The sequence below is a fragment of the Bradyrhizobium sp. CSA112 genome (assembly GCF_029051645.1).
Classification (GTDB): domain Bacteria; phylum Pseudomonadota; class Alphaproteobacteria; order Rhizobiales; family Xanthobacteraceae; genus Bradyrhizobium.
Window position 1 is genome coordinate 56478 of sequence record NZ_JAACFS010000023.1, and the last position, 56215, is coordinate 112692.

At 59.6% G+C, this 56215-nt stretch carries 56 protein-coding genes and 1 tRNA gene (2 of these 57 only partly in view); 28 read left to right on the forward strand and 29 right to left on the reverse strand.

The window, feature by feature from the left end:
• From GWE18_RS28610 to GWE18_RS28650, 9 genes are all read right to left on the reverse strand, one after another.
• Positions 1-191 carry the 5' portion of a nucleotidyltransferase domain-containing protein gene (locus GWE18_RS28610; protein ID WP_275189053.1) on the reverse strand. Its footprint begins 655 nt before the window's first position, so the window shows 191 of its 846 coding nt (coding positions 1-191); it begins with the start codon at positions 189-191; the stop codon falls past the left edge of the window.
• A gap of 70 nt (positions 192-261) precedes the next feature.
• Positions 262-1509, reverse strand: coding sequence for a methyltransferase (locus GWE18_RS28615; RefSeq protein ID WP_275189054.1), 1248 nt, complete (start codon positions 1507-1509; stop codon positions 262-264).
• Positions 1502-2257 (reverse strand): TlyA family RNA methyltransferase, encoded by a 756-nt coding sequence (locus GWE18_RS28620; RefSeq protein ID WP_275189055.1) that lies wholly within the window; start codon positions 2255-2257, stop codon positions 1502-1504. Before GWE18_RS28620 ends, GWE18_RS28615 begins: the two co-directional genes overlap by 8 nt.
• Positions 2258-2259: 2 nt before the next feature.
• Positions 2260-2823 (reverse strand): nucleoside 2-deoxyribosyltransferase, encoded by a 564-nt coding sequence (locus tag GWE18_RS28625; protein ID WP_275189057.1) that lies wholly within the window; start codon positions 2821-2823, stop codon positions 2260-2262.
• A gap of 265 nt (positions 2824-3088) precedes the next feature.
• The gene (dxs, locus tag GWE18_RS28630) at positions 3089-5035 is read right to left on the reverse strand and encodes a 1-deoxy-D-xylulose-5-phosphate synthase (protein WP_275189058.1); all 1947 of its coding nucleotides are present in this window, start codon (positions 5033-5035) and stop codon (positions 3089-3091) included.
• Positions 5036-5364: 329 nt separating this feature from the next.
• Positions 5365-6663, reverse strand: a complete 1299-nt coding sequence (locus GWE18_RS28635; RefSeq protein WP_275189059.1) for a hypothetical protein — start codon at positions 6661-6663, stop codon at positions 5365-5367.
• Between the two features lie 203 nt (positions 6664-6866).
• A complete protein-coding gene (locus GWE18_RS28640) occupies positions 6867-7118 on the reverse strand; it encodes an exodeoxyribonuclease VII small subunit (protein WP_275189060.1) in 252 nt (83 codons plus the stop codon).
• 90 nt (positions 7119-7208) lie between these two features.
• A complete protein-coding gene (locus GWE18_RS28645) occupies positions 7209-8135 on the reverse strand; it encodes a histone deacetylase family protein (RefSeq protein WP_057855135.1) in 927 nt (308 codons plus the stop codon).
• 315 nt (positions 8136-8450) lie between these two features.
• Positions 8451-10112, reverse strand: a complete 1662-nt coding sequence (locus tag GWE18_RS28650; RefSeq protein ID WP_275189061.1) for a bifunctional metallophosphatase/5'-nucleotidase — start codon at positions 10110-10112, stop codon at positions 8451-8453.
• A gap of 250 nt (positions 10113-10362) precedes the next feature.
• Here GWE18_RS28650 and GWE18_RS28655 point away from each other — a divergent pair, with 250 nt between their 5' ends.
• Entirely contained in the window at positions 10363-11316 is a 954-nt protein-coding gene (locus GWE18_RS28655; protein WP_275189062.1) for a ring-cleaving dioxygenase, read from the forward strand.
• Between the two features lie 181 nt (positions 11317-11497).
• Positions 11498-11701, forward strand: a complete 204-nt coding sequence (locus GWE18_RS28660) for a type II toxin-antitoxin system VapB family antitoxin (protein ID WP_275189063.1) — start codon at positions 11498-11500, stop codon at positions 11699-11701.
• A gap of 818 nt (positions 11702-12519) precedes the next feature.
• Here the strand turns inward: GWE18_RS28660 and GWE18_RS28665 are convergent.
• The gene (locus GWE18_RS28665; protein ID WP_057855142.1) at positions 12520-12735 is read right to left on the reverse strand and encodes a hypothetical protein; all 216 of its coding nucleotides are present in this window, start codon (positions 12733-12735) and stop codon (positions 12520-12522) included.
• A gap of 650 nt (positions 12736-13385) precedes the next feature.
• Between GWE18_RS28665 and GWE18_RS28670 the strand changes: the two genes are divergently transcribed.
• The 3 genes from GWE18_RS28670 to GWE18_RS28680 all read left to right on the forward strand — a co-directional run bounded on the left by GWE18_RS28670 (position 13386) and on the right by GWE18_RS28680 (position 15202).
• Positions 13386-13577, forward strand: coding sequence for a hypothetical protein (locus tag GWE18_RS28670; protein WP_275189064.1), 192 nt, complete (start codon positions 13386-13388; stop codon positions 13575-13577).
• Positions 13574-14755 carry a hypothetical protein gene (locus tag GWE18_RS28675; RefSeq protein ID WP_275189065.1) on the forward strand — a complete coding sequence of 394 codons (1182 nt, stop codon included), beginning with the start codon at positions 13574-13576 and terminating at the stop codon, positions 14753-14755. Before GWE18_RS28670 ends, GWE18_RS28675 begins: the two co-directional genes overlap by 4 nt.
• Before the next feature lie 117 nt (positions 14756-14872).
• The gene (locus tag GWE18_RS28680; protein WP_057851826.1) at positions 14873-15202 is read left to right on the forward strand and encodes a GcrA family cell cycle regulator; all 330 of its coding nucleotides are present in this window, start codon (positions 14873-14875) and stop codon (positions 15200-15202) included.
• A 107-nt stretch (positions 15203-15309) separates the two neighbouring features.
• Here GWE18_RS28680 and GWE18_RS28685 read toward each other — a convergent pair whose 3' ends face one another.
• The gene (locus tag GWE18_RS28685) at positions 15310-16704 is read right to left on the reverse strand and encodes a hypothetical protein (protein ID WP_342804303.1); all 1395 of its coding nucleotides are present in this window, start codon (positions 16702-16704) and stop codon (positions 15310-15312) included.
• A gap of 602 nt (positions 16705-17306) precedes the next feature.
• Between GWE18_RS28685 and GWE18_RS28690 the strand changes: the two genes are divergently transcribed.
• A complete protein-coding gene (locus GWE18_RS28690) occupies positions 17307-17516 on the forward strand; it encodes a hypothetical protein (protein WP_275189066.1) in 210 nt (69 codons plus the stop codon).
• Between the two features lie 115 nt (positions 17517-17631).
• Here GWE18_RS28690 and GWE18_RS28695 read toward each other — a convergent pair whose 3' ends face one another.
• Complete coding sequence (locus GWE18_RS28695) at positions 17632-19416, reverse strand: acyl-CoA dehydrogenase (protein WP_275189067.1); 1785 nt, start codon at positions 19414-19416, stop codon at positions 17632-17634.
• 285 nt (positions 19417-19701) lie between these two features.
• Here GWE18_RS28695 and GWE18_RS28700 point away from each other — a divergent pair.
• A tRNA-Gln gene (locus GWE18_RS28700) sits at positions 19702-19776 on the forward strand.
• Between the two features lie 283 nt (positions 19777-20059).
• Here GWE18_RS28700 and GWE18_RS28705 read toward each other — a convergent pair.
• Positions 20060-21379 (reverse strand): hypothetical protein, encoded by a 1320-nt coding sequence (locus GWE18_RS28705; RefSeq protein WP_275189069.1) that lies wholly within the window; start codon positions 21377-21379, stop codon positions 20060-20062.
• 2778 nt (positions 21380-24157) lie between these two features.
• On the opposite strand from GWE18_RS28705, the gene GWE18_RS28710 reads away from it, so the two are divergent.
• Positions 24158-24400, forward strand: a complete 243-nt coding sequence (locus tag GWE18_RS28710) for a hypothetical protein (RefSeq protein ID WP_275189070.1) — start codon at positions 24158-24160, stop codon at positions 24398-24400.
• A gap of 744 nt (positions 24401-25144) precedes the next feature.
• Here GWE18_RS28710 and GWE18_RS28715 read toward each other — a convergent pair.
• Positions 25145-25378: a hypothetical protein gene (locus tag GWE18_RS28715; RefSeq protein ID WP_275189072.1), complete on the reverse strand. Its 234-nt coding sequence runs from the start codon at positions 25376-25378 to the stop codon at positions 25145-25147.
• Between the two features lie 184 nt (positions 25379-25562).
• On the reverse strand, positions 25563-26444 hold the full coding sequence (locus GWE18_RS28720; RefSeq protein ID WP_275189073.1) for a hypothetical protein: 882 nt from the start codon (positions 26442-26444) through the stop codon (positions 25563-25565).
• 47 nt (positions 26445-26491) lie between these two features.
• Here GWE18_RS28720 and GWE18_RS28725 point away from each other — a divergent pair, with 47 nt between their 5' ends.
• The 4 genes from GWE18_RS28725 to GWE18_RS28740 all read left to right on the forward strand — a co-directional run bounded on the left by GWE18_RS28725 (position 26492) and on the right by GWE18_RS28740 (position 28127).
• Positions 26492-26665, forward strand: a complete 174-nt coding sequence (locus tag GWE18_RS28725) for a hypothetical protein (protein ID WP_275189074.1) — start codon at positions 26492-26494, stop codon at positions 26663-26665.
• 690 nt (positions 26666-27355) lie between these two features.
• Entirely contained in the window at positions 27356-27550 is a 195-nt protein-coding gene (locus GWE18_RS28730; RefSeq protein ID WP_057852314.1) for a hypothetical protein, read from the forward strand.
• Positions 27547-27777 carry a hypothetical protein gene (locus GWE18_RS28735; RefSeq protein WP_275189075.1) on the forward strand — a complete coding sequence of 77 codons (231 nt, stop codon included), beginning with the start codon at positions 27547-27549 and terminating at the stop codon, positions 27775-27777. The genes GWE18_RS28730 and GWE18_RS28735 overlap by 4 nt, the downstream gene beginning before the upstream one ends.
• A complete protein-coding gene (locus tag GWE18_RS28740; RefSeq protein WP_275189077.1) occupies positions 27774-28127 on the forward strand; it encodes a hypothetical protein in 354 nt (117 codons plus the stop codon). Before GWE18_RS28735 ends, GWE18_RS28740 begins: the two co-directional genes overlap by 4 nt.
• Here the strand turns inward: GWE18_RS28740 and GWE18_RS28745 are convergent.
• From GWE18_RS28745 to GWE18_RS28755, 3 genes are all read right to left on the reverse strand, one after another.
• The gene (locus tag GWE18_RS28745) at positions 28086-28262 is read right to left on the reverse strand and encodes a hypothetical protein (protein WP_275189078.1); all 177 of its coding nucleotides are present in this window, start codon (positions 28260-28262) and stop codon (positions 28086-28088) included. The two genes, GWE18_RS28740 and GWE18_RS28745, sit on opposite strands and share 42 nt — an antisense overlap.
• Positions 28259-28573 (reverse strand): hypothetical protein, encoded by a 315-nt coding sequence (locus GWE18_RS28750; protein ID WP_275189079.1) that lies wholly within the window; start codon positions 28571-28573, stop codon positions 28259-28261. Before GWE18_RS28750 ends, GWE18_RS28745 begins: the two co-directional genes overlap by 4 nt.
• Before the next feature lie 670 nt (positions 28574-29243).
• Positions 29244-30878 carry a winged helix-turn-helix domain-containing protein gene (locus GWE18_RS28755; RefSeq protein ID WP_275189081.1) on the reverse strand — a complete coding sequence of 545 codons (1635 nt, stop codon included), beginning with the start codon at positions 30876-30878 and terminating at the stop codon, positions 29244-29246.
• A 316-nt stretch (positions 30879-31194) separates the two neighbouring features.
• On the opposite strand from GWE18_RS28755, the gene GWE18_RS28760 reads away from it, so the two are divergent.
• The 6 genes from GWE18_RS28760 (at position 31195) to GWE18_RS28785 (ending at position 36162) form a co-directional block, all read left to right on the forward strand.
• Entirely contained in the window at positions 31195-31422 is a 228-nt protein-coding gene (locus GWE18_RS28760) for a hypothetical protein (protein WP_275189082.1), read from the forward strand.
• Positions 31423-31632: 210 nt separating this feature from the next.
• Positions 31633-32208, forward strand: coding sequence for an OsmC family protein (locus tag GWE18_RS28765; protein WP_275189083.1), 576 nt, complete (start codon positions 31633-31635; stop codon positions 32206-32208).
• 39 nt (positions 32209-32247) lie between these two features.
• Positions 32248-33480: an NAD(P)-binding domain-containing protein gene (locus GWE18_RS28770; RefSeq protein WP_275189114.1), complete on the forward strand. Its 1233-nt coding sequence runs from the start codon at positions 32248-32250 to the stop codon at positions 33478-33480.
• 10 nt (positions 33481-33490) lie between these two features.
• Entirely contained in the window at positions 33491-34660 is a 1170-nt protein-coding gene (locus GWE18_RS28775) for an NAD(P)/FAD-dependent oxidoreductase (protein ID WP_275189084.1), read from the forward strand.
• 55 nt (positions 34661-34715) lie between these two features.
• Positions 34716-35123, forward strand: coding sequence for a MaoC family dehydratase (locus GWE18_RS28780; RefSeq protein WP_275189085.1), 408 nt, complete (start codon positions 34716-34718; stop codon positions 35121-35123).
• Between the two features lie 262 nt (positions 35124-35385).
• A complete protein-coding gene (locus tag GWE18_RS28785; protein WP_275189086.1) occupies positions 35386-36162 on the forward strand; it encodes a DMT family transporter in 777 nt (258 codons plus the stop codon).
• A 1281-nt stretch (positions 36163-37443) separates the two neighbouring features.
• Here the strand turns inward: GWE18_RS28785 and GWE18_RS28790 are convergent.
• Complete coding sequence (locus GWE18_RS28790) at positions 37444-38757, reverse strand: recombinase family protein (RefSeq protein WP_275189087.1); 1314 nt, start codon at positions 38755-38757, stop codon at positions 37444-37446.
• A gap of 15 nt (positions 38758-38772) precedes the next feature.
• The gene (locus GWE18_RS28795; RefSeq protein WP_275189088.1) at positions 38773-39069 is read right to left on the reverse strand and encodes a recombinase family protein; all 297 of its coding nucleotides are present in this window, start codon (positions 39067-39069) and stop codon (positions 38773-38775) included.
• 443 nt (positions 39070-39512) lie between these two features.
• On the opposite strand from GWE18_RS28795, the gene GWE18_RS28800 reads away from it, so the two are divergent.
• The 3 genes from GWE18_RS28800 (at position 39513) to GWE18_RS28810 (ending at position 42589) form a co-directional block, all read left to right on the forward strand.
• Entirely contained in the window at positions 39513-40217 is a 705-nt protein-coding gene (locus GWE18_RS28800; protein WP_275189090.1) for an MFS transporter, read from the forward strand.
• Positions 40196-40831, forward strand: a complete 636-nt coding sequence (locus tag GWE18_RS28805) for a hypothetical protein (RefSeq protein ID WP_275189091.1) — start codon at positions 40196-40198, stop codon at positions 40829-40831. The genes GWE18_RS28800 and GWE18_RS28805 overlap by 22 nt, the downstream gene beginning before the upstream one ends.
• A 318-nt stretch (positions 40832-41149) precedes the next feature.
• Positions 41150-42589, forward strand: a complete 1440-nt coding sequence (locus tag GWE18_RS28810; RefSeq protein WP_275189092.1) for an IS1182 family transposase — start codon at positions 41150-41152, stop codon at positions 42587-42589.
• Between the two features lie 250 nt (positions 42590-42839).
• Here GWE18_RS28810 and GWE18_RS28815 read toward each other — a convergent pair whose 3' ends face one another.
• The 3 genes from GWE18_RS28815 to GWE18_RS28825 form a co-directional block, all read right to left on the reverse strand.
• Positions 42840-43115 carry a hypothetical protein gene (locus GWE18_RS28815; RefSeq protein WP_275189093.1) on the reverse strand — a complete coding sequence of 92 codons (276 nt, stop codon included), beginning with the start codon at positions 43113-43115 and terminating at the stop codon, positions 42840-42842.
• A gap of 311 nt (positions 43116-43426) precedes the next feature.
• Positions 43427-44032 carry an NYN domain-containing protein gene (locus GWE18_RS28820; protein ID WP_275189094.1) on the reverse strand — a complete coding sequence of 202 codons (606 nt, stop codon included), beginning with the start codon at positions 44030-44032 and terminating at the stop codon, positions 43427-43429.
• 86 nt (positions 44033-44118) lie between these two features.
• Positions 44119-44388 carry a hypothetical protein gene (locus tag GWE18_RS28825; RefSeq protein ID WP_275189095.1) on the reverse strand — a complete coding sequence of 90 codons (270 nt, stop codon included), beginning with the start codon at positions 44386-44388 and terminating at the stop codon, positions 44119-44121.
• 698 nt (positions 44389-45086) lie between these two features.
• Between GWE18_RS28825 and GWE18_RS28830 the strand changes: the two genes are divergently transcribed.
• The 5 genes from GWE18_RS28830 to GWE18_RS28855 all read left to right on the forward strand — a co-directional run bounded on the left by GWE18_RS28830 (position 45087) and on the right by GWE18_RS28855 (position 49925).
• Positions 45087-45737, forward strand: coding sequence for a Crp/Fnr family transcriptional regulator (locus GWE18_RS28830; RefSeq protein WP_342804305.1), 651 nt, complete (start codon positions 45087-45089; stop codon positions 45735-45737).
• A 445-nt stretch (positions 45738-46182) separates the two neighbouring features.
• Positions 46183-46362 (forward strand): hypothetical protein, encoded by a 180-nt coding sequence (locus tag GWE18_RS28835; protein WP_275189097.1) that lies wholly within the window; start codon positions 46183-46185, stop codon positions 46360-46362.
• A gap of 668 nt (positions 46363-47030) precedes the next feature.
• Positions 47031-47198: a hypothetical protein gene (locus GWE18_RS28845; RefSeq protein ID WP_275189100.1), complete on the forward strand. Its 168-nt coding sequence runs from the start codon at positions 47031-47033 to the stop codon at positions 47196-47198.
• Positions 47199-48888: 1690 nt separating this feature from the next.
• Positions 48889-49299, forward strand: coding sequence for a hypothetical protein (locus tag GWE18_RS28850; protein WP_275189101.1), 411 nt, complete (start codon positions 48889-48891; stop codon positions 49297-49299).
• A gap of 248 nt (positions 49300-49547) precedes the next feature.
• On the forward strand, positions 49548-49925 hold the full coding sequence (locus tag GWE18_RS28855; protein ID WP_275189102.1) for a PRC-barrel domain-containing protein: 378 nt from the start codon (positions 49548-49550) through the stop codon (positions 49923-49925).
• A gap of 195 nt (positions 49926-50120) precedes the next feature.
• Here the strand turns inward: GWE18_RS28855 and GWE18_RS28860 are convergent, their stop codons facing one another.
• From GWE18_RS28860 to GWE18_RS28870, 4 genes are all read right to left on the reverse strand, one after another.
• Positions 50121-50630 (reverse strand): MFS transporter, encoded by a 510-nt coding sequence (locus GWE18_RS28860; protein WP_275189103.1) that lies wholly within the window; start codon positions 50628-50630, stop codon positions 50121-50123.
• A gap of 84 nt (positions 50631-50714) precedes the next feature.
• Positions 50715-51128 carry an MFS transporter gene (locus GWE18_RS42355; protein WP_342804304.1) on the reverse strand — a complete coding sequence of 138 codons (414 nt, stop codon included), beginning with the start codon at positions 51126-51128 and terminating at the stop codon, positions 50715-50717.
• Positions 51011-51307 (reverse strand): MFS transporter, encoded by a 297-nt coding sequence (locus tag GWE18_RS28865; protein WP_275189104.1) that lies wholly within the window; start codon positions 51305-51307, stop codon positions 51011-51013. The genes GWE18_RS42355 and GWE18_RS28865 overlap by 118 nt, the downstream gene beginning before the upstream one ends.
• A gap of 158 nt (positions 51308-51465) precedes the next feature.
• Positions 51466-51807: a DUF1236 domain-containing protein gene (locus GWE18_RS28870; protein WP_275189105.1), complete on the reverse strand. Its 342-nt coding sequence runs from the start codon at positions 51805-51807 to the stop codon at positions 51466-51468.
• Positions 51808-51964: 157 nt separating this feature from the next.
• Between GWE18_RS28870 and GWE18_RS28875 the strand changes: the two genes are divergently transcribed.
• Positions 51965-53053, forward strand: coding sequence for a glycosyltransferase family 4 protein (locus GWE18_RS28875; protein ID WP_275189106.1), 1089 nt, complete (start codon positions 51965-51967; stop codon positions 53051-53053).
• A 1167-nt stretch (positions 53054-54220) separates the two neighbouring features.
• On the forward strand, positions 54221-54541 hold the full coding sequence (locus tag GWE18_RS28880; RefSeq protein ID WP_275189116.1) for a helix-turn-helix transcriptional regulator: 321 nt from the start codon (positions 54221-54223) through the stop codon (positions 54539-54541).
• A 633-nt stretch (positions 54542-55174) separates the two neighbouring features.
• Here GWE18_RS28880 and GWE18_RS28885 read toward each other — a convergent pair.
• Positions 55175-55807 (reverse strand): hypothetical protein, encoded by a 633-nt coding sequence (locus tag GWE18_RS28885; RefSeq protein WP_275189107.1) that lies wholly within the window; start codon positions 55805-55807, stop codon positions 55175-55177.
• Positions 55808-56189: 382 nt separating this feature from the next.
• Positions 56190-56215, reverse strand: partial view of a putative addiction module antidote protein gene (locus GWE18_RS28890; protein WP_275189108.1) — the end only. The gene runs 319 nt beyond the window's last position; the window shows 26 of its 345 coding nt (coding positions 320-345); its start codon lies beyond the right edge, outside the window — the gene reads right to left on this strand; the stop codon is at positions 56190-56192.

Below are 56215 nucleotides of genomic sequence, written 5' to 3' on the forward strand. Positions count from 1 at the left end.
ATGGCTTTCACCACCTCGCGGAGTTGATCGGTATCCAAACCGGCGCCGTCAGCATAGTAGAGGCCGATATCATGGTCGGATGCGGCGTGCGCTGTTCCGCGCGCCCGCGATCCGCCGAGCACAATGGCGGCAATGCCGGAGACAGCGGCGAGGAGGGGAGTGATGCGCGTGAGGAGCGGATCGTGTGACATGGACGAACTGCGAGGGACCGGCGTGCAGTATATCGAACGGCGCTGCGCCTCGCGATAGCCGTATCTGGCGTTATCGCCTGAACCGCGCCACCAGCTCGACATGCGGCGTGTGGCGAAACTGGTCGACCGGCGTGACGCCGTCGATTTTGTAGCCGCCGTCGATCAGGATCTTGGCGTCGCGCGCGAATGTCGTGACATCGCACGATACCGCAACCACCGTCGGAATCCTGCTGGCTGCGAGTTGGGTCACTTGCGCTCGCGCGCCCTGCCGCGGCGGATCGAACACGACCGTGTCGTAGTCGCGCAATTCCTGCGGCATCAACGGACGGCGAAACAGGTCGCGCGCCTCCGCCTTGACCGGCTTCAGTCCCGGCGTCGAAGTCGCAGCCTTCTGCAATGCCGCGACCGCGCCGGCGTCGCTGTCGAAAGCGGCAAGGCGCGACTTCGCCGCAAGCCGCAGCGCAAAGGGACCCACGCCGCAGAACAGGTCAGCGATATATTTGGCGCGCTTGCAATGGTCGGAGACGAGCGCGGCCAGCGTTTCCTCGCCAGCGACGGTAGCCTGCAGGAACGAACCGGGCGGCAGCGCCACCTGTGCGGCGCCGATCGAAATCAAGGGCGGCGCACGCATCAGCACCAGCTCACCGTGGCGCGTCAGCCGCGCCAGCCGATGCTGTTCCGCAATGCGCGACAGCCGCGCGACCATGGCTGATGATACCGGGCCGGAGCCGCGCACATCGACATCGAGTCCGCTATTGGTCGCGGTGATCTGGATGTCGAGCGGCTTGCCCATCGTGATCAGCGGCTCGGCGATGGCCCAGGCGGCCTCGATCGCGCCGCCCAGATTTGGATCGAGAATCGGGCAGCGGTCGATCGGAATGATGTCGTGTGAACCTGCCGCCGCATAGCCGACCTTGAGCACGTCGTGCGTTCCCATCCGTGCGTGCAGGGTGATGCGCCTGCGGCCCGCGCCATGGGCGTCGACCAGGGGCGCCACGTCGCAATCGATTCCCGCCTGCGCCAGCGTGGTCACCACGAGGTGGCGCTTCCAGGCGCGATAGGGCTCGGCGTCCCAGTGCTGGATCGCGCAGCCGCCGCAAACGCCGAAATGCGGACAGAACGGCGCGATCCTCGCCGGGCTTGGGGTCTCGACCTTGAGCAATCGCCGGCGGTCGGGATGGTGGCCGGGAACTGGACCGACCTCGATCGTTTCGCCGCCCAGCGTGTAGGGAACGTAGATGTTGCCGCCGCCGGCGATGGCGACGCCGTCGCCGTGATGGCCGACATGGTCGATGACGAGGCGCTCGCCGTCAGCCACGCCGCGCGCCCATGAAGAATTCGATATTACCGTCGCCTCCGGTGATCGAGGAAGGAAACACCTGGATATCGGTGCAGCCGAGCGAGGCGGCGAAGGCCGAGATATCGTCGCAGATTTCCTGGTGCACCATCGCGTTGCGGATGATGCCGCGCTTGGAATGCTTTCGCTCCGCCTCGAATTGCGGCTTGATCAGCGCGAGCAGATGCATCGGTGCTGCGGCGAGCGACAGCGCCACCGGCAGCACCGCCTTCAATGAAATGAAGCTGACGTCGATGACGACGACATCGGGCCGTGCGGGCAGGCGCTTGCCCTCGAATTTGCGGATGTCGGTTTCTTCCATCGACACGATCCGGGGGTGGTCGCGCAGCGAGGGATGCAACTGGCCTTGCCCGACATCGATGGCGAAGACGAGGCTTGCGCCGTTTTGCAGCAGCACCTCGGTGAAGCCGCCGGTGGAGGCGCCGACGTCGAGGCAGACATGCCCCTCGATATCGATCGGATAGTGCTCCAGGGCGCCTGCGAGCTTGACGCCGCCGCGCGAGACGTAGGGGTGCGCGGGCTGCGCGGACAATTCGGTACTGGCGGCGATCATCTCCGACGCCTTCGACACCTGCCGGCCGTCGGCCGTGACGCCGCCGGCGTCGATCGCCGCACGGGCGCGGGCGCGGCTTTCGAACAGGCCGCGCTCCACCAGGAGCACGTCCACGCGCTTGCGGGGAGAGGTCTCGCTGTCGTTCTTGTCAGCCAATGTCAGTCCGATTTGCCGGTGGCGCGACCCGCCGCGAGCGCCACGCAGGCCTCGAAGGAGGTGAGATCGCGCCAGATATCCGCGGGCCGCTGCCGCGGCGTCACCAGTCTAGCACCATGCAGGTCGAGCGTGTGGATCATCATGAGATTGTCGGGCAGGCCGAAATCCTCGACCGTCAGTCCGTCATCGTCGATCAAGTGGCCTCCGCCGGCTTTCGTGACCGCAAAGGATCGCGCAACACGTTCGGCATAGACGGCGGGATCGTTGCTGTAGGCTAAACAGAGCTTGCCGCGGCCGGCCATGTAGCCGAGTTCATAGACGGTGCCGGTGTCGGCACTGGGGCCGCGAAACGGCGTCAGATTGGCAATGATCGCGTCCGCCGCGTCCATCATCGCTTCGTTGCCTTTGAAAATGGCGAGCGAGGCGTCAGCGGCTGCAAGATCGACCGTATTGTCGAGCGGGTAGAGGCCGCTCACGCCATGGCGGTCGCAGATCGCGACCTTGCGGCGCCCGATCTCGATCGCGTCCGGCAGGAACACATCGGGACCTGCCAGATAGATCTTCATGGGGCTACCGGTGCTGTTAAGCAATGAGATCGGTCGAATAGCTGACCACGGTAAGACTGCGCTCCCTCTCCCGCTTGCGGGGGAGGGCTGGGTTGGGGGTGCCGCCGCGAGTCACACTGTTCGTGTGGATAGAGCTTCCCCCACCCGGATCGCATCTTTCGATGCGATCCGACCTCAGAGCGAGCTACGCTCGTCTCGACCCCCGCAAGCGGGAGAGGTGGAGCGAGGCCGCGGATAAACCGATTCAACCAAATAGAGCCTGCCCTCAGGCGAGCTTGACCGTCTCGGTCTTGTAGTCCTTGCCGAGCGCGTCGAACACCTTGGCGACGATGCCCTTGGCGTCGAGGCCGGCATGGGCATACATCGCGCTCGGCGAATCGTGGTCGATGAACTCGTCGGGCAGGATCATGGCGCGCATCCTTAAACCCCCGTCGAGCATGCCATGTTCGGCCAGCGTCTGCATGACGTGCGAGCCGAACCCGCCGATCGAGCCTTCCTCGATCGTGAGCAGGACTTCGTGGTCGCGCGCCAGCTTCAGCACCAGATCGACGTCCAGCGGCTTCATGAAGCGCGCGTCTGCGATCGTGGTGGAGAGGCCGTGGGCGGCGAGTTCGTCGGCGGCCTTTTCGCATTCGGCCAGACGCGTGCCGAAGGACAGCAGGGCGATCTTGTTGCCCTGGCGGACAACGCGGCCCTTGCCGATCTCGAGCGGCGTGCCGACCTCGGGCATATCGACACCGCGGCCTTCGCCGCGCGGATAGCGCACTGCGCTCGGGCGATCGTTGATCGCGACCTGCGTGGCGACCATGTTGACCAGTTCCGCCTCGTCGGACGCGGCCATGATCACGAAGTTCGGCAGGCAGCCGAGATAGGCGTTGTCGAAGGAGCCGGCATGGGTCGCGCCGTCGGCACCGACCAGGCCGGCGCGGTCGATCGCGAAGCGTACCGGCAGGCTCTGGATCGCGACGTCATGGACTACCTGGTCATAGCCGCGCTGCAGGAAGGTCGAGTAGATCGCGCAGAACGGCTTGTAGCCTTCGGTGGCGAGGCCGGCGGCAAACGTCACTGCATGCTGCTCGGCAATGCCGACGTCGAAGGTGCGGTCGGGGAAAGCCTTGTTGAAGATGTCGACGCCGGTGCCCGACGGCATCGCGGCGGTGATGGCGACGATCTTTTCGTCCTTCTCGGCTTCCTTGACCAGGCTCTGGCCGAACACGTTCTGGTAGGCCGGCGCGTTCGGTTTTGCCTTGGCCTGGGCGCCGGTGGCGACGTCGAACTTGACCACCGCGTGATACTTGTCGGCGGAAGCTTCCGCCGGGCCGTAGCCCTTGCCCTTCTGGGTAACGACGTGGACCAGGATCGGGCCGGTTTCCATGTCGCGGACGTTCTTCAGGACCGGCAGCAAATGGTCGAGGTTATGGCCGTCGATCGGGCCGACGTAATAGAAGCCGAGTTCCTCGAACAGCGTGCCGCCGTCCATCATGAAGCCGCGGGAATATTCCTCGACGCGGTTGGCGCGGTTGGCGAGGATCTTGGGCAGACGCTTGTTGATCTGCTTGGCCGCCTCGCGCAGCGAGCGGTAGGTCTTGCCGGAATAGAGCCGCGACAGGTACGCGCTCATCGCGCCGACCGGCGGCGCAATCGACATGTCGTTGTCGTTGAGAATGACGATCAGGCGCGAATTCATGGCGCCCGCATTGTTCATGGCCTCATAGGCCATGCCCGCCGACATCGCGCCGTCGCCGATCACGGCAATGACGTTGTTCTTGCCACCGGCGAGGTCGCGCGCCACGGCCATGCCGAGGCCGGCCGAGATCGAGGTGGAGGAATGCGCCGCGCCGAACGGGTCGTAGTCGCTCTCGCTGCGCTTGGTGAAGCCGGAGAGGCCGCCGCCGGTGCGCAGCGTGCGGATGCGGTCGCGGCGGCCGGTCAGGATCTTGTGCGGGTAGGCCTGGTGGCCGACGTCCCAGATCAGCCGGTCGCGCGGCGTATCGAAGATGTAATGGATCGCGGTGGTCAGTTCCACGACGCCGAGGCCGGCGCCGAAGTGGCCGCCGGTTACCGAAACGGCGTCGATGGTTTCCTGGCGGAGTTCGTCGGCGACCTGGCGCACCTGCTCGATCTTGAGCTTGCGAAGATCGTCGGGTGTGCGGATGGTATCGAGAAGCGGCGTTTTACTAAATGTGGTCACTGCGATATTCCAATTTTGCATGTCAGGGCGAGCGGCCTGACGCGACACGGGAAGCGCGTTAACCGCGCCGTGAAAATCCTGCCCCGCCTGCCAACCCGGCAGGCCGGTACCTGATTTGAAAGCCTAGATGCACTCCGGTTTAAACCATGTGATATGCATCACGTTAGTCGCTTCTAACCCTTCCCGGTTCAGTTTCTTTAGTTATTTGAGGTGCTTGCTGCCGTGGAAAGTTGCCCGGCAGGCTTCTTTCCCCAGCGCACAGAACGGCAAGCTTTACACCAAAGCTGCTGCCAAAGCCAACCCGGAGAGCTGATTCGGTTCCGGGGCGCAGGGCCGAAAAATCTCGATTTTCAACCACTGCGGCGGGCGGATTGTTCCAAATTGCTCAAATCGGTGGCACTTGCGGCCGCCGTGCTGGTGGCTTCGATCCTTTTCCAGGCCCGATCGCGCACTCCGGAATCGCCGGTCGCGACATCAAGCGCGGCGTCGGGGACGGCCATGCGCGCGCTAAGCGGGACCGGTCCGCAGACGATCATGAAGAAGTCGTAGGCGTTGGGCCGCTCATTGGCCATCACGAACTGGAAATGCACGCGGAAGAACTGCCAGCGAAATTTTTCGTAGTGTTCGGGATGGATGATATCGCGGAAGCGAACCGGCACGATCTTCGGGTTGCGCCTTAAGGCGCCAACGTCGATGCCGTGGCTCGTGATCGGATCGAACTGGTAGAAGTTCATCACGTCCTTGCGGGCCTGGCAGTCGATCCAGTCGATCGACGGCTCGATGGCGAGCTGCCGCAGATGGTCGCGGAACTGTTTCGACACGGCGTGATAGCCGACGATCGGGAAATTGCCGCCGATGGTCAAAAGCACGATCCGCGGGCCGTGACGGCCGAGCGCGGGGTCGAGCTTCAGCGCGCGCGCCAGCACCTCCGTGCTCAGGAACGACCCGGAGCTATGGCCGACGATGACGATTTCGTCGGCGTCGGTGCTTTTCGCGACATTGACGAGATGCTGCGCGAAACGGTCGATGCGCTGGTCCCATTCCGGGCGCTCGCGGTGCGAGAATTCCCAGGTCCAGATCGTGTCGCACAACAGATAGAGCACGTAAGTGGCGTTTTCCGTGTATTTCAGCACGGCCCCGAGCAGCCCCACGAAGATCGCGATCGCGGCCGCGATGCTGAAAGGATCGGGAATGCCGACCGCGTTGAGGCCCTTCTCGAACACGAAAGCGATGGCTGCGGCACCGGCGGCTTCGAGCAGCAGCACAAGATGCGGATAGGTGATGAACGTGGCAAAGCGCCAGTTCGCCTTGCCGAAGCGGGCGATGGTGCCGGCGAAGATAAGGCGCCAGTAGATCCACACCGCGCTGAACACCGTGCGCCAGATCGGCGAGGCCAGGTCCTGCTGGATGAAATCCTCGAACCGGAGGAAATCGTAGGACGTGCGGGTCTGCCAGTCCTCCGCCTTGGTATCGATGGTCCAGGACGCGATCTCGTCGTCGGAAGCGACCTTGGGCCGGCTGATGGTGGCCTGGAGCTGATAAAGCCGGCCGAACTTGCGCAGTTCGGTCCGGAACATGCGGTAATATTGCGCCAGCCCGCGCGGATCGTAGCCCTGAATGTAGATGATATGGCGGTGCTCGACGCGCACGTACTGTCCCCGGGGTGGTGGCCGACTATAACAGGCTGGGCAGGGCGCCAGGAACTAAATCGGCTCCCAGATTGACCAGCGAGTTAGCCTTTCGGTGGGAAGGCGAGCACCGAATTCGCCCCGGATTCTCTCGATTTTTGCTCGATTATCTCGCGATCATGCCAGGCGAGCCCGGCCGGCTTCGATAGTCCGGCCGTTCGGGATCACTGCACGTCGAGCGGCTCGGTCCCGGTGACCTGGCCGTTGGCGTCGGTGGTAATCTTGTCGACGCGCGCCTCGGCCTGCCGCAGCAGTTCTTCGCAGCGGCGCTTGAGGGCTTCGCCGCGCTCATAGATCGCGACTGATTCCTCGAGCGGCACCTTGCCGTCCTCGAGCCGCTTCACGATCGATTCAAGCTCCTCGATCGCGCGCTCGAAAGAGAGCTTCTTGACGTCGTTTTGCGTATTTTCGACCATTATTTGTTCCCGGATGCGCTGGGTTCCCTTGAACAAGCCCCCTTTGCGCAGAATCAAAGCTTATTCTTGCGGGGCTATTGTGGCGGGGATTTACGCGCCCATCAATGCGGTGACATGCGCCGCAACCGACTCCTTAAGCCCCTGCAGGTCGTAGCCGCCCTCCAGCACCGAGACAACCCGGCCCTCCGCGCTTGTCTCCGCCACATCCATCAGCTTGCGCGTGACCCAGCCGAAATCGTCCGCCTTGAGGTTGATCGAGGCGAGGGGATCGCGATAGTGCGCGTCGAAGCCGGCGGAGATGATGACCAGCTCAGGCGAGAACTTCTGCAACTGCGGCAGGATCAAATTCTCGAACGCGGCGCGAAACTTGGCGCTGCCATCCTCGGAAGCCAGCGGCGCGTTGACGATGGTGTCGTGCTCGCCGCGCTCGCCGCTGGCGCCGGTGCCCGGAAACAGCGGCATCTGGTGCGTCGAGCAGTACATCACGGTCGGATCGTGCCAGAAGATGTCCTGCGTGCCGTTGCCGTGATGGACGTCGAAATCGACGATCGCCGCGCGGCCGATGCCGTATTTGCGCTGGGCGTGACGGGCGGCAATGGCGACATTGTCGAAGAAGCAGAAGCCCATCGGCTTGGAGACCTCGGCATGATGGCCGGGCGGGCGCACCGCGACGAAAGCATTCTGCTGCGCGCCGGACATCACCGCATCCGTTGCCGCGACCGCGCCGCCGACGCCGCGCATCACGGCTTCCCATGTGCCCGGCGACATCGAGGTGTCGCCGTCGATGTAGATCATCCCGCTCTGCGGGGCGATGTGCCGGAGTTCGCCGATATAATGCTCGCCATGACACAGCGTGACGGAATCGAGATCGCCTTCCGGCGCCTCGCTGCGCGTAAGCGGCTTGAAACGATCGTCCGCCAGCACCTCAGCTACCGCGCGCAGCCGGTCGGGACGCTCCGGATGGCCCGGGGGCGTGACATGGTCGAGACAGGCGGAATGCGTCAGAAGCAGTGTCATGCAAAATCCTGGCGTTATGGCGCGCGCCGGCAAGGGATCGGCTAATCTAGGTGGTTAGAGGCCGCTCGGAAAGGCCTGGAGCCTTCCTCAAAACGAAGACGGCTTTTCTTCGAGATTTCGTGTCCCGGACGCGGTGCAGCGTCTCCCCGGCGATGCGAAGCATCGTCCGGTGACGGTGCACCGCAGAGCCGGGATCCACTGCAGCGTGTGGACCCCGGATCAGCAGCGCACTACCATAGCGCGTCGAAGACGCGCGTGAACGCGCTTTCGGTACTGCGCAGCATCCGGGGAACGCAGTCCGGTGCGCGCCATTGCTCAGTTGATCCTGATAATGCGATCCACTGCGGTCGGGCCGACCGGGCTGTTGGCCTGAAAATAGGCATGCAGTGCGTCGGAATCATAGACGCCGGTCAGCGGCGCGGTTCCCTGGGTGAGCACGGTGAAGCCATCGCCGCCGACGAACATGAAATTGTTCACGGTGACGCGATAGCTCGCGGCGGGATCGACCGGTTGCCCGTTCAGCGACATCCGTTCAGGCAATACACGTTCGCCGTCAGGCTTCGTGCTATCCCACGCATAGGAAAATCCTTTCGATACCTGCAGTATCCTCGGCCGCTTCGGATCGAGCCATTGCTGTTCCAGCATGTCCTTGATCTGCTTTCCGGTCAGTGTGATCGTCACCAGTTGATTGCGGAAAGGCTGGCTGGCGAACACGTCGCCATAGGTCACCGCGCCGTCCTCCTTGCGCGCAATGTCGGCGCGCACGCCGCCGGGATTGGTGAAGGCGATGACCGCGCCGCCTTTCGCTTCAGTGCTGGTCGCGGCAAGTTGCGCGTCGGCGATGATGTCGCCGAGCGGACTTTCGCCGGCAGCGTTGGGCACGCGCGACAGCGTTGCCGTCACCGAACCCGCCGGACGGTTGGCGATCGGCGCGGCCAGCCTGTCGTAGGATTCGATCAGCGCGGTTTGCTGAGCGTCTTTCGCGAGCGTGGCGATGCGGACGATGGTGTTGTCGGCTTTGGCGCTGACGATGTCGCGCGTGACGGAATCGAGCTTCAGGTCGATTGCGGTAACAAGCGTGCCGTATTTGTCGCCTGACGTGACGAGCCGCCCGTCGATCTCGCAGACATAGGCCCGGTGGGTGTGGCCGGAGACCACGACATCCACCGCGTGATCGAACTTCTTGACGATGTCGACGATCGGCCCGGAAACGCCGGGGCACTCATTGTAATCGCCGGTCGGCAATCCGCCTTCGTGGATCAGGACGACGATGGCCTCGACGCCGCGCGCCTTCAATTCCGGGATCAGTGCGTTCACCGTACTGGCTTCGTCGCGAAATTCGAGATCGGCAACGCCTGTCGGCGAGACGAGCCCCGGCGTGCCCTTCAAGGTCAGGCCGATGAAGGCGACCGGAATGCCGTCGAATGTGCGGATTTCGTAAGGAGGAAACACCGTCTTGCCGCTGCTCTTCTCGAACGTGCTGGCGGCGAGATAGCGAAATTTCGCGCCCGCAAACGGATGCGGTCCCTGGCATTGGTCGACCGGGTGGCAGCCGCCATGCTGCATGCGCAGGAGTTCGTCCTTGCCCTCGTCGAATTCGTGATTGCCGACGGAGGAAATGGCCAGCCCCATCATCGACAGCGCTTCGATTGTCGGCTCGTCGTGGAACATCGCCGACAGGAAGGGGCTGGCGCCGATCAGGTCGCCGGCCGCGACGAAGATTGTGTTCCTGTGTCCCTCGCGAAGCTGGCCCACCAGCGTCGCCATATGTTCGGCGCCGCCGGCAGGGACCGTGATCTTCTTCGTCCTGTCCTCGGGATCGGCGATCGTGATCCCGCCCGGCGGCGGGCGAAGGTAGCCGTGAAAATCGTTGATCGCGAGAATGCGCAGGTCCACCGGCGCGGCGGTTTGTGCGAGCGATGCGGCAGGCGCAAACAAGATCAACAATGCAAGGATGGGGCGGAAGAGAATTCTCATGGCACGGATATACAGGATCAAGGCTGGACTTCGTAGGGTGGGCAAAGCGTAGCGTGCCCACCACACACAATCGAACTTGCTCTAAGCGGAAAGATGGTGGGCACGGCGCTCACGCGCCTTTGCCCACCCTACACGGTAGCACGCGGCGACGGTGCCGCTGGCCAATCATCCGGTGATATCCTACATGACCCGGCAAAAGGCCCAACCATTCCCTGCGAATTTTCCGGGGATGTGACACGAGGACAACGCAATGCAGCTCGGCGGAATTCATCATCTGACCGCGATCTCGGCGAAGCCGCGGGACAATCTGGCCTTTTACACCGGCCTGCTCGGCATGCGGCTGGTCAAGAAGACCGTCAACCAGGACGACGTCAGCGCCTACCATCTGTTCTATGCGGACGGCAAAGCCAATCCCGGCACCGATCTCACCTTCTTCGATTTCCCGGCCGCACCCGAGCAGCGCGGAACCAATTCGATCTCGCGCACCGGCCTGCGCGTCGCGGGCGAGAAGACCCTCGGCTACTGGCGGGATCGCCTGAGAAAGGCCGGCGCCGCGGTCCGCGATATCGTCGAGGTCGACGGCCGGCTGACGCTGCCGTTCGAGGACGGCGAGGGCCAGCGGCTGGTGCTGATCGACGATGGCGGCAAGGGCACGGCATCGCCATGGGAGCGCAGCTCGGTGCCGGCAGAGCACCAGATCCGCGGCCTCGGTCCGATCGTGCTGACCGTACACGAACTGTCGCGCACCGCCTTCGTGCTGACCGAGGTCATGAACATGCGCCGCGTGCGCGAGTACGCCGCCCACGGCGCGCAGATACATGTATTCGAGATGGGCGAGGCAAGGGGAGAGAGCAGTCCCGCCGCCGAACTGCATGTGATCGAAGACAAGGCATCGCCGCTCGCGCGGCAAGGCGCCGGCGGCGTCCACCACGTCGCGTTCCGCACCCCCGATGAGACGCAATATCACGCCTGGACGCAGCGCCTGAACGAACTACGCGTCCCCAACAGCGGCGAGATCGACCGCTTCTATTTCCGCAGCCTCTATTTCCGCGAGCCCAACGGCATCCTGTTCGAGATCGCCACCGACGGCCCGGGCTTCGCAACCGACGAGCCGATGGAAACGCTCGGCGAGCGGTTGGCGCTGCCGCCGTTCCTGGAGCCGCGACGGGCTGCGATCGAGGCCGGGCTGAAGCCGATTACGTAGAGCGGGTAGTTTCCGTAGGATGGGTAGAGCGCAGCGAAACCCATCATTGTTCCGCGTCGCAATTGATGGGTATCGCTTCGCTCCACCCATCCTACGGGCTTTGTTACTCCTTGCTGCCCGTCGTGAAATTCGGATGTGTATGGTAGTATCATTTCATACACACCGCGGCGGGACATCGTCCATGCGCACCAATATCGAGATCGACGACGCGCTGATGGTAGAAGCGCAAAAAGCTTCCGGGCATCAAACCAAGAAGCAGACGGTAGAACAGGCGCTTCGCTTGATGATCAGGCTGCGAGGTCAGCAGGAGGTCGGTGAGGCCTTCGGCAAGCACCGCTGGCGCGGCAGCCCTGCACGGAGTCGTAAAGAACGAGGGGCCGGGTGACCGTTGTCAATATCGATGGCCGGTGACGCGATCGCCACCGCCCGCAATTTCCGTTCCTTGCGCAGGCGTGGCATCACGGTTCGCGAGACCATCGCACTCGATTAACCTCGACACTTCGATTCAACGGCTTGAACTCCCACCACGGGACGTGCGCGAAAACACTAATTTCCTCAGCCATTTCAAGCTGATTTGCCCCGTCCAGTCCCTACTGCAAAAACAAATTCCTTCTCGATCACCCCAAATCAGCACTATCAATTCCGCCGTCTCATCTCTCACGAGGGGCGGATCGCGATCGTCACGGACGCGGGGTGGGATGCGGTGGACGCAGCAGCGTCGGGCGCGTGAGGTGTGTTCGCAGGGCGGTTATCCGTGAGCGAACACGGCGCGCAAGACGTACGGCGCTGAAGCGTACGGCAAAACCGTGTGGTCCTGGCATCCGTGGCTGATGCTAAGCTGTCGGTGGCAAATTTGATCCAACCGGATCGATCAGCCATCAAGCCGGCAGCGATGGAGGCAAGACGAATTCGTCTCCAGGGAGAGCGCGGCATAAGCCGTCAAACCATTGCGCAGGGAATGCCGGAGTGCTCCGGCTGTACCTGTATGCTCGTGTGCGCCTCTATCTCTATCCTTGCACACGAGACCGCGGGTGCAGCAAGCACCCGGCATTCCCTGCTCCCTCTGCTTTGAGGGAAAAAGTTCATGCAAACCTCGGGCGCATCGCGCCGCGAGAAGGCGAGATCATGTTTACGAACGTTGACGCAAGCAAGTTCGTTATATCTGGCAAAGAACCGCGCCAGCGTGAGATAGCCTGCGGCTTCTCAGGCTTCGTTCTTCGGAACGTATTTCCCGAGCACGCATTTGTAGCGCTGCAATCGCCATTCGCGATACGGCCCCTTGGCGAGCCAGTCGGCAATCCCGATCTGCGCGTTGACCGCGCAGGCCGTCATGGTGATGCCGGACTGGTCACTGGTGGTGACGACTTTTTCGAGACAAAGCTGGCTGTTGCAGAGAACAGCGACGAGAGTAACGAGCATGGCGACCTTCGTTGATAAGGAATATCCAGTTCGTTCAGCCAATGCAGGGTTCATGCCAACATTGGTGCACGCCGTTTTTTTGGACGCCCCTTAGGCGAATTTCCCGGCAAAAACACACTCTTCCGTAGCCGTGCTCTTTTGCGCGGGACGGACACACCAGCAACGCCAGTGAATGCGAACTGCGGTGAGAGTAGGGGCGGGCGTGGACGATTCGCAAAGCGTAGAACTACGGGACCGCGCCGGAATGGCGATGACTGTCTTAACGCTGCAACAGCTCTGAGTGCTGCGCATGGGCACTCCGTAGGATCGGTAGAGCGAAAGCGAAACCCATCACTGTCGCGAGTGGCAATTGATGGGTATCGCTGCGCTCCACCCATCCTACAAATCGGGCACACTCGAAGAGCAAGGGCGGCGAAGCGCCAATTCAGATTGTCTGATTGATTTCGTCGTCGACGCCCATTTCGGACTCAATCCGGACATCGCGCCATGTCCGTTTCGCGTTCCACGCGTGCAGTTGTTCCCTTCCGCGAGCAGGATGCGGCATTAGTGCAACAACCATCGTCCTAAATTTCCGGAAGGCACATCGTTAAGAAGCTACGGCCTGCTTGTGGAGATATAATTGCATCGACGAATCCGAAAAGGAGTTTTCGATGGCGAAGTTTGCGGTTGGCGAGCAAGTCGAAAACGTCGCTAACGATCACGAGGCGGGCACGGTTGTCGCCGTGTTTCCGACGGTTGACGGGAGCTTTAGATATGCCGTCGACACGGAAGGTTACGGCACACTCCAGTTCTTCGCCGAGGAGAAGCTGGCTTTTGCCGCTACGAGGCGGGGGGCGACATGACAGGCCGCGCAACCACGCAAGCGATCTCCGCGACCGAACTGACGGAGGGCGACAGCGATGCTGCGCGCATCAGGCATCAGCTTGACGCCTGGGCCAATGCCTCAAATCGCACGCCTCGATTGGTGGCGACACCTGCCGAAGACGTAAGCGCTGAATCATCTGGCGAGGCGTCCTTGCCGGCAGCGAAGCGCGGCCGCGCCTCTCCGGCATCCAGTCGCGCCAAGCCCGCGAAGGGCGCCAAGGCCAAGGCAGCCAGGACAACCAGGGCCAAGACGGCCGAGGCCAAGACGACTGAGGCCAAGACATCCGAGGTCAAGACATCCGAGGCTGAGATCACCGAGGCCGATGGCGAGCCGGAGGCGCCCAGCGCGCCGCTTGAGCCGCTGTCGGTTTCCTCCGTCACGCCGGCCGTGCCGGAGGCCGTTCCCGCCGCCGCGAAACGCACCAGCGGCGCCGTTGCCCTGCTTGCGGCGCTCGCACTGGCGACGGTTGCAGCCTATTTTTCAGTCGCGGGCATGGCCGAAATATTTCCCGGTGATCCGATTGCGGTCATGGTGCTCGCCGCCACGATGGAAGCCGGCAAGCTCGTGATCGCCGGGTGGCTGGCCGCGCATTGGCGCCGGACCAACTGGAAAATGCGTTTCGTCATGGTCGCCCTCGTCGCCGGCCTTGCGCTCATCAATGCCGCCGGTGTGTTCGGCAAGCTGGTCGAGGCGCATGTCAGCGTGGCCGCCACGTCGCGTTCGGGCGTCACCGAGCGCATTGAAGCGCTCGATGCCCGCGTCACGGCGCAAACGGCTGTTGTTGCCGACCTGGCCGGCCGCATTGCGCAAATCGACCGGGCGGTGGACGAGTCGACACGGCGTGGCCGGGTGACCCGGGCCATCAACATCGCGGCACAAGAGCGCGCAACGCGGGATGGACTGGATACGCAGCGACAGGCGGCAACCGCAGCGCTGGTGGGTCTGCAGGCGCAACGCGCGGCGCTGGCCGGCGAGCGTTCGCGCATCGAAGCATCCGCAGGCCCGATCCAGTATCTCGCGATGATGGTCGGTGCCGCGCCCGAAGACGCGGTGCGGTGGCTGATCCTGTTGATGGTGCTGTGCTGCGATCCCGCAGCGATCGCCTTGACGGTCGCTGCGACCGCTTCGCGAGATGGCGAGCCGAGGCAAGAGTAGACAACACCAGCCAATTCCCAAGCTGGTGGCGGCTGCATTAACGACGAGATCAACCGTCGGCCGAGCACCGTCAGCAACGACTCGCCTGTGGCCGACAACAGGCGTATAGTATCTTCCATGAGTTGGGATGCGAAAGACGTAGCACTGCTCAAGCAGCTCTGGGCCGACGGCCAGAGTGCCGGTCAGATCGCAAGTCGGCTGGGCTATAGCCGCAACGCCGTCAGCGCCAAGTTGAAGCGCCTGGGCCACAAGCGGGGTCACAAGCCACCAACGACCAGCCCCAAGATCGTGGCAGTCCCGACGCGAAGGCCAGCATTGGCGGCAGCGTGTGGCCGGCCGGTGGATAAGGTGGTGTCGAAGCCCAAGCAGGTGCCGACGCCGACCAAGGAATTCACCAAGCGCGAGCTTTACGCCATGCTGGCTGATGCGGTCAGGAATACGGGCTGACGCTCGCTGCCGCCTGGTCGAGAGGATCGGTGTGATGGATGCGCTCCTGGAAGGAGCGTAAGCGGGGCGGGTTTGCAGGCCCTCCCGCATGAAGCCGGAAGTGCCGGCTACATGGTTCGTCCCTTGGACAATTTTGCGGTCTTGGCCTGTGGCAATCTTGCGGCCTTGGCCTGCTTCGCCTTGCTGCTGCTGCTGTTGTCGTTCCGCTTTGCCTTGGCCTTGCTGTGGTCGTCCCGCATAGCGACCCGGCTGGGCTTCTTGACCTTCGCTTGCGCGTCCTGCGTTTTCGTTCCGCCGCGGCGAGAGGCATATTCCTGGCCATCGATCGGCGCCACATGGGGCGGATCCCTATCGAGATACGGCCGGCCGATTCCAAATTCCTTGCCGCGCTCGTCGATCCACTTCCAGAGCTTTTCAGTGGAGACCCATCGCTGCGCGCGGGTGCTGCCCTTGACGCTCACCACATCGGCCGCAACCCCGCCGCCATAGCCGCCGCGGGAACTGCCGCCATGGTAGGATCGGCCGGTTGCGGCTTTCAAGCCGGTTGCGATCGACTGACGGTAGTCGTCGCGGAACGCGCTGGTGATGCCGGGCGACAGGCCGGCCTGTTCAGCTGCATGGAGCGTATGAAAGAGCTTCAGCTTGAACTTCCGGTCCATGCCTCCGATCACATAGTCCATCATCGCCATACCGGCTTTGTCCGCCGCCTTCGGGTCCTTCCACGTAAAATCCTCGTCGACCCGCCTGGTAAAGGTCCTGGTGACAGTCACCGTCTTGCCCTTCCTCTTGACCGTCACTTTCCTCCGCTCATGCACCTTGACGGCGTCGATCTTGGGCGCCCGCTCGTAGAGGGCCCACAGGTATCGGTCGATGCAGATCTCGACCACCAGACATTCCTCGTTGATTTCGATGATGCTCACAGCTTGCTGGGTATCGAGGGTCGTTGCGCCCTCGGCGGATAGTGCTTCGGGCGGAAACACCTGCGACGGATCGGTCAGCGTCGCCACGACCAAAGGTTTCGGCTCATCCGGGCTTGCCGTCGCGTCGGCGGCTTTCTCCGGCGCGGGATCAGCCGTGCTTGCTGTCGCGCCCCCGGCGGACGGTGCCTCGGGTGGAAGCACCTGCGACGAATCCGGCAGCGCGGCCACGACAAACGGTTTCGGCTCCGGACTTGCCGTCGTGTCGGTGGCTTTTTCCGGCGTGGCTTTGGCGGGCGTCGCCACCTCAACATCGCCGATGGTGGCGTTCGCTACTACGGTCGCCTGCGGTATGTCCGCTTGCTCGGTGCTTGCGATGGGACTTGGTTCGTGGCGCTCCACGATTGGCTTCGCGCCGGCGTTCCCGATGGAAGCTGCACCGGTGCCCTCGACGGAAGCGCTGGTGTGCTTGATGGAAGCCGAACCGAAGCCTGCGAGCCCTGTCAGAATACAGCTCGCGAGAGCCAGGCCCGCGAGCGCGTTGATTCGGCGCTGCGCCCTCGTCGCCAATCGCCATGGGTCCATGATCCGGCCTCCCCAAGGCTCCGCATGAGCCCAATTGCAAAGCCAAGCACGCGACAGCGCTCATTCTTTGCACTGCGAAATAAATGCGCAACGGCCGGAGACTACGGGATATTTCGTTTTTTCCAAGGTGTTGCTTCAATACCACGCGCTGCAAACATGGAACTCGTTGGACATTCTGCAACGTTTGATCCGTAAGTGCGCCGCCGTGCCCCACGAAACAATGCCGCAATACGCCAGAAACCATTTTGCGGAGGCCGCGAAGACGCCCCGAAACGGAGGCCTGATATCAAAAGCCCACGATCAAACAACGGGGTGCGATCATGTGGATACTTCTCAGCGTGCTTTACCGCGAATATTGCCGCGCACGGGTGGCTGAGATCCGCAGATGCAGCTTCGCAAGGACCGCCTGACGCGTGATGGCGGTCTCGTGGAATGGAACAATGCGTGACGAATTAGCCTCCAATGCATTCCTTGCGGTTACCGTCGCCGGCCTTTTTCTGCTCGGTTCTGGCCTACTCGCCCTGGCGTTTAGCTGAGCAGGCCATTTTTCTTGGTCGGCACGCACCGATTTTGGATCCAGGAAAGTCTCGGGAAGCCTTGGCATGACTGACTCCGATTTGGACAAATTATGGAACGTCGTTCCCGTCGGCGAAGCCAATGCGGCGGCGGCAAGCAAGATCTGGAAGCGCCTCGGCATGTGGACGCGTCCGACGATCCAACACAAGCTTCGTTGGATGGCGGACGTCGGACGAATTCACCGGCTATCGCGACCTATGCCGATGGGCGGGGTCGTGCGTTTGTACTATCGCTGATGCTCGGCCACGGTCAGGGGGCTGCGTCGCATCACGTCATCGATTAAAATCAGAGCGCGGCATGACGGCGTTGTGTGGGCGGGCCGGCCGCAGGGCGGATTGGTTAGTTACACTTTCACCCCAGCAACACCGCGTCCGCGCCGTTCACGGCATCGGCCGAGTCGGTCACCGTCTTCTCCAGCGATGCCGCCTGCACGGTGATGTTCTCGGCAAAGAACCGCGCCACCGTCACGTAGCGCTGCGGATCGCCGCCGGCCTCGCCGTTGCTCTTGGCGGCCAGCGCTTCGCCGGCCAGCATGCAGCCGCCGAGCGTCGAGCCGAACAGGCGCAGATAAGGCGTGGCGCCGGCGAGCGCATCGTTCGGCGCGGAAGCCACGCGCTCCAGCAGCCATTTGCTGGCGCGTTCGAGCGAGCCGAGCGCATCCCGCAGCTTGGTGCCGGTGGTGCCGAAGGCGGGATCGTTCGAGGCTTCGACCTGCTTGACGATGCCGCCCAGTTCATCGAGCAGGGCCCAGACCGACGCGCCGCCATTGGCGGCGAGCTTGCGCGTGACGAGGTCGATCGACTGGATGCCGTTGGTGCCTTCATAGATCGAGGTGATGCGCGCATCACGATAATGCTGCGCGGCGCCGGTTTCCTCGATGAACCCCATACCGCCGTGGATCTGCACGCCCAGATACGTCACCTCGTTGCCGATGTCGGTGGAGAACGCCTTTGCGATCGGCGTCAGCAGCGCGCCGCGGGCGGCGGCATCGGCCCGTACCTTGGCGTCCTTGGCGCGCACGGAAATGTCGAGCGCGACGGCAGTGGCGTAGCAGATCGAGCGCGCGGCGGCCGTCATGCTCCGCATTTGCAACAGCATCCGCTTGACGTCGGGATGCACGATGATCGGATCGAGCCCGTCGCCCTTCTTGCCGACGGCGCGGCCCTGGCGGCGTTCCTGGGCGAACGCCAGCGCCTGCTGATAGGCGCGGTCGGCGATGCCGACGCCTTCGAGGCCGACGCCGAGGCGGGCCTGGTTCATCATCGTGAACATGCAGAGCATGCCCTTGTTTTCCTCGCCGATCAGGTAACCGATGGCGCCGCCATGATCGCCCATGGTCATGGTGCAGGTGGGGGAGGCGTGCATGCCGAGCTTGTGCTCGACGCCTGACGGATAGATGTCGTTGCGCGCGCCGAGCGAGCCGTCGGCGTTGACGAGAAATTTCGGAATCAGGAACAGCGAAATCCCCTTGGTGCCCGCGGGCGCATCGGGCAGGCGCGCCAGCACGAAATGCACGATGTTGTCGGTCATGTCGTGGTCGCCATAGGTGATGAAGATTTTGGTGCCCTTGATGCGATAGCTGCCGTCGGGTGCGCGCTCGGCGCGGGTGCGCAAGGCCCCAACGTCGGAGCCGGCTTGCGGCTCGGTGAGCTGCATGGTGCCGGTCCATTCGCCCGAGACGAGCTTCTCCAGATAGATTTTCTTCAATTCGTCGCTGCCATGGGCGTCGAGCGCCTCGATCGCGGACAGCGTGAGCAGCGGGCAGAGACCGAAGGCGATGTTCGACGCGCTCCAGATTTCGGTGCAGGCGGCGTTGATGGCGAGCGGCAGGCCCTGGCCGCCAAAAGCTTCCGGACCCGACACCGCGTTCCACCCGGCGGCGGCCCAGCGCTGATAGGCGTCCGGCCAGCCGGGCGCCGTCGTCACCTTGTTGTCGGCGAGCTTGATGCCGTGTTCGTCGCCCACGCGGTTCAGCGGCGCCAGCACGTCGCCGGCGAATTTTCCGGCTTCCTCCAGCACGGCCGCGGCGATGTCGCCGTCGAAATCGCCGTAATGGCCGGCCTTCACGGCTGCCTGCAGGCCTGCGCCGTGGTTGAGCGCGAGCAGGATGTCGGAGATCGGCGCGCGGTAAGTCATGACGAAAATCTCGCTTTTGGGGTAATGAGCTGCCGCCGTCTTCCCACGAAACCGGGGCTCCCTCAACTCTCCGCTGGGCAGTATTCGCCCCGCCCGGGGCGGCGGAAACCGGCGGCGGACGGTCCCTATATATCCTACATATAAAGACTCATGCCCCCGCGGGGGCGGATTCGGGTGAAATTCGAGATTTCAGCCTGTTGAAATGCCTGAAGTCCCTCTATAGACCGGCGTTGTCCGAACCGGTTCGCGCGGGGGCATCCCCCGGTGCGTTCGGCTTCGGCCTGTTGGGGCGTAGCCAAGCGGTAAGGCAGCGGATTTTGATTCCGCCATTCGGAGGTTCGATCCCTCCCGCCCCAGCCAGAGCCAATGCACTGATTTTGTTAAGTAAATGGCCTTACTTGAGGCGGAGTTTCCAGCGCATTTGGAAATTCAGTTAGCCCCGCATTTGGAAATTCTGTGCTGGTTTCGTTTGGTCGAAGGCCGACGTCGCGGGTTGAACACGCTCAAAAATGCGAATTGAGCGCGTGGACGCTGCCTGCGGGTTGAAGCTTTCGATCGTTGCCATTGACGTTGTCGCGTGCGGGATCGCCAGCCGCGAGACGCCGTCGACCATTTGCAGCGTTCAACGAAGCGCGAGGTCTACCTATCCGACGCTAGTCTTCGACGTTGGGGAGATCTGCTGAATTTCGTCTCGAGCTGATGCTGCGCCATCAGCATTCTGCTGATCCAGTTCCTTCTGCGCCAGGAGATGTGCATGTCGCTTACGGGTCGCAGCCAAGGCTCTCATCATCGTTTCCTTGGCATAGCCGCGATAGGCCTGTGCGGTCTTGTGTCCGGAAAGCGCACGACCCTGGCCGTCTGTCAGCTCGGCTTCCTCAAGCTCGGTCATTCCGCCGTGTCGACAGGCATCAAGCGTGAACAGCTTTGACACACCGTCAAACTTCTTACGCATCTGCTGCACCGCTTTTTCCATGCCAGGGTAGGACCACACTTTGGCGTGGCCCTTGCGCTCACCCTTTTCAATCCGGCGCATGATCATCGGGACGCCAAGTTTGGGCAGATGGCCCAAGACGTCCTCTGCTTCGGCGTAAAACTTGACGGTCTCGCCGTCGAGAGTCTCTTCGAGCGGATGCCAGACCAGCGCCTTGTTCTTGTGGTGCTCTATGCGTACGGCATGTGGCCAATTCTTGCTGCGATAGTCGGGCCAAGTCAAAAAGCCGGCCACCACATTCTCCGGCCGTTGCAGCCACTCAAAGCAAATCACCGCGACGGCAGCGGGTTCAGGCCGGCCTTCCTTAATGCAGCCCCATGCAAATTTATAGACCTCCTCACGAGTGACCGCGTGCTTCTTGGTCTTGGTGCGGCTCTTGAGGGTGAAGTCGTCCCAAGGGTTCGGGTGTTTCTTATCGAACAGCTCCGGGTGCAGCCGACGCATGATGCGCCAGACCTTACGACAGAGGCCGACCACTTTCTCGCCCTGCCGCAGCCTGAGTCCGTTCGGCCCGTTGATGATCTTGTCGTAAATTTTGTCAGCGGCCCGTGGCGTGACTTCCATGATCTGCCGTTCGCCGATCCGCCGTCCGCTCTTACCGACGCTATCGCAGATCATCTGCATGATGCGCTCATAGTCAGGACGTGACCTCGGAGAGACTTTCTCGGTATAGGCCTTCTCCGTCTTGTATTGCCGGAACAGCCAATCGATTGTTCCATAGCGCGCAATTTTTCCCTGCTCGCCCGGCTCTCCTCTGCGCTGGGCGTTCCACTCATCGAACAAGCCATTGAGCGTGGCGGCGCGTCCGCCTCTTCCGTCATCGCCGCATGCGGCTTCGTAGCTTGTCCCAAGTGGCTCATTCGCCATCTCGCAGCCGAGCTTGCGGTAATAGGTCGGGATCCGGAAGTAGAACGCGATCGAACCGCGGGCAAGCCGACGCACCTCCACAAAGCGTGGAAGCGGGCGCTCCAACGTCACAAATCCTCGGCGAGGTCGCCCGGCACGATGTCCGGGGCAATAGCTCGGTCCAGATCGTCTCTCAACCACAGCTGACGCCTCCCTTCCTTCACCCGTGGTCGAGGATACTCCGTCCCGACTCGTTTGAGAAAGGCTTCGACAGTTGTTTCGCCGCAATACCCGGCTGCGATTGCGGCTGGCATACGACGCGGCCAAGAGCCTGCAGGAATTATGGCAGAACGTGGCATTGCGATCGGTATGAGCTCGAGCTGGTGAAACAATCGGCTTAGTCGTATGGCGTGCCGATGCACCATGCAGATCGACCCCGACGCTTGAAACCGCAACAGCAGCGAGATCGCGCAAGAAGGTAGTAGATCGTACTAAACGGAAACCTTGAGCGGAGCCGCAACTGGCAGAGAGGCCGAAAGTTCATGGCCGGGGCATCTGCCCGGTTTCCAGTTGTACGCTAACTCTCTAGTTTAATTTTGCGGACTCTTACTTAATCCGCGGGTCCCAGGATCGAGCCCTGGTGCGCCCACCAAATAAATCAAGACCTTAGCGAGAGAAACCGTTTGACAAGGCCGAACTAAAGCGGTTTTTCAAACGGTGTTTTTGCGAGCCGGTCTAACGGTTTGTCCTCCACAATGTGATCGGTGTAGAAGCACACGGGCCGCCTTGGTCGAAGTGAACGGATCAGACTTGGCCCTCTCAAGGCTGAAACAGGGGTTCGATTCCCCTAGGGAGCGCCAGCAAACTCAGGCACTTAGGTAGCCATCAGCCGCGTTCGTTGAATAATGGTTGAATAAGACGCTGGTGAACAGCGGCGAACGCTTGGGGAATTTGCTGGCGACATTAGCAGACTAGCCTCGGCGCGATGCCTCACTGTGGCTGGCGCTTTCGCGAAAAATTTCCTCGTCGCCCTTGGTGTCCGCAAATATTCAAACCGCCGCTGACGTGCGCTGTCGTACGCGAGCGCCCTCGGATGTTCGCATTGACGTTGCTCGTCGCACAATCAACTCTTGTCCTGTCGAGCTTTGTGCGATTAGGAGGGCCATGTGAGATACAATCGACGAGAGAAAACTGGCGTACAACAGTCACAAGTCAGTCTATCCGCTCCGAATGCCGCAGAACCGAACACGATGCCATTCGCGCAGCGGCTCACCTGCACGATTGACGATGCATGCGAAGTGACCGGCTTGGGACGCACGAAGCTTTACGAGTTGATAGGAACTGGACGTATCGTCACGACAACGATCGGACGTCGGCGACTAGTAGTGGTGCGCTCACTTCTGGCGCTGCTTGACACCAACATGTCGAACTAATGGACGTGCGACTTAAGGGAGCAACCCCACTTTGAACGCGCTTTTTCTCAGGCACTCATTTTGATGACACGACCGTGCTCACTTAACCGGTCGAGCTCGTCCGCCCACCACCGCATCATCCGTACGCGCTCCTGCCATCAGCCAGGCTGAACTCGGTCCATTCCGCCTGTCGCAACTCCCAGATCGCACAAAGAAGCGGAGCCAGCTTCAGCGCATACCTCGTTACCTTGGCCCGCATTGAAAGAACAGCTTATCCCTTTGCGAACAAAGAATAATATCAACGTCTCTTATGACGATACCAACAAAAGTACCAGCGGTTCGTCAGGCTCATAACCTGAAGGTCATAGGTTCAAATCCTATCCCCGCAACCAAATAAGCGGCTGATTTTACAGCTGGAAGTCAAAAAGCCGCTCGCAAGGGCGGCTTTTTGCTTACTCAGAATCGCCACCGAGTCGCCACGTGAAAGAGATTGTCTTTGGCTTACGCGCAACCGCGTACTGCCAGTTCGAATCCCTCTCCCCACCGCCAGCCAGATTTGGGGCGCTGTACTTTCGGGGCGCCAAGGGCCCAAAATCCCGCGGATTTTGCCGATGTTCTTGTTCGGGAGAATTTGGCGGGCGGCCAGTGGCTCTCGATAGGGTGGAGAATGCATTTTTCTCCGCAACCTTCGTACCAGCCCAGAAAGTCCAATTCTCAATTTGCTGGACGCCGAAGCGGGTTGGGGTCGATTCATTTCGAATCCATCTCCCTCACCCGAACGGGCCCCTTCATTCGTAATGACGGGGTCACAGGTTCGAGTCCTGTTTGCGGCACCAGCCTTTTCAATCACTTAGTCCACTTCGACGGATCTCCGAAAAGCCCTGTGTCGGCACTGTGTCTGCAAACCAGTTGCGCCGCGTCGGGGGCCGTCATGGATAGCTTGATGATCGGCTTGGATGCCGCGTCGGTTCTATTTATTATCTTCATAATCGGGATTGGTACTCTTGCCCTCTGGCCTGGGTACCACGGCAAATAAGGTTCCGATCTGTTCTGAAGTCACGCGAGAGAATGGTACGTCTTCGTTACCATTCTTTGTTTGGTTGCCCCGGTGCCTTCTCCGGGGCGCGCTACTGCTCGCCCTGCGGTTCTATTTCCTGCCCAGGGGCGTCAAGCGCTGAAAAGGCGCTTTCGGCCTTTCACACCCCGCATGTGTGAATCGTGCATAAGGCACCTTCACACTATCGGCGGCACCGTCGAACTGTAGGCTTCGAATCGCTCGGTGAAAAAGCAGAAGGCCGGCGCGCAAACACCGGCCTTCTAGCTCACCGCGCTGGCGCGCCCTGTGAGGTGGATCTGGCTTCCGCTCGGGTCCACCTCACGAGCTTGCACCATCGTTGCCAGCCCGGCAACGGCGCCGGCAGTGGACAGCGGGGAAAACGGATTCGACTTGCGGCTTTATCCGCACGCAAATTAAACCAGTGGGGGACCAGGAATGAAGCAGATCATTTTGGCCGCGGTTTTGACGCTGGCCGCGACCGCTGCCCAAGCGCAGCTTTACGGCACTGGCTCAAACTCGCGCAGCCACACCGTGTCGCCCTACGTCAACAGCCACGGCACCTATGTAGGCGGCTCGCGCGCGACCAACCCCAACAACACGCAGATGGACAACTACGGTACCCGCGGCAACGTGAATCCGTATACCGGCGCCGTTGGCATGCGCACGCCCCGGTATTGAAATACGCACGGCGTCGTGTCGACGCGTATCAGCAGGTATGATTGTGTAAGCTTTTCAGGGCTTCCCTGCCCGTTGTGCTGTGTTTGGGTCCAAACTTGGGTCCGCCGATGGAAATGCCTCATTGGGTGCGGGAGCTGCGCCGGCGCTGGCGATATTTCGCCCCGATCGTGATCTGGTATGCGGCAATCGCCTTTTTCATTGCTGCTGTATGGATCTACGTGGCCCTTAAAGCGGACGGCTGATCCGGTATGGCCTTTTCCTGAATCTAGGAAGCCCCGCTGGTGCGGGTTCGGTTCGCGGGGTGCCGTGGTGCCAGTCGATCGGCCCGGCGCATGGGCGCCCACGCTGTTTACCCTTGGGTGCTGTGCTGCCGCATGGTGTGATCAGATTCCAACACCGGCGGAAAGTCAGCTCTATCCTTATTCGGGACACAGTTGCGCCCATCGCCATCCGCACGACTTCGGGAAGCTGTTCGGCGATTGAGGGCGTCAAATCACCGAAAACCCGGAGCTGTTATGAGTATCATCCCCCTGGACCCTTCAAAGACGGTGCGAACGGCGGTGGGCCGCTCGATTTTCCCGGCCGATTCCTTCGGCCGCACCTCGAAACCAGCGGCCGGTGAGAGAAAGCCTGCAGATTGCCGCGCCTGCCAAATCAAAAGAAAAACCCGCCGGGTTGAAGCGGCCGGCTTGAGACCTTCACCGACGGCGTGAGCGCGGAACCGAAGCCCCGCGGCCGGAAACTCTAAAGCGGCAGGGATCCTTGTCCCTCAGCCCAATCGATGATCTCGAACAGCATGCCCCGTCTAAGCATTTCGGATTCCAAGTCCGCGGCGTGTTTCTTCCATTCTGGCGTATCGCGGACCTTGAACGTGGGTTCGCCGCCCTGATGTTCGGCCGCGTCATCGGCAGCCAAAGCGCCACGGACGGCAGCGTACATCATCGTGAGGCTGTCATTCGTGAAAGCCTGATAATCCATCTACTCTCCTGCAAAAAAGCCGTCGCAGGTATTCCCAGCGACGGCTCTACTCAATACGCGTGACCACCAGAAGGTCACGATCACAGTGCGCCTGAAGCGTTAACCCGACATTACTGGCGCGGCCGCCTGGCAAGCGCTGCCAGTCCCTGCCGGTTGCGCTTCCTCATCGATCGGCGCCGGTGCTTCATAGACCTCGCTCCTTCAGCAACCGATCAACCACGGCTTCGATCATCTGTTGCTCGGCCTCGGGCAACGTCCTCACCAACGCTGCAAGCTCTGCAGCGCACATATTCGGGTTCGATGAGGTCGGATCTTTCTCAAAGATGCGCCCCTTGCCCTCCAGCAACCATTCGACATTCACGCCGTGCTTTTTAGTGAACTTGGCTATCTCGTGATGCTTGAGTGTCAGTGCCGGCTTGATCTCTTCTTCGGAAAGATCGCGAGACGCGGCGATGTCCCTGATGCGCTGTCGCATCGCCGCTTTGAACTCCCGCCGATGTGCGAGCGCCTCGCTCTTGGTGCGGCGCGGCGGCTCAAGGAATGGCACCGGCGTGCGGGTCAGCGACCGGGCCGCGACGATTGCCGCGCTCAGCTTGTTTTCGGCTGATGTAAGTAGTTTTTCGCGCGCGGCTGCGTGTTCGCGATCGCACTGCAATTGTCGTCGGATGGCCTTGAGTTTGGTCTGAGCCTTGTCAATGTCGAAACAAACATCGCGCATCAGGTCTGCCTCGTCCGATTGCACGATCAGATTGTAGCTGCGAAACACCATGCGCCGGCCGGTGGGTCGGCGGCCTGTGTCGCGGGGCTCGAACGGCGCGACACTCTCGGAACGGAGTACGCGGTTCGGGATACGCGCCGCTCTGAGCGCGGACAGATTGATAACGTTGCTCATGCCTGCACCCCGATATTCTTGAGGGACGCCGCAAAAGCTTTGAAGGAGGACGTCCGGTTCCGCGCGTTCGCGGGTCATCCATTCCGTCTCGTCCTCGCTTGCCAACTCCTCGAAGTAGTCCAGTTTTGCGAGCAACCCCGGTACCGTCGTCGCCGGCGCCGCCACGAAAGCCACGAACGCGTCGTCCGCGTCGTGGCAGGGCTGTGTAGAGACCAGCTTCCATGCCCGGCGCCGTATCTGCGCTCAAAGCGGTTTTGCAGCTCGAGCGAAACCATGTGAGCGGCATGAGCTTTTCTGTGGGCCTCGATCAGTTCGAACACGGGATCAACCGCGCCCGCCAGGGCAGCGGCGGGGATTGCAGCAGCAAGGGCGCCGCCGGTAGCGATGGTGAGTAAGTGCCGCCGTGTTGGATCGACGGGCGGAAACATCGGTCGTTCGATGGTCATGGTGGTTTGCTTTCTAGATGGCTGTTCAAGGCCGTAGCCGGTAACAGACCGGCAGCCGGGAGTTGAACACCTGCTAGAAACAGGCGGATGGCCTTTAAGCTTTCGCTCTGGACATAGCGCACCCCTCCCGGCAATAAACGCCAGGTCGGTGCACCCGCCAAGGTGCATCCCGCATCAGACCCGCGGGTCCATGCATTCGGCAGCTTCCGACGCCAATCGGTCGCAACGCCTATTCTAGTCCGGGTGTTCAAGCCCGCGGACATGCTGCACCTGATTTGGTTAAAAAATCAATTCCCCACCTCGGGGAAACGTGGTCGATTGGAGCGGATAAACGACGTCTGCGGCCGTGCTTAGGATTTCGACCGTGCTCCGGACATTGCTAATCCTGTGCCCACTCTGTCTCTCGGTCTCGGCCTGTGCCAGCGGCCCCCATGTCGCCGACATGCCGCATTGGATGGGCGGATTGCCGACGAACGCGCCTCCGCGTCGTGGGACGCCGGAGTATGATGCCTGGCAGGCCGAGCGCGCGAAGGAGGCTGCGAGGCCGAAAACCGGAAGTACCAGCCAGCCGACCCGCTGATTTGCGTTAAGAAGCCATCCGCCGCCTGGTCGAACTCGGGGCTGAAGGGGAAAAAGCAAATGATCAAGCCGAAGCGGTCTGCCGAGCAACAGGTTGCGGACGAGCTCGAGCGACGGGCTCTCCACCCGCTTTCGTCGAGGCAGACGATATCGGACAGCCAAGCCGAGCCAGAATTCCATGCAAACCACAAACGCCTTAGAGCAGAAAGGCTGGCGCGAGAGGCAGTCGAGATCGGGCTGAAGGCGAAGAAATGACAAGGCCGCCGGGCGGGCTTCAACCACCAAAGCCGACCACCAAAGCCGAGCGCGATGCGCGTAAGGCATTTCGCCAAGTCGATGCCAAGAAGGCAATGACTGAGCACGAGATCGCGCAGAAGGCCTTCTCTAACAACCGTGAGCGTCTGAAGGCAGAGCGGCTCGCCAGGGAGGCTGCGGGGCCACCGCCCCCGAAAGCCAAAGCCCCCAAGGCGAAGGGGAAATGATCGGCCTGGTTAAGGGAACGGTGTTGGGCCTTCTTTTCGCCTCCCTGGCTGTAAGCGCTTTTGCCCAAAACGACCCTGTGGCGGCGCGGATGAAAGAGATTAGCGATCGGTATAACGAGTGCGTTTATTCCTCAGCAATTAGTCAGATGCGGCTCGGCGCAACCGACATAAATTTGGCCGCTGAAAGGGCGTTCGGCTCGTGTGCAACCGAAACCGCACGAATGCTGAAAATAATGCGACAGAACGGACTCACCGCGGATCAGATCGATACCGTATTTCTCGATAAAAAGAGCGGGATCAAACGAGAGCTACGAAAAATATTGGAAGAAGTAGAAACCGGGAAGAAATAGCGGCCGCAGCACAGCTGGGGCTGAAGGCGATGGGGAAATAGTGAACGAGCTAAAGCCGACCGCCGCGAGAACGCCATGGTTTTGGTTTGTGGCGGCGCTGTCGGCGATGTCGATCATCACGGCAATCACCTTCATCGGGTTTCCCATTTAGGGGTCGCGCCAGGCCTTGATGGGAACGTAGCCCACTGCTCGGCAGTAAGGTGGGTACCGTTGTCGGTCTTAAGCGCCATAGCCGCACCGTCATGGTTCGCTTTGACGGCAACAGGACGACGAACACCCCACACCGCGATTACATCGAGACGGTTGAGGCTTAGTGAGATTTCGAGATCGCCCGTTGCAGCGTGCGAACCAAAACGGGCGCCGACCGCCTTGTCGCCGTAAGTCCGCTCTCGTGATGGGCGCGCAGGTTGAAATTCCGTTTCTGGCAAAGCCGACATACGTATCATGTTGGCCTCAAGGGTTGCTCCGATAGGAAAGCGGTATTTACGAGTGATAACCCTAGGCCGCCCGATCTCTTTCGACCTGCCTTGGGTTCTTGGCGACATCGTAAGGCCAATGACCGTGGCAGCGCCTTGGCCTCGTCCCTGGCGCGCGCACCCACTCCTCGCGCTTCTCGTTCGGTCGTCAAGATAACGGACGTAACGTTGGGTGTATCGGTGCGACGATGGTTCTCGGCGCTCAGGAAGCCAGAGGTGCGGCCCGGCCACCGGCTTGGACTTGGGCCGGGGTCCTGGACGAACTCGGTCCAGAGGCAAAAAACCGGCCGCCCTGCCGGTGGCAACGTGTCGCTCCCCTTGTTACCCGAACCACTCAACATAGCTTTTCGGTATCTGGAGACATATAGCTTCTCCGAGATACCCGAGCGCTCCCCCATAATCTTGCAGGGCGAACCAACTTCATGCGCTCTGTGGAATCGCGTGCTCGAGCTTAACCCTGCGCAGGTTAGGCTCTCAGGCACTTAGGCCTGGTCTATCCTATTCTTTTAGATCGACACCGGACCTAATGCTGCCAGGCGCGGGAGTCTTTCAAAGCGGACCCCGCTCCCTATCATCCCATATTCGTGAGATGCTTGGCTCTAAGTGAGCGGCCCACTTAGTTGCACCGTTGACTTACCTTTCACACACCGCCCACACGTAAGCCTTCGACATATCGGTTCACAAAGCCCGGATCGTTACAGAAGAAAAACTCTTGCCTTGCGGTCTCGGCGCTATAGCTCGGCTTGCGCTGAAGTAATTCAGCCGCAACCGTCTTTGCCTCCGCCTTCTCTCCTAAAAGGCCTAATGAAGCCGCCAAGGTGGCAAATACCTGATAGGTTACGTTGGTCTGCCGTGTTGCCCTACGAGCAAACTCAACTGCTATTTCATACTCTCCAAGGGAGAAATGCGTCCAAGACCGGACATGATGAAAACTCGAAAGATCGCTGTCTCGAGGACTGAGCATGGCAGCTCGATCGAGCAGCGCTTCTGCTTGATTTTCTTGCCCATACCAAAGCAAATTGAACCCTTGTGCAAAGTATCCTTGTGCAAAGCTTGGATTGAGCTCCAAAGATAGATCGAGAGCCGCGAGCGCTTCATCATTCCGATGCGTCAAGCATAGAGCCCGTCCGAGTACGCAGTGGCAAAAACAATCAAGGTCATCGAGCAAAACGGCATGGCGCGCTTGACGCAGAGCAAGTTCCAAGCGAGCCGGCCGGTCCTTCGGGTCATCGACGAAGGCGCGTTGCACGTTAACATAGCCCAGCGCGCCATGACCGCGCGCGAACTTCGGATCTGCCGCAAGGGCACGGTGAAAATAAGTTTCGGCCTGGTCGAACCCTGGGGTGGTGAATCGCCATAAATTCCACAAACCGCGCTGATAGCAATCCCAGGCATCTAGACTGCTTGGCGCTTTGCGGGCCGCGAGCTTCTGCTCAACTTTCGACAGCTCAGGTTCGATCGTTGCGGTGATCTGCGTCGCCATCTCTTCTTGAACGTCAAAAATAGATTCGAGCTGTAGGTCGTACGTCTCGGACCACAACTGCTCTCCATCAACAGTTCGGACGAGCTCTGCCGTTATCCGGATTGCCTCGCGGTTCTTGCGAACGCTACCGAGCACCAGGTATTTGACTGCCAACTGGTGCCCAACATCGCGTGGGTCGACACGCTGGCCTTGGAACGCCATGGTTGAATGCCGGGAAATGACTGCAAGCCAGCGGTTGCGGGCGAGTAGGCGAATGATGTCCTCGGTCAGTCCATAACTGAAGTAGTCGTTCTCAGCATCACCGGAGTTGTTCGCGAATGGCATCACGGCGATTGACGATCGCGTGACGGTCTCTGCTCTTGTCGTTTCCGAAACAATATCAGTCAAGCCGCCCACCTCCGTTAGTGAGGCATTGGCTGGGGCGCCGCCTGACTCGACAGCATTAGGAACAAGCGGAGATACCTCCCGATCTGAGCTCAGGCTGATTTCCTGAACATCCGGAAGAAATCGAAAGCCGCGCTTATGGAATGTTTTTATGAAGATCTGATCGTTTCCGTTATCGCCTAGCGCGCGGCGGGCACCATTGATCCGGCTGCTGAGTGCTGCTTCTGAGATAATGCGGCCATTCCATATCGTCTCTATCAGTTCATCTTTGCTGACGATCCGATCACGGTTTCGCACGAAGTGCACGATCAGATCGAATACCTGAGGCTCGATATGGACGACCTCGCCAGATAGGCGCAGTTCATGCCGGCTCGGATCAATTTCAAAATGAGCGAAGCGATATTTCACTACGAGCCTCCGTAGCGCATGATCAACGGAAACAAAGGCATTCCAAAGGAGAACAAATGCTTTTCTAAACAATTCCGCCAAGCTTTACCCGAAGCCAAAGTCTACAGATCAGCTATCGATACTTCAATGGACAACACCCCAAATGGGCAGGCTTCTGAGTATTACCGATACGATGGTTCCGGCCCAAGACGCCGAATTGCGTGTTCATCGGGCTGCAAGGAAGCCCAAGCACCTGTGTGGTCGCGTTTGGCGGGCGGCTGGGAGGCGGGGCTGCTCCAGGGCTGCGGCTCACCTGCCACTTGACGGAACTCTACCAATGCTCACGACCTATTTCTCCGGCACGATGCCGATCCTAAGGCGGCGCGGGTTATTTCTACTGATCCGTGCGAAGCGAATCCTTAACCGCCGAGTCGCCGCAGCGATTGCTTATCGGGAAGAACGAGTGAGCCAGGCCTCAACTGTGAACTGGAACGCATCCCACCGTTTAGCTCGGAACGGCACGCGCGCGCCTATGGTTTTTGGCAACGGTATCGTCAACAAATGAAATCAACATGATCGTCGATAGACGATAGCCGCTGCGTACGAATAGTCCGCGCCAATAACACCAAGTCGATCACATAACCGGCGAACACGCCGCTCACCGATCGAAGAGAGAGATCCATCACCTGCGCATCACGGGCGCCGGAGGGGATACGGCTGTGCCACAGCAGGGCCGTCCAAATGTGACTAGTGAACCCACAATAGGAGAGAGATAATGACTAACACCAACAGCATTTCGACCGCGGCTAAGGTTGACAACGGAGTTAATGTGAGTGCGCTGCTCCAGGCGCGCGAGGCCTTGCAGCAGGCTCCAGAGGCTGCGCAGTTCAAGTGGCGCGCGGCCTGCGAGTGGGTGAGTGGAACGCACAGTCGCTCTGCGATCGGGAGCTTCTTCGGACTTGGCGCTGAGCAGTCCCGCAACAAGACGTTCTCCCTTGAGGCAGATCACCCGCAGGTCTTCGCAGCCGAGGACCACGCTCCAACTCCGGTCGAGATCCTCCTCTCAGGCCTCGCAGGCTGCCTCACGGCGGGTGTTGCAGCGATCGCCCAGCGACGCGGGATCCAGCTTCATTCTGTCAAGGCCTCTCTCGAAGCCGACATGGACATTCAGGGCATCCTTGGGATCGACGATGACGTGCGCAATGGCTTCGGCGCCATCCGCGTTCACTTCGACATCCGCGCTGATGCGAGCGATGACGACATCAAGGCGCTTGTCGCGCAATCGCAGAAGCGGTCGGCCGTATTCGACATCATAACAAATCCGACGAACGTCTTCGTCACGGTCAACTAACGGCGGCCACTGGATCAAGGAGCGAGTGTCGTGAGATTTGTGACTACGATTATCATCGGCGCCGGCCAATCGGGATTGGCTATGAGCAGGCATCTGACCGCCCGCTCGATCGATCACGTGGTTCTTGAGCGAGGTGAGGTGGCGAACTCATGGCGCACGGAGCGGTGGGACTCGCTCCGCCTCCTGACGCCGAACTGGCAGAGCCGTCTACCAGGCTATGCCTATGACGGTCCTGATTCGGACGGCTTTATGGCTATGCCTGAGGTCGTCCGATATCTGGGGCGTTACGCAGATGTTTCCGGAGCTCCGGTCGTGACTGGGACACGCGTGACGAAGGTGCGACTGGCGCCAGGAGGCTACCAGGTCTCCACCAGCCAACGTCCCTGGCAGTGCCGCACTCTGGTAATCGCCAGTGGTGCCTGCAACATCGCCGCTATTCCCTCTCAAACTGCTGGCCTGCGTCACACCGTTAACAGCCTCACGCCCATGCAATACCGGAACCCCGGTGTTCTGGCCGACGGCGGCGTGATGATCGTCGGTGCCTCGGCGAGCGGCATGCAGCTTGCGCGCGAGATCCATGCCTCAGGTCGTCACGTCGTGCTCTCCATCGGAGAGCATGTCCGGATGCCGCGCACTTACCGCGGAAGGGACATCCAATGGTGGATGGACGCGATTGGCGCCATGGACGTTCGCTACGATGCGGTCGAGGACATCGAGAGGGCGCGGCACCTGCCATCCCTGCAGCTGGTCGGAACGCCGGAGCGCGTGACGATCGACCTCAACAGCCTGCGCAAGTCGGGTGTCGAGCTTGTGGGCCGTCTCGTTGGCCTTGGTGATGGAAAGGCGCAGTTCTCGGGATCGCTGGCCAACAACTGCGCATTAGCCGATCTCAAGATGAACCGGCTCCTCGCCAGCATTGACGATTGGGTGGACGAGAACGGGTTTGCGGACCGATTCCCCGCGTCCTATCGCTACGAGCCAACCGACGTTGGGCCCAAGACGAGACTTAGTATTGACCTGCAGGACAGCGGGATCAGGACGGTGATCTGGGCCACCGGGTATCGGCCCGATTACTCGTGGCTCGACGTCCCGGTCCTCGATCGAAAGGGGCGCATCCGTCACGATGGCGGGATCGTTGCCGCACCCGGGATGTACGTTATGGGTCTGCCATTCATGCGGCGACGTAAATCATCCTTCATTGACGGAGCGGGCGACGATGCTGCGGATCTCGCCGCTCACTTGAGTCACAACCTCGATCGTGCTGCTGCTTGAGAGTATTGCCATGAACGGCCTCCACAATCTTGACTCACATTATGATGTGATAGTTATCGGTGCACGCTGTGCGGGCGCTGCTACGGCGTTTCTTTTGGCGCGGTCAGGGGCAAAGGTCCTCCTGATCGATCGGCAGCAATACGGCTCTGATACGATGTCGACGCACGCCCTAATGCGGTCTGCGGTGCTGCAACTCAAGCGATGGGGATTGATTCCGCGCATTGCAGCCGCAGGGACGCCGGCGATTCGATCGACGACGTTCCATTACGGCGACGAGGCGGTTAAAGTAGACATAAAGCCAGAACATGGCGTCGATAGCCTGCTGGCGCCACGACGCACGGTGCTAGATCCGTTGCTAGTCGATGCGGCCCGCGAAGCGGGTGCGGTGGTTCGCCACGGTGTCGCGCTCTCCGAGCTGCAATTTGCATCGAGCGGCCGGGTCATTGGTGCCTCGCTGAGAGATGGCAGGGGTGCATGCATGACCGTCCGCTCAGATATCGTTATCGGTGCGGACGGCCGCCAGTCGACCGTTGCACAGCTCGTCAACGCACAAGTCTTGGTCGAAGGCTCCAATGCCTCGGGCATCATATTCGGCTACTTTGCAGATCTAAACAGTGATGGTCTGCACTGGCATTTCGCGAAGAACGTCGCGGCAGGAGTGATTCCAACGAACTCAAGTCATTGCGTCTTCGCGGCAGTTCCGACTTCGCTGTTCGTTAGTACGTTTCGGGGTGACGCGATGGGCGGCTTTCTGCAGGTGCTCGCGTCGAACTCGCCGGAGCTGCGCGCTAATGTTGAGCGGGCGACACTGATCGGCCGCTTGCGAAGCTTTGGGGGAGCCAAGAGCTATCTCAGACATTGTCACGGAGCAGGGTGGGCGCTCGTCGGTGATGCCGGCTATTTCAAAGATCCCCTGACGGCGCACGGCATCACGGACGCCCTTCGCGATGCGCAATTGTTGTCACGAGGCATCGTCGAAGGTGGTGCTCGCGGACTGGAGGCCTATCAACGCGAACGCGACGCGCTGTCTTTGCCGCTTATGCGTACCACCGATGCAATCGCCTCGTTCTCATGGGACTTCGATGAGGTCAAGCAACTTCATGCTGACCTGAGTGCAGCAATGAAAACGGAGGCCAATCACATTGCGAGCTCGTGCCAACCGGCCTCTCTAGCAGCATAGGAGAACGACGATGACGATAGCTTCACCCTGGACTCGAACGCTGGCTGGTCGGCCCATGCTGGGACACCGCGCGGAAAGAAGTCGCACGACCACCATGCGCGATGTGGAAATGTTCACCGAGATGACAGGCGACAAGAATCCCATTCATTACGATGTCGAATTGGCGACCAATTCGCCCTTCGGCGGACTTATCGTCCAAGGCGGGGTCACGACTGGTCTGATGAATGCCGTCGTGGCTGAGGATTTGCCTGGGCCGGGCACTGTGTTTCTTGAAACGAACTGGCGTTTCGTCAAGGCCGTTCGCGTCGGTGAGACTATTACGGCGAGCGTTAAGGTCGAGGACGTTCGGGATGATAAACCGATCTGCAAGCTGGAGACCATTGTCCGAAACGCGAGCGGCGAGCCATGTATCGTCGGCACCGCTACAACTTATACCATGCCGCTTTCGCCAGCGATCGGCTAGGCAAAGGAATAAGCGATAAGCGTTGCATTGTCGTGCCCGATCGGGGCCACAGTTTTGCTGACATGCGATTTTTCGTTCGTCGCTGGTGCCGCAGTCATGGTGGGCTCGGTGCTTGCGATGACGACCCCTCATTCCTCGCTGACGTCCTATTTCGTTCATTTGATCTTTCGGTTGCCCTCCCATGCCCAAGATGCGGACAATAGGCTTAACGGGTCTAGCGATGGTTGCATTCGCAGCAAATTCGGTACTTTGCAGGGTCGCTTTGTCCGAGGCCGCAATTGATCCGGCTACTTTTACCATTGTGCGGCTTGCGTCAGGCACGTGCGTGCTTTGGCTTATTTTGTTGGTCACCCAGAAGGTCAAAAAGCCCGGAGGTTCCTGGTCCGCATCTGTGGCGCTATTCGCTTATGCGGCAGCATTTTCCTTTGCATATGTCTCCGTTCCAGCCGGAGCTGGAGCGCTTTTGCTGTTTGGAGCGGTTCAGGCGACAATGGTCACCTATGGGCTCCTCCGCGGCGAGCGGTTGTCCACCTTACAGTGGCTCGGACTGACGATCGCCATCGCAGGGCTGGCCGCGCTCGTTGCTCCTGGTGCGTCAGCGCCGTCTCTGAAGGGGGCGTGTCTAATGCTGACGGCTGGCATTGCATGGGGTGTCTACTCCTTGCTTGGTCGAGGCACCGCGGATCCCCTTGCTGCGACCGCCGGAAATTTCCTGCGTGCCGTACCAATTGCAGCTTGTCTTTCTCTATGCGGCGTATTGTTCGACACGAACCTCAGCGCTACTGGGATTGTCTGCGCAATCCTTTCTGGCGCAATCGCGTCCGGGCTCGGCTATACAATCTGGTACGCGGCTGTGCCAGAGCTGACCACCGCGCAAGGCGGGTCTGTACAATTAAGCGTTCCGGTTATTACTGCGCTAGGGGCCACTTTGGTGCTTGGAGAGGTCATCACCCTTCGCCTGTCTGCATCTTCGCTTGCGATACTCGGCGGAATCGCACTGGTCATAAGTAGTCGAGAACGCGTGCTCCGGACCAGTTGATTGAAATAGACGCAAGTCCGGCTAGGACCAGGACAGCAGACGAGCAAGTCAAATGTGCCCGCTCCAGCCTGTTGAAAGCAGCATCAGCACAATCGTGCTCGGCTTTGCAGCCGATGCCGTGGTGCGTTGGGCTTGGCCTGACTCCTCTGAATATGGCACGAGGTTTGGGCCGTCTTACATCCCCGAGCGCTCCCCCGCCGGAAGACTGTTGGCTTAATTAAGTTGAAATCCAATCATGTTTGGCGCGGGACCCAACCTTGAGAAGGTTGAGCTCCCCCAACCGCAAAGGAGGCTGGACCAAAACGGTCAATGAAATGGCCGTTACAATGCGCTCAAAGATAAACAACCGCTTATGTCTTTGCAAAAGCCTTGGGGTGACAAACGAAAATTCAGAAACGCTGACGCGTGTTGCACCTGGCGACGTGAGGTACCACCCCGCTCCTCGGAAAACGACACGCACCTCCGCAGCCGCGTGATGGAGCTTCGCAAAATTACAGTTCGCCGAAACCCGGGCAGCTCGCGATCGCTAGCCTAGACGGACACGGTTCAGCGGGTGCTAAGGTACCGCGACTGTGGGGGTGGGAGAATTGTTACGGAACTTTGGAGGGGCAACCGCGTAATTTTGAGCGGTATGCCTCGGCCCGTGCAAATAGAGACAACGGTGTTCAGTTGGTTCAAGCCTGATAGGCAGCGAGAGAAAATCCGAGAGGACCGCAAACGCCTGGAAGCAAGGGCCCGGCGTCTATTGAAAAATTACCTGTCAGCGGATGAGCCGCGAAAGCAACAGTTCTACGAAGTGATCGCTGGAGCAGCTGCAGCGTGTCAGCCTGATGTTTCTGACCCAAAGTTACAAAATGCGCAACTCGCTCAAACCAGCTCTCAAGGTGGTTAGGCTGCGCGAGCGCCAGGCGATCGATGGCAACGATGAATTAGCGGCATTGATCACTGACGCTTACGCAACGGTAGCGCTCGCGTACCGCCGTGCCTCCGCCGCTTATACAGTTGACCAGGACATGCAGCAGCTAGGGACTGCGGCCGTGCACCTACTCACAATAGCTATGTCATATATGGCAGCGCACGAGCGACGACCCGTTCGGTTACACAGCGCATGTTCAGGAAGGTGGAATCGATGAGGAGCTCAATTAATCGCTGCGAATTGTCTACCAAGCCCTGATGTCCGTTCTTGAGGGGTAAAGCAGACCTGGTCCTCTCTCGGCCGGATGTAGCCTCTGGACCCACAGCGGACAAATTTTCTTTTGACACTCTGACAAGCGCAGCTCGTTACGTTTGCCGTCTTTTCATGGCTCTAGGTGCGCCCGTTCCCGAAGAACGGATCGAAGCGCCACGTTTCAGCCGACAAACGAGTGAGCGAGCCAGCTCTTCGAAAGTCTCATAGCTTTCGATTTTACGTCGTTCGCGGGTCTTATCCATAAATCGCAGCCACGTTCCCTTCATAAAGCTAGAGCGCAGCAAGATGTGATCCAGGACTGTCCTATTATCCTCCCGAAGCCGTAAAGCAACGATCCACCCGGGGGGAGCGCCGATCTTACATCGCAATAGCCACTCCGGCTCCGTGTTCTTGCGGGTAGGCCGTTGCCACCTCGCCACCGCGAAACTAATAGTTAGCTCGCTATTTACACGCACACACGCGGTCGGGACATCGACGTCTGCCTTTACACCGTTCTTTTCGAACCTATCGCGAAGCTCTGCAGCGTTGTTTGCGTTGAGTGCAAGCCATCGGTTGTACGCCTCAAGGGCTCCCCAGTGCCTCATGTCAGTGTAGCCGATCAAGCGGTAAGCGTTCCGAAGGGAGCCAAAATGCCTGTAGTAGCAGTCGTTACATGGCAGACCTGCAGCGTCGTCGATGATTCTTGCCGTCAATCTCCCTTTCTTCATCCAAAGCTTGCGGAGACGGACCAGCATCTCTTCCTCAGGGAGCTCGAAGCGGCGTCCCTTTCGTATCTCGCGCACGCGGAAAAACAAATCTCGGTCGATGCTTGGCTCTACGCAGCCCTCGGTCCGAATCCAAAGCGTCGGTGGATTATTGACCATTTTTGTACCGAGCTTCTTCGTATGGCGATTATAGACGAGATTGCCGATGAAGGTTTCGTTCTGGAGGAGCCTTGCAACCTTGGTTCGGTTCCATGGACGACCGTTCTCCGTCGGGACGTTTCGCCGATTGAGCTTACGGACGATTTTCTCCTCGGATTTCACCCGCGCAAACTCTTCAAAAATCCACCGTACAATCGCGGTCTCATCTGGAGTGCCGGGCAGAACTTTGACATGCTCCGAAATCAGAGATTTCCATTCTCCAGGTTTGAGTATCGTTTTCGGCCGCGATTTCTCGTCGACAAGTAGCCGTTGTAGCCCGTAGCCCACGGGGCCGCCCATCTTGAATCCCAGTCTTACCAGCCGGGATTGGCCCGCGTACACCTTCGCCGAGAGCTCGCGGCTGAACTCCGCTGCCATTACCCGCTTTATATTCTTCATGATGTGGGAAACTAGGCTGCCGTCATTGTCGAACTGCTCGGCGCAGTAGGCAACCTTTATGCCTGCCTGCTTGCAGATGAACTCATAGTGAGCACTTTCATCCACGTCCTGAAACCGGCCCTACCGGCTGACATCAAAGACTAGGACATGGCTGTAGTCTGCCGACCCCGACTGCACGTCCTTGATCAATTGCGTCAATCCCAATCTGTTTTTGATCCGCAGCCCGCTCTCACCTTCGTCACGGTAGGTTCGGACAATCGTCAAATGGTGGAGTTGCGCAAAGGTTGCGATGACCACCGCCTGATTCTCGATGGAGTATTTTTGAAGACCGGTTGACATGCGGACGTATTGCGCCGCGCGTAGAGCTTTTTGTGATAGGGGTAGACTATCCTTGTGAACGACAAGTGCGTTTGCCATGGCCTTTCTCCTTCCGCATAGCAACGATGCTACCGAAATCAAAACACCTGGAGGGGTGGTGAAGGCCACGGGAAATACTAATCAAGTAGCGAAGCAGGGCATTTCCGTCGTTGGCACCTTTGAGACATGACGACCGGCCATTACGGCGTCCGCTTACAGGGGAAGAGCGGAAGTAGCCGGTCGAGAGCCAAAATGACGCGATTGACCCGACTCGGACGTCCCGCGCCCAATGCCACGATTGCAAATCTCGTCTAGCACTGGGTCTTTGGGTGGCAGAGAAGACCCCGACGGCATCAAACGCCCCCTGCGCTTTTTGGTTTCCTTTGCTTTTCATGTGCATCTGTGGAAACTCCCATTGAGCTTGCTCACCAGTATAGGCAGGTTCATCCGCAGCCATTCTTGAGGCTCGAATGCCTGGATCCGAGTCACCAGAGTCCCGAGCGATGAGTGATCTCAGGCCGGTGCTGATCGCCTGCTGTCTTGCAATGTGGTCCGTGGGCGATAACAGCACGGCGATCATGGCGGCTCTGCCTGCGATGACCAGCAGTCTGCATCTTGGCCCCGCGGAGGTCGAATGGGTGGTCAATGCCTACCTGCTGACCGCCTCGGTATTCATCATTCTGGGCGGCGACGCGGCGGACCAGTTCGGGGCACGATATTCCTCGACTGCCGGAATCGGGCTATTTGCGCTCGCCTCGTTGATAATCGCCGTTGCCCCGGCTGGCCTGATGGTTGTCGGCGCGCGTGCACTGCAAGGGCTCGGTGCTGCCTTCGCTGTAGCGGGTACGCTCGCGGCAGTAACCGAAGCCGCGCCTGAATCAAAGCGGGCGGAGGCGATCGGCACATGGACCGGCTTCCTGATGCTCGGTTTCAGCATCGGTCCGCTTGTTGGAGGGGTCATTACTCATTACGCAGGATGGCGCTTTATTTTTTTGCTGAACGCAATTGCCATGGTCACCGCAGGGATAATGTTATTGCGACATCCTGCAGTGAAAGGCCGTCGGACAAAGTCGATGGACTGGGTGGGACTTGGCGCTCTCGCCTTCTTTATGGTGACACTAGGCTACGGGCGTTGGCTCATTTCCGCTCGACCCCACGGGCCGCGATTGTCCCGCTTGCGTTCGCAATGTTTGCTTTCGGTGCACTGATTTGGACGGAGGTTCGGCATCGTCAGCCACTGGTCGACTTCGGTCTGTTTTCGAATCGAAATTTTGCGGTCGCCTCCGGCCTAGCGTTTCTCCTCATGTTCGACATCATGACTCTTCTGCTCTATTACAACCTCTTTGCGCAGTCCCCGGGTGGCCTCGGCATGTCCGCCGTTGCAGCCGGCCTTTCTCTGATGCCTCTCTCGGTCGCGCTGTTCGGTTTCGCGCGAGCAGCACCTTGGCTTGGAATTACCATCGGTCTGCGGAGGATGCTGATAGGTGGATCGCTCTTGATCGCTCTCAGCTGCGCGATCGCGTGGGCGTCGTACCAGATGGAAGCGATGTTCGCGATGATGATGCTTGGTCTTTTTGTAGCTGGAGCGGGGATCGCGCCCCTCTACGCATCAGCACCGCGTGTAGGGCTCGCGATGCTGCCACCAACGCAAGCGGGGAAAGGCTCTGGCATACTCAACTCGTGCGGCTTTCTCGGCGGAACTGTCGGAGTCAGCTGCGGGGGAATCGTGTTCAAGCTTGCCGGATTCTCCGGCGTGCTCGTGTTGTTGGGTCTTTCTGCGCTGGCCGCCGCGGGGCTCTGTCTTCGGCTACGAACTGATTAAGATCCCGCTTACTTAACACGGAGTCGCATCGAAACCGTGAATGTGAGCGTTTTGCCCCGAATGTATAATCCCGCGTTGCAAGAGCCTTACTTTGCGGTTTCTGCAGACCATCCTCGCCCGCGCCGAAGAGGAAATCGAATAACAGGCCGGTGTCACTTTTCGGGCGTTGCAGGCTTTCAGATCAATGTCGGCCAACAGGAGAAGACCAAACGTCACAATTCAATCAGGACAAGTCCGCTGATGACCCTGGCTGTGTGAAAACGCTGCGCTTGATATGATTCGCGCGATATGATTCCCGCACGATTTGCGGGGGCTTGGATGAAGCGCTTCATTGAGGGTGCGGATCGTGGGCAGAGCACGCTGTTTCCTGAATGCGTGGAAGACTGGATCGGCGAGGACAATCCAGTTCGCGTCATCGACGTCCTCGTCGACGGCCTCGATCTGGCCGAGCTTGGGTTCGGCGGGGTCGATCCCGAGGCAACCGGCCGGCCGTCGTACCATCCCTCGGTTCTCCTGAAGCTTTACATTTACGGCTATCTGAACCGGGTTCAGTCGAGCCGGCGGCTCGAACGAGAAGCCGGACGCAATGTCGAGGTCATGTGGCTGCTGGGTCGGCTCGCGCCTGATCACAAAACGATCGCGGACTTCCGCAAAGACAATGGCCTGGCGCTTCGCAAGGTATGTGCGCGCTTCGTCGAACTCTGTCGTGAGATGGGTCTTCTCGCAACGGCGAGCGTTGCCATCGATGGCAGCAAGTTCAAAGCCGTGAATAACCGGGACAAGAACTTCACACGGGCGAAGGTGGAACGGCGGCGGGCCCAACTTGAGGAGAGCGTCGCGCGCTATCTGAGCCAACTTGACACGGCCGACAGGCAGGAGCCGACGGAGGCGCTGGCCGCGAAGGTGACAAGACTTACCGAGAAGCTCACAAAACTGAAGGAGGAGATGAGCAAGCTTGCCGTCTACGAGAGGCAGATGCTTGCGTCACCTGACCAGCAAATCTCGCTGACCGATCCCGACAGCCGTTCGATGGCGACGAGCGGCCGCGGGTCCGGCGTCGTCGGCTACAACGTGCAGGTCGCCGTGGATACCAAGCACCACCTGATTGTGACGCATGAGGTCACGAACAGCGGCTCAGATCGGGCTCAACTGGCCAATATGGCCAAGCAGGCCAAGGCTGTTCTCAAGACCGAGACGCTCGATGCCGTGGCCGATCGCGGCTACTTCAGCAGCCTGGAGATCCTCGGGTGCCACGAGGCCGGCATCACAGTAACTCTACCCAAGCCGCAGACGTCTGGCGCCAAATCGGATGGGCGCTTCGGCAAGCAGGACTTTGTCTATTTGCCGGAGGAGGATGCCTATCGCTGTCCGGCTGGAGAGCAACTGCCATATCGCTTCACAAGCGAGGAAGATGGCAAGCGGATAAGGCGTTACTGGACCAACGCTTGTCAAAATTGTTCGCTCAAGTCCCAGTGCACGACAGGGCCAGAGCGGCGGATTCCACGATGGGAGCATGAGCTCCTGCTCGACGCCGTGCAGCAGCGCCTTGATGCGAACCCGCTCGCCATGCGCCAGCGTCGCGAGACGGTCGAGCATCCGTTCGGCACGATGAAGGCCCGCATGGGGGCGACACACTTCCTCACCAAAACGCTTCCAAAAGTAGCTGCCGAGATGGCTCTCTCGGTCTTGGCCTATAATCTGACGCGGGTCATGAACATCGTCGGGACCAAGCCGTTGATGGCTGCGATCGTGGCCTGAGACCGAACGGGTCCTGGCTTCTCACCAACTTCCCTAGAAGAGCGTTTTTACACGACCAAGACCTAGAGCCGACATGGAGCAACCCGCGCACCTGATACCTCCGCACGCCGGCACGATAAAAAATTTGACGGCGTGGGTGAAGTGGGCAAAAGAAGTTTTCTCATGAATGTGCGGTCATGCGCGCCAGCAGAAAAAAGGCCCGGCACAGATTACGTTGCCGAGCCATTCCTTTTTGCCTCGAAGACAGAGCTTACTTCTTAGTGGTCGTGGAAGAACCGGTCGTTGTCTGATGGCCCGGCGCGTATTCAGAGGCGCCCGGTCCGGTAGATTTCGCTCCGGTCTTCTTGGCGGCCTTCATCTTGTGGCCGGGTGTATATTCCGAAGCGCCCGGACCCGTGGACGGCTTGCCGGTTTCCTGTGCTTTCTGCATCTGCTGGCCGGGAGCGCTCTTCGTGGTCGGCGACTGCGCGAACGCAGACGAAGCGAACAGTATGGTGCCGGCGACGATCAAGAAATTCTTTAACATGTGATTTCTCCTCCATTGTGGATTGAGCGCAGTTAACGTTTCAAGAACTCCACACGTTCCAGTTAAAGAGGAATAGTTTCCTGAACAGCCGTTCAGGTAGGCGTCGAAGCCATATGCGAGAACCGGTTGGGCGCGCCGGCGCGATGGTCCGCGACAAGTAATGATTGCCGCCGCCGGTCATCCACACCATCGCGGCGGTCGTATCGAGCCTGGATGGAGCGGCAGTAGCGACAAGGACGTGATTGACTAGCGCGCCCAATTTCCGATGTTGGCACTTTTCGGACCTGCCGACATGCCCTGACGATGTCCGTTCATCGAGGAGGTAAAGCGGACCTCGCAACTGCGCGCGCCGAAGTCAGACGCTCGCTCCCCTCGCGGGGTGTCGGACGCTCTGGGTCGCGGCTGAGCTTGGGCTGCAACTCCGCGAGGTCCGTGAAGACGTCGGCCTGGCGCCGCAATTCGTCGGCGATCATCGGCGGCTGGCTCGATATCGTCGAAATCACCGTAACGCGGACGCCGCGGCGCTGGACTGCCTCGACAAGGGAGCGGAAATCGCCGTCGCCCGAGAACAGCACGATCTGGTCGACATGCTCGGCGAGCTCCATGGCATCGATGGTAAGCTCGATGTTCATGTTTGCCTTCGCCTTGCGGCGACCGCTGGCGTCCGTGAACTCCTTCACCGCCTTGGTGACTACGGTGTAGCCGTTGTAACTGAGCCAATCTGTCAACGGGCGGAGCGAGGAATATTCCTGATCTTCGATGACTGCCGTGTAGTAGAACGCCCGCAGCAAAGAACCATGGCCTTCAAATTCTTTGAGGAGGCGCTTGAAGTCGATGTCGAATCCGAGCGTCCTCGCGGTTGCGTGGAGGTTGGCGCCATCGATAAAAAGCGCGATGCGATTGGATTTGGACGACATCGATGTTGACCAGCGCATTATTTTCAAACAGCGGCGAAGCGCGTTCTCGCCTCAAGCTCTGGTTGGCTTGAATTGGACAATAGAATTTAGATTGTGGCGACATTCCACCAGAAACTGAGCAGGAAGTTATACTTTATTACTTTAGGGTTCAAATTGTTTTTTCGTAAGGTTGGCTTTGCGGAATAGGGAAAACCATATTCCCCATCGCCGGTTTCACGTAACTTCTGCTTACACGTTTGAACCTGCAGCGAGATGGGACGACTCATTGCCAATGAGCAAATGAAGGACCGGAATGCCGCCGCATCAATTGCCTGTCTTTGAAGCTCTGTTGAAAAAGCGTGGCCGTGTTTGGACATGGAGCGTTTGTACGGCCGAAGGGCATGTCGTTATGCAAGGCGCGGAAAGCCGCCGGGCCTCTGCCAGATACAAAGCTAATAGAGCGCTCTTCCTGATGTTACTGTGCGCTCCTTACTCATACGTCCATCCGCGTACCGGCGATCGTAGAGCGGGCAGCCATTCTGGCCGCTCACGTTCCAGCACTTAATCCAACGTAGGCGAGCAACTCTGCCGCCCAGCTCGCGATGGCCGCTTCAGTCGCGGGCCGAGCTAACTCCTACTTGGAAGTCGTTGCCCATGGCCATGCGTGGGCGTGTTCGGGCCGAGAGCCAGTGGCTCATAAATGCTGGCATAGATGCTCGATGCTTCGGGCGATAGGATCGCTCAATCCCGCAGGTCACCTTCGTTGCCTAAGCGATCCATGGTGCATCCCAGCTAAGTCACCTATAGGCACCTTTGAGACATGGCGACTGGCCTCGACGATGTCCGTTTCCAGGGGAAGACCGGAATCATGGGCAGACCGTCAAAATGACGCGAATGACCCTTTGCGGACATGTCTAGTCTCGTCGCGTTGAACGGAAGGATAATAGACTCGCGTCCGACCCTACCTCTTGGAACTAACGCGAACCCGACGCGGTTTAAGGGTATGAACGTTTCGTCAAAATGGCCCCGCAATCGGCTTTTGCTCGCCCTGTCCCCGAGCAATCTCAAGCGGCTTATGCCGGAGCTTGAACACATTCGCTGCCAACGCGAGCAAGTACTCATGGACGCTGACAGTTCGATCGACCATGTCTTCTTCCCCGATAGCGGGGTTGTCTCGGTACTTGCGGTTTACGCGGACGGCCATGTCATTGAGATGGCAACGATCGGAAGGGAGGGCTGCACGGGTATGCAGGCCGTCTTCGGTGCCAAGAGTTCCTCGGTCCAGCTGCTGGTTCAAATCCCGGGAAGCGCCGCAAGGATGTCGCGCGTGGCGTTTACGCGAGCCATGCAATCAATGCCGTCCTTCCGAGGTCTCATGTTCGCTTACGTTCAGGCTTTTCTCGAACAGGTCATGCTGTCAGTAGCCTGCAACGGTTCGCACAGCCTCAAGGAGCGACTGGCGCGTTGGCTGCTGATGATGCGTGACCGCGCTGATAACGACGCACTGCCGATCACTCAGAACCTGCTCGCCGAAATGCTGGGTGTCCAAAGACCAACCGTCACGAACGCCGCCAAGGAGCTGGAACGTGCTGGTTTGATTGAACGCGGCCGACGGCAGGTCACGATTCTCGATCGGCAGGGCCTCACGGAAGCGTCTTGTGAATGCTACCGATTGGTCCGGGCGCGCGTCGCTTTTCACCTTCCCAAGACATATCCTGAAAACTGACTTCTGAGCCCTTTCGGTAATATACATTACCGACACCACCTTGAGCCAAGCTCATAATCCGAACACTGGACCTCCCTCAGCCGGCACCGATGAGCTGAGAGAGAACGCATGGCCACGGCACCCGGTTTTCAAGACGCAGAGTTCGGGCTCGATGGATGGGAAGAATTCTCGTGAAAGCAAAAAGCAAGCCGCCCTTCAATGTCGCAACGTTTCTCTCCAGCGTGGATGGGGGTAGGACCCTATCGACGTATCGAAAGAATAAAAGGGTCTTCTTGCAGGGGGATCCGGCGGATTCTGTCTTCTACATTCGGGAAGGCTCGGTCAAAGGTCTACGTTGTTTCCGAGCAGGGGAAGGAAGCGGTCGTCGCGCAATCCATGCGAAGGGGGATTTCTTTGGCGAGGGCTGTTTGACCGGCCATGCTCCCGCCCAACACAGGAGAGAACCATGCCCTCAGCGCAAAACGATCCATTATTTAGTGTTGCGGATATTGGCGTGTTCTCGTGCGCCAAGTGCGGCAAGCCGATGAAACTTTCCTGCATTGAGCCTGCCGAGCCCGGCTTCGACGTGCGCACGTTCGAATGCGAGAAGTGCGATCACACAGTGAAGTTTGCCGTCTCGATCTAACAGGAGTGAATCACACGCCCGATTATTCTTATTCCCGCACGTCTGGCCCATCTCTATGGGTAATCGAGCGGCCCCGTTGCCCGAAATGCCAAACGCGCATGCGCCTTGCGCGCATCTCGCCCGGCCCATCGGGCTATGACCTTCGCACGTTCGAGTGCAGCAAGTGCGAGCACTTAAGCGGATCGATGGTGGACCCCCTTCGCTCGCGGGACAGGTGATGAGAACGCCGGTCCCGCCTTCCTTGGAAATGGAGCAGCGCCATGCAGCGACGGCGTTTTAAACAAACCCTATCGTTCCCTGACCGACTTGCGCAGGAAGCAGAACGCCTACGCGAAGAAGCCAAGAAAATGCCGCACGGAAAGGAGCGAGAAGAGCTCTTGAGAAAAGCCCGGCAGGCCGACACCGCATTGCGTATAAACGATTGGCTATCGTCTCCGGGGCCGAAATAAGCAGCGCAGCACCATGCCAGAATATCGCGCCTTCATCCTCGTCCAGACGGCCACATTCACCACCGGGTCGATCTGGCTTGCGAAGATGAAGCTGGCGCCAGAGAGCAAGCCAAGGCGCTCGTTGATGGCTTCGACGTTGGGCTTTGGGAACTCGACAAAATGATAGAACGATTCAAAGGCAAGTGGTCGCCCGACTAGATCGGGCGTGAGTGGATGCCGATGAGCAAAGCCGTCGAAGAGATTTTGAATTCTATCCTTGAAGATCTTAAAGCCTGCAGACATGCCAAGGAAGAACTCGAAGCCAAGGCGCTGTTTAGGCTTTTGAACTATTGCCCACCACCTGCGGCCAACGTGCCGCTGCGGGAAAAGCCGGCAGACCTGAAGTGAGCTGTTGACGCTCCAACTTTACGCATGGTGCAAAGATATGCTGATGGCGGGCCTAATGGGATTGGTCGGGTTGGTGATGGTGATTGCAGTTTCCGTCCTCATAAGTCACTTCAACGCACGCGATCTGAGCAAGCGCCAGATAAGAAAGTAAGGGCGCCGCCTTAGTTGGCAGCCTCTTTCACTTCGGATGTCGGCTGTTGGCACGTTTCGGAAGTGGTAGTCCGGATGTGTGATGTCCGCAGTTGGGGGAAGACCGGAAGCGGTCAGCGGTGGGACGAACCGACGCGATAGACCCACAGCGGACAATAGCGAAGCGACTTGATTTCAGATAAATGCGGCACCCCAAACGTGCGGCTCCGTAAAATCCGGCACGTGGACAAAGCGTACCGGCATCTTGTCGAAACATGCGGGACATCGGTTCACTGGAGGTGTGTTAGTCCCGGAGGACTTCGTCTCATTTGAAAGCGGTGACCTCGCTTACACGGTCGGCTTCGAACGCGGCGAGGTATCGGTCGATGCCAATGCTCCCACCTCGATCACCATCCGCGTGACGCACATCCACCGCCTAATCGACGCCGAATGGTATCTCGTCCACCGCCACGCCGATTTCCCGCCCTCCGATCAACGCGCGAGATATCATGGTGCCACCGGATTGGGGCAGCGCTTGATGTCTGCTGCGATAAGCCTTCGAGGCGGGCTGTAATGATTTTGCTCAAAGCGATCTTCCCTGATCCAGCGAGATAGCATGGGCGTTATTTTCGCTTCCCCGCACCGGTGGTGGAATGCCACTGCGCACCCCACGGCTTCTGAAGCCAATCAGTGCAGCGACTGCGGCGACGTTGAGGAGACTACCGAGCGGTTGGTGGTCTCATTCGTTCCTGTTGGCTTTTTGAGATATGCGCACTGGCCTCGACGGTTCGGCGCGAGTTCTACACTTTTCGGCGCGGCGGCAGTGTGGCCGCTTGCAGAGTTGCTGGGAACGTCAGCCATGACAAGGGGCGATCGAAGCTGGGACTTGGAACGCTGCGCTGGCCCGCTCATTGATCTGTTCGGATCCGTATTGAGCGCGCAGCATGAGTGCAAATTCGATATTCGCGATGCTTTCGATGAGCGATGGAGTGAGGCGAGCGCTTGGAAAGATGACGGAGAGTGCAGGTTATGCGCCTCACGAGACGGCTTGGCGTCCCGTGCAGCATGCGGATTGTTACTTGCGCCGCTATGGTCCAGACGCTGGCGCCGCTCGTCCAGTTTTGATTGTGCCGGCCCCAATAAAGCAGCCGTACATTTTTGACCTGTTCCCGCAAGTAAGTGTGGTACGGCGTCTCCTCCAAGCAGGGTTTTCTGTATACTTGCACGAATGGCAGGAGGAACAGGGAGCGAACTGGAACCTCGACATGAGTATAAGGTCACTTCGTCTGGCGATCGAAAAAATTGCCATCGACCACGGACGCGCGCCGATGCTTGTTGGCCATTCCCTTGGGGGAACTCTCGCCGCGATTGCGGCGGCGCTTGAACCGCATGGGGTGGACAAACTCGTCCTAGTTCAGGCTCCCCTGCGGTTCGGCGACCAAACCGGAGCATTGCGACTCATTTCGCTCTACGCGCCGCTCGAATTTTTGAGCGAAACAGCGGGCCGCATTCCAGGCAGCGTGCTCAATGGGCGAGCGTTGCCGCGGCTCCGGATGAGCTCGTGTTCGAGCGCTATCAGGATGCCTGGGCCAGCTTGCCGGATTTGGAGGCGCTCGCCCTCCATGGCCGCGTTATTCGATGGAGTCTCGACGAGTTCGCCCCACCCGCCCAACTACTCCGCGATGTGATTGATGTGCTTTATCGCCAAGATCGGTTCGCTCGCAACGAGCTTCGCGTGCTCGGCCGTCCTGCCCGCGCGGATTCGCTCGCCGAAATACCGGTCGCTGCCATTGTCGATCACACAAGTCGATTGGTCCCATCTTCCTCGACACTGCAACCATTGTGCAGTCCAACTGTTTTTGTATATCAGAGCGAAATCGGTGTAGCGCTCCAGCATGTCGGGGCGCTTGTCGGGCGGCGCGCGCATCGAGAAATCTGGCCGCGTATCGTCGATTGGCTGCGGGAGCCTTAAGAGCAGCCAACGGCTCGGGAGCGAAAAATCGACATGGCCCCGTTTCGGATTCCATTAGATTCACTGACGCTCAAGCTGGCGCTCAGAGCAGGTGTCGCTTACAGCCTCCTACGGTGGATCTCAGCGGAGTGGGTGCACTCAGGTCGATGATCAGCACCTCCCGATTACCTAAGTTCACCGGAGTGCCAGGAACGTTCCGCTAGCGGTCGAGTTAAGTCGACAAAATCCACTTGTAAGGGAGCGAAGCCATGGCCCGCGCAACAGCCCATCCGGATCATCAATGCATCTCAAGCGAAGATATAAATGGAACCGAGGTTTATGGGTCAGATGGAAAGAATGTCGGTGAGATTGATCACCTCATTATCGACAAGGTGTCAGGTCGCGTGGCTTATGCCGTCATGAGCTTTGGCGGATTTGTTGGCTTGGGTCACAGCCATTATCCCATCCCTTGGGGCGCTCTGACGTATGATACGTCGCTTGGTGGTTTTCGAACTAATGTCACCGAGCAACAGCTGAGGGATGCGCCTGAGTTCAGCGATGACTCATGGCAGGATCGAGATTGGGAAACACGCACCCACCAGTACTACGGAACGCCTTCGTACTGGGAGGGGCGAGGCGGCCTATAACAGGGGCCGAGGCGCCCGGTTGAGCCATCGAACTATGCGCCGTGGCGCGGACCGATCGGGGACGACTTCCCCGTCGCGTCGCATGATCTGCGGGGGGCGGCGGGAGCCGGTGATGCGGGATAGAATCGCGTCAGGTACCGGTGCCCGTGATCGCTCCATGCTCTCGCGCTCGGGTATGTGCGCCCGCAGGAGTGATCAAAAAATGTCGACGGAACGGTGCCGCTCGTCAGCGAAACCAAGCCACGCAAGCGGGAGTGCTACGGCACATAGAATAGCCATCGGAAGGAACGCCACTCCTCCAAACTTGGCGTAGGGAATTCCCGATAACAGGGTCAGCACGGCAGTCAAGCAACCTGAGCCAAACGCGTAAATGGATTGCCCGGTTGCTGCCAGACGGGCTGGTACCAGCGCCTGCATCATGCGCATCGAGGCGAGATGAAGCAGGGCAAAGGTAAAGCCGTGCAGCGGCTGGAGAATTGAAAGCGCCAAAACGGAAGTTGTCACGCCGGCCACAGACCACCGCACGACGCCGGCCGCGGCGGCCAAAACGGCGGCGCCCCGGGCACCGAGTCGGTCGAGCAGAGCTGGGCCGATCAGAAAGAACACGATAACTTCCGCAGCCACGGCTTCCGACCAGAGGATGCTTATGGTCCAAGGCTCGATCCCGGCAGCACTCCACCAAATGACGGCGAACGCGTCGTGCATCGCATGGCTGCCATAGACGGAGGAATGTAACCAGTATCATCATCCGAAAGCGTGGGATCCGAAGGAGCTCACCGAGCTCGCCGATCACAGAAGATCCGCGGGTGAGTGGTGGTGAAGAGGGGGCGCGACAGGTGGTAACAATGCAGTTGAGGCGGCCGCTACGACGAGAAACGATAAATTCATCCAGATGATAGGCGTAACATCGGTTCGGCTGATGAGCTGCCCGGCCGTCAGTGTGCCAAATATGAAAGCCAATGATGCCGAGCCCCGTATCCAGCCGTACTCAAATTCCTTCCCGGCCAACCGCGGTCTTGCCGCGTTGACCGATAATGCGTCAGCCAGAGAAGTCGTGGGAGCAAGAGAAGCGGCCTGGAGCACAGCTATGAAAAGCAGCAACGCGAACGAGTGCACCCACAATAAAGCGGCGGCCCATGCGGCGGCCAATGCAGTACAAACTGCGAGAGCAAAGCGCAACGAACCTGCTCGATCTGCAAGCATCCCAATGTTGGTCCGGCCAGAAGACGCGTTACCTTCGCGGCAGCGAGCACAATGCCGATCTCCTGTGGGCTTAGGCCTCTCGTTTCGAAAAATCTTGGCCAAAACGGCGACGCTACGCCGAAAGCGGCGTACAACGCGGTATAAAGTAGGATGTAGGCGACCGGTGCACTAATGCGCACGGCCTGAATGCCCGAAAGAGAGTTTCGGCAGTCGGACGTATGTGTCGGTCGAAGCGAGCAAACTGACTTTCCCCAAAGGTGCCGTTCTGTTCAGCCTTGAAGGGCTGACGACCCAACGCAAGGCGAAGCCCTCAAGGGGCCCGCCTCGCGCGAAGGAGTCAGTCGACTTCCTGAACGACGGTCCGGCTACCCGGTTCGACCAGCATGACGCGGTCACCCGAATACACGTAGCGATACTTGGTGAGAGACGGACCCCAGTCAGCAGGTACCGATTCCAGTTCGACGTCGGCCGGCACGCGACCGCCGACCACGATCTTCTCCTTCGTGGTCACGGGGCGGATCTTGTGTTCGGTGACGTAGCTTTTGATCTTGGTGCGATACTGCGGCTCGATCTGGACGGCTGCTCCGGCCGTGCCGGTCGTGGTCGTAACTGTCGTCTGAGCGAAGGCTGCAGTCGCCAGCAGCGAGGCCGCCGCCGAAATCAGAACCAATTTCTTCATTTGTCTCTCCTTGTCCGCACCATGCGGTTGACTCCAATGCCTGCGGCACCGGCTAGTTCCTCAATCTGGGAAGAATCGGCAACGGAGTTAGGAACACTCGGTACGTCTTCTTGGTTCTCACCTGGTCACCAACGAGCAAAGGTCCGGACCAGCTGTCATGCGGATTGCCCAGATCGCGCCGTTGGCCGAGAGCGTTCCTCCCAAGCTTTACGGCGGGACAGAGAGGGTGGTGGCGTGGCTGGTCGACGAGCTCGTCAGTCTGGGCCACGAGGTGACCTTGTTCGCCAGCGGAGACTCCCGCACGCGTGGGAAGCTGCATCCGGTTTGGCCGCGCGCACTCCGCCTCGGCAGGCCCGCCGCCGATCCCGCAGCCGCATGCACCGCTCTGCTCGAGGCGATCGCGCAACGGGTCGAAGATTTCGACGTCGTGCACTCGCACATCGATTGGCTGCATTTGCCGCTGCTCAGCCGCCTCGGCGTGCCCTTCCTCACCACGATGCACGGACGGCTCGATCTGCCTGGGCTGGCGGATGTGGTCCGCCAGTTTTCAGGCGCCTCTTTCGTCTCGATATCCGACAATCAACGCCTGCCTCTGGCCAGGGCGAATTGGCGCGGTACGGTCCATCACGGTCTTCCCGCCGACCTATTCCGCCCGTCGTACGAACAAGGGTCCTATCTCGCCTTCCTGGGGCGCCTGACCGCCGAGAAAGGACCGGAAAGCGCAATCCGCATCGCGCGCGCCGCCGGGATGCAGCTTCGCATCGCGGCCAAGCTGCCTCGCGGCGAAAGGCGCTACTTCAAGGAGCGGCTCGAACCGCAAATCGACGGCACGCAGATCAGGCTCATCGGCGAAGTGAATGACAAGGCGAAGCAGACGTTTTTGGCGGGAGCGGCTGCGCTGCTCTTTCCCATCGATTGGCCCGAACCGTTCGGCCTTGTCATGATCGAAGCGATGGCATGCGGCACGCCCGTCATCGCTTTTCGTTCCGGCTCGGTCCCCGAGGTGATCGACGAAGGCGTTACCGGTTTTGTGGTCGATGACGAAGAGCAAGCTGTTCAAGCCGTGAAACGGCTGAGGGAACTCGATCGCAAGCGCGTGCGCGATCGATTCGAGGAACGCTTCACGGCAGGACGGATGGCCGCAGATTACGTCTCGCATTACCAATCGGTGGTGAACGGCGGCTCCGCCGAATACCGCAGACAAGGGTTACCTGCGGGTGAAGAGAGCGCAGCTCCTGCCACCTGACGATGGATACGGCTTCAGATACGTGCACTGCGGCCGGACCGGCAACGATCGATCTTCGGGTGAATTGAAGATTCCAGAATCTGATTGACAAACACTCCCAGAAACTACTTTCGGCGTGGCTTTCTTTGTGGCTTCGATTTGAGCCTGCTCAGCCGCTTCGCATTCGCCGCAACACGTTTTCGATATCGATGGACTATTCTATCGCCCGAAGCGCCAGCCATTAGACTCGCCGTAGCATCAAGAGCAGCATCCATCTTTTCACGGACCATTAGCTCAGCTTCGCGCCGGGCATCGTTACCGCCCCGCATCAGTTTCATCATCCGCAGCGCGACAACGCCATTTGTCTCGGCGGCTAGCAGCATCAAAGACGTGAACATCCGCCGATCGGTCCGGCGCGGCTTGAAAAGTGGAACTCTGAACATCTCACAGCGACTTTCTGTCTTGCTATAAATTGGGTCAACCTTTGGGGCCGAGACCGAGAGTCTAGCTCCTCATCCGGGCAATTCGTTCTCGTCATCGAAAACGTCGGGCCGTCCTTTTAGTTCTCGGGGATGAGGCAACGGTCCGCGATGCTCGAATTGCGACCGAGCATCGTTGCGATCAATCCCCAACAATCTCGGAGGACAAGACTGGGTTCACAGGCAGGCTTTCGGTTCAAGGCTTGCTCATCGTGAACCGCGCAAGGGACAGACGACCGTCCGCCGTTTCAACGTTATCGCGCCGCAGCAAAGGAATAGCGACTGGGGCTCCCTTTCTCGCCGGGGCTTCCCACTCGAAAAGTTGCGGGACGGCAAAAGCAACTAAAAAGTCTATCATTTGTTATTTTGGACCGTAGGCGTCTTGGCCAACTAGCAAAATAGAATGACAGGGGTGGGTGCCTTCTCGCGTCGGCGTATTGAGGAGAACCACCATGGACGCGCTACTCGAAAGAGAGATCACCGCCGCTCAGCGCTGGCGGATATTAACCGAGTTAATGGACGAGTTTGAATGGGTGCATGGCCGACCTTTGCGCACCTTCGAGGAATTTCGAGCATGGTTGGCGACAGCGAGTGGGAGGCGAGCAATGCGCAGGAAAATCGGGGACTAGCTGGCTTGCCGTCATCGTTCTCATTCGGCTGATTAGGACACCGCACGCGACGCGGGCTCGAAGCAATCAGGGGCGATCTGATCCAAAACGCCGCGCTTAATCTTGACCAGCTTGCCGCGCGTCAGGGCATTTCGCCGCGCTATGTCCAGATGCTGTTCGAGGAGGCCGGAACCACCTTCTCGGACTTTGTCATCGAACGACGGCTCGACGAGGCCCGGAGTATGCTGACAAGTCCGCGCTATACGGCCTGGTCGATCATCGCAATTGCGCTCGAAGCCGGCTTCGGCGATCTTTCTCATTTCAACCGCCGCTTTAAACGACGGTATCTCATGACACCCACAGATATGCGCAGGCCAACGAAGCATGATGGCACGCTGAGTTCGGACTTCCCGCGCCGCTGATGGTGCGAGCAGGACCAGACCGATTGCATGGTGATGTCTGCATCAGGACTGATCCACCAGAATGTCCGCTCGTGGCACTTTTCTGACATGCCGACGGACACTTACAATGTCCGTTCATTGGGGCAGACCGGACGTGGCCGACCTAGGGGCCAAACCGACGCGTTTTGACCCGAATGTGACAACGCGGTAGCGACCGCTCCCTTGTGGCGGAGCGGTGCGCTTCTTGCTGAAGTGAGTACCCTCTAGAAGCAAGTTACTTTTCGATCCGCAATCGGACCGGCTTGGTCTTCTTGTCCGCGGATTCTTCGACTATTTCAAAATTCCCCACTGACGCTCGCCTTAGAAGCGGTGCACGGGGGCGTGCAATCGATGATGAAACGTACCGATACGTTCCGGAAAACGACCCGCCACTCGCCTTGATTTCCCGCGACGGCACGTGTTGAAATGACATTGGGTATGGCCGCCTGGCGCCAACGCACTTGAATTCGATTCCGCTGCACTGAATCGTTTTATTGCAAGTCGCCTTTACCTCGTTGATTGGCGTATCGTTGTAACCAGGTGGCAACTGGTACTCCAAGACACTGTCGAGCGTATCGGTACAGCTCCCGATTGGCTTGAACCGAAAATTGACGGTCACAGTCGTTCCAAGAGGTCCCGGAGCGGATACGTATAGATCATGCTGGGTGATTGGCAACACATAACGCCCCGCCAAAAAACCGGTTGCGCTGTTGAGGACGTAGAAGACAAGACAGTTGTCAAGATAGCCCAAACGATCATATGCATCTCACACCCCACAGAGAATTCACGCGGTCGTATTTCGGTCAACTTATCGAAGGCCGCCCGGTGTCGCTTTACTCCAGTGAAGAGCATAGGCGTTGTTGCAAAAAAGTCCTTGCGGTGCCCCTGCACGAAATTAGCGGCAGGCGCACCGATGGCGATGATCAGGTCGGGTGGCTGGTCAATATTGAGGGTGCGAAGATATTCGACGAATGGAGCGTCTGATTTGTCGCTATTTGCCCCGGGCATTAAGTAGCGAGTGGTCTTGAAACTCCACGGACGTCCGCCGGCTAACTCAGCGCGAAGGGCTTCCGAATAATCAGTCCACGGCCTGAAGCGGAGACCGAATGAATGCAGCATCATCACCCGCTTGGGCTCTGGATCAGCCGTCTGACTTGACACAGCGTCGCCAGCAACAATGCGATGGCCAGCGCAGTGGTGCAGGTCCCCGCGCAAAAAGATCGAAAAGGCAATTTGCCAGAAGCACATCGCCGTCCTGCCCCAGGAGCTAACTTCCAGAACCAATTCTACCCGCAAAGTCGAGTGCTCAACAGGACTTCGCGAACACCATGATCATGATCCCGATCTTCCGTCAGCGGTTGTGCAACTTCGGGTGGATGCCATGCACTTTAGCCAATGGTGTCACATACGCGGCGGTTGAATGATGCCTACGCGGCAATAGCGCCGACTGGAACTTGCGTGCGTGTCGCGCTGGGAATTGTTCAGGCCGGTCGTCAACTGCGTTTCTGATTTCAATTGTGATTGATGCCGCCGTTTTCTCAATCTGGTGGTGGTTCATAAGGTGAGGTTGCCTCGACCTTCCTGTGACATCCGGCCGAACCTACCGGGATGCGGTGTGTTGCCGTTCGCATCATCGTCCAGGCTCTTGGCAATTCG

What these genes read in the sequence shown, in the direction of transcription:
- GWE18_RS28675 (WP_275189065.1), top strand. Translation starts at nt 13,574, where the DNA reads ATGACAGGCCGCGCAACCACGCAAGCGATCTCCGCGACCGAACTGACG.
- GWE18_RS28650 (WP_275189061.1), bottom strand. Translation starts at nt 10,112, where the DNA reads ATGAGAATTCTCTTCCGCCCCATCCTTGCATTGTTGATCTTGTTTGCG.
- GWE18_RS28830 (WP_342804305.1), top strand. Translation starts at nt 45,087, where the DNA reads ATGCCGGAGCTTGAACACATTCGCTGCCAACGCGAGCAAGTACTCATG.
- GWE18_RS28690 (WP_275189066.1), top strand. Translation starts at nt 17,307, where the DNA reads ATGACTGACTCCGATTTGGACAAATTATGGAACGTCGTTCCCGTCGGC.
- GWE18_RS28810 (WP_275189092.1), top strand. Translation starts at nt 41,150, where the DNA reads ATGAAGCGCTTCATTGAGGGTGCGGATCGTGGGCAGAGCACGCTGTTT.
- GWE18_RS28695 (WP_275189067.1), bottom strand. Translation starts at nt 19,416, where the DNA reads ATGACTTACCGCGCGCCGATCTCCGACATCCTGCTCGCGCTCAACCAC.
- GWE18_RS28780 (WP_275189085.1), top strand. Translation starts at nt 34,716, where the DNA reads ATGCTGGGACACCGCGCGGAAAGAAGTCGCACGACCACCATGCGCGAT.
- GWE18_RS28725 (WP_275189074.1), top strand. Translation starts at nt 26,492, where the DNA reads ATGCCCGGCGCCGTATCTGCGCTCAAAGCGGTTTTGCAGCTCGAGCGA.
- GWE18_RS28710 (WP_275189070.1), top strand. Translation starts at nt 24,158, where the DNA reads ATGAAGCAGATCATTTTGGCCGCGGTTTTGACGCTGGCCGCGACCGCT.
- GWE18_RS28665 (WP_057855142.1), bottom strand. Translation starts at nt 12,735, where the DNA reads ATGCTCGTTACTCTCGTCGCTGTTCTCTGCAACAGCCAGCTTTGTCTC.
- GWE18_RS28680 (WP_057851826.1), top strand. Translation starts at nt 14,873, where the DNA reads ATGAGTTGGGATGCGAAAGACGTAGCACTGCTCAAGCAGCTCTGGGCC.
- GWE18_RS28805 (WP_275189091.1), top strand. Translation starts at nt 40,196, where the DNA reads ATGTTTGCTTTCGGTGCACTGATTTGGACGGAGGTTCGGCATCGTCAG.
- GWE18_RS28885 (WP_275189107.1), bottom strand. Translation starts at nt 55,807, where the DNA reads ATGTGCTTCTGGCAAATTGCCTTTTCGATCTTTTTGCGCGGGGACCTG.
- GWE18_RS28795 (WP_275189088.1), bottom strand. Translation starts at nt 39,069, where the DNA reads ATGGCAAACGCACTTGTCGTTCACAAGGATAGTCTACCCCTATCACAA.
- GWE18_RS28760 (WP_275189082.1), top strand. Translation starts at nt 31,195, where the DNA reads ATGCTCACGACCTATTTCTCCGGCACGATGCCGATCCTAAGGCGGCGC.
- GWE18_RS28715 (WP_275189072.1), bottom strand. Translation starts at nt 25,378, where the DNA reads ATGGATTATCAGGCTTTCACGAATGACAGCCTCACGATGATGTACGCT.
- GWE18_RS28860 (WP_275189103.1), bottom strand. Translation starts at nt 50,630, where the DNA reads ATGCACGACGCGTTCGCCGTCATTTGGTGGAGTGCTGCCGGGATCGAG.
- GWE18_RS28775 (WP_275189084.1), top strand. Translation starts at nt 33,491, where the DNA reads ATGAACGGCCTCCACAATCTTGACTCACATTATGATGTGATAGTTATC.
- GWE18_RS28735 (WP_275189075.1), top strand. Translation starts at nt 27,547, where the DNA reads ATGACAAGGCCGCCGGGCGGGCTTCAACCACCAAAGCCGACCACCAAA.
- GWE18_RS28670 (WP_275189064.1), top strand. Translation starts at nt 13,386, where the DNA reads ATGGCGAAGTTTGCGGTTGGCGAGCAAGTCGAAAACGTCGCTAACGAT.
- GWE18_RS28750 (WP_275189079.1), bottom strand. Translation starts at nt 28,573, where the DNA reads ATGATACGTATGTCGGCTTTGCCAGAAACGGAATTTCAACCTGCGCGC.
- dxs (WP_275189058.1), bottom strand. Translation starts at nt 5,035, where the DNA reads ATGCAAAATTGGAATATCGCAGTGACCACATTTAGTAAAACGCCGCTT.
- GWE18_RS28645 (WP_057855135.1), bottom strand. Translation starts at nt 8,135, where the DNA reads ATGACACTGCTTCTGACGCATTCCGCCTGTCTCGACCATGTCACGCCC.
- GWE18_RS28855 (WP_275189102.1), top strand. Translation starts at nt 49,548, where the DNA reads ATGGCCCGCGCAACAGCCCATCCGGATCATCAATGCATCTCAAGCGAA.
- GWE18_RS28825 (WP_275189095.1), bottom strand. Translation starts at nt 44,388, where the DNA reads ATGTCCAAACACGGCCACGCTTTTTCAACAGAGCTTCAAAGACAGGCA.
- GWE18_RS42355 (WP_342804304.1), bottom strand. Translation starts at nt 51,128, where the DNA reads ATGCTTGCAGATCGAGCAGGTTCGTTGCGCTTTGCTCTCGCAGTTTGT.
- GWE18_RS28730 (WP_057852314.1), top strand. Translation starts at nt 27,356, where the DNA reads ATGATCAAGCCGAAGCGGTCTGCCGAGCAACAGGTTGCGGACGAGCTC.
- GWE18_RS28740 (WP_275189077.1), top strand. Translation starts at nt 27,774, where the DNA reads ATGATCGGCCTGGTTAAGGGAACGGTGTTGGGCCTTCTTTTCGCCTCC.
- GWE18_RS28685 (WP_342804303.1), bottom strand. Translation starts at nt 16,704, where the DNA reads ATGGACCCATGGCGATTGGCGACGAGGGCGCAGCGCCGAATCAACGCG.
- GWE18_RS28820 (WP_275189094.1), bottom strand. Translation starts at nt 44,032, where the DNA reads ATGTCGTCCAAATCCAATCGCATCGCGCTTTTTATCGATGGCGCCAAC.
- GWE18_RS28640 (WP_275189060.1), bottom strand. Translation starts at nt 7,118, where the DNA reads ATGGTCGAAAATACGCAAAACGACGTCAAGAAGCTCTCTTTCGAGCGC.
- GWE18_RS28845 (WP_275189100.1), top strand. Translation starts at nt 47,031, where the DNA reads ATGAGCAAAGCCGTCGAAGAGATTTTGAATTCTATCCTTGAAGATCTT.
- GWE18_RS28745 (WP_275189078.1), bottom strand. Translation starts at nt 28,262, where the DNA reads ATGAAGGTGATTGCCGTGATGATCGACATCGCCGACAGCGCCGCCACA.
- GWE18_RS28835 (WP_275189097.1), top strand. Translation starts at nt 46,183, where the DNA reads ATGCCCTCAGCGCAAAACGATCCATTATTTAGTGTTGCGGATATTGGC.
- GWE18_RS28625 (WP_275189057.1), bottom strand. Translation starts at nt 2,823, where the DNA reads ATGAAGATCTATCTGGCAGGTCCCGATGTGTTCCTGCCGGACGCGATC.
- GWE18_RS28655 (WP_275189062.1), top strand. Translation starts at nt 10,363, where the DNA reads ATGCAGCTCGGCGGAATTCATCATCTGACCGCGATCTCGGCGAAGCCG.
- GWE18_RS28870 (WP_275189105.1), bottom strand. Translation starts at nt 51,807, where the DNA reads ATGAAGAAATTGGTTCTGATTTCGGCGGCGGCCTCGCTGCTGGCGACT.
- GWE18_RS28660 (WP_275189063.1), top strand. Translation starts at nt 11,498, where the DNA reads ATGCGCACCAATATCGAGATCGACGACGCGCTGATGGTAGAAGCGCAA.
- GWE18_RS28765 (WP_275189083.1), top strand. Translation starts at nt 31,633, where the DNA reads ATGACTAACACCAACAGCATTTCGACCGCGGCTAAGGTTGACAACGGA.
- GWE18_RS28800 (WP_275189090.1), top strand. Translation starts at nt 39,513, where the DNA reads ATGAGTGATCTCAGGCCGGTGCTGATCGCCTGCTGTCTTGCAATGTGG.
- GWE18_RS28815 (WP_275189093.1), bottom strand. Translation starts at nt 43,115, where the DNA reads ATGTTAAAGAATTTCTTGATCGTCGCCGGCACCATACTGTTCGCTTCG.
- GWE18_RS28875 (WP_275189106.1), top strand. Translation starts at nt 51,965, where the DNA reads ATGCGGATTGCCCAGATCGCGCCGTTGGCCGAGAGCGTTCCTCCCAAG.